Here is a 54306-nt window from a genome sequence, read left to right as displayed (position 1 = left end):
GCCGGTGTCGCCGGTCAGCGGTGGCGAGCTGGTGTAGACGATCTGCGGGTTCGGCCGAGCGCTCATGGTCGGCATCAGCGCCGCCTGCTGCACGAACGTGTACGCGAACGTCTCGTCCACCAGGTTCACGTCGCCACTGAAGCCGCGACCGGATCCCTTCGACCGGGCCACGAACTTGATCCGCGCACCCGTGTCCAGCCGCTCGATGGACTCCTCGCCGTTGGTGTTGATGACCTTCAGCGGGATGCCGTCGACGTCGTACAGGTTGTCGTTGACCTTCGTGCCGAGCCGGCCCACCAGCCAGATCACCCGACGGAACGACTCCATGGCGGTCTTGTACTCGTGCGCCGACCACATGATCAGCCGCTCGCCGATCAGCAGCAGCCCCGTCAACGCCCGGGCCTCCAGCAGGCAGCCCTTGCCGTTCTGCCGGGAAACCCACTCGCAGTACTCGAAGCACGCCCACCGGCCGTCGTCCTTCACGGCCAGCATCGCCGCGATGGAGTCTTCCTGCCAGGCGTCCATCGGCATGCCGGCCCGGCGCATCAGCTCGATGGCCTCCGGGCCGTGCGAGTCGGCCGATTCCGGCTGGGTGTCAACCCGCGGGCTGCGTCCGCCGAGCAATCCGAGCGGTGAGGTCCGTGATTCCACCGCCACCGACACCGCCGACCTCCTTCGGTGCCCGCCCGCCGCCCGGCGCCTTCGACGCGCCGCGCATCGCCCGCAGCTCCGCCAGGAGCGCCTTGAACGTCGTCTGCTGCTGCCGCGCCTCGGTCAGCACCTTGTCGACGACGACGGTCATCTCCGTGCCGTCGTCCGGCGCCTCCAGCGTCAGCCACGCCCGATCGCGGCCGTTCACGATGGCGTCCAGCCGGTCGAGCCGGTCAGCCAGCCGGCAAATCTCCTCCGCCAGCACCACGACCTCGATCGGGTCCGCGTCGGTGACGAGCTGATCCCACATCCGCTTGCCGCGGACCCTCAGGCCGTACGGCCGAGACGGAACGCCCTCAGGTGTCGTGTCGGCGTCACGCGTGACGTGTGGTGTGCCGGACGCCGGTGGCGTGACGCTCGTGCACTCCGGGCGATCCGGCGCGCAGTGTCGGTGATCGCCGCGCTTGTGCGCCCGATAGCGGCGAGACCGTTCCGCGCCCGTCGTGTTGATCATGCCATCCTCCTGCCCAGCTCGCGGGGGGAGAGAAGCCTGACCGAAGGCGTTGGGTCAGGCGGCGTCACTTTGCGTGTCGGGGGTGCCCCCCTGCCGTGGCCCTACGTCACCACCTGCGTGAGTTGATCGTTGATGGCTTGCGCTTCGCTCGTCGTGTGCGCATGCGCTGCTGCGCTACTGCCTGACCAGCACTGCGGTTGCATCCTCGGTGGGCCAGGCCGCGGTAGGTGGTGCGGTCGTCGTGGTGGTCTAGGTCGAGCAGCTTGGCTTCGGCTCGGAGCATGGGTTTGCCGCAGCGTGTGCAGGGCTGGCCGTCGTGCATGCGTTCGATGGCTCGTGTGCGGGCTTGCTGGTGTGCCCACCCGTAGCCCCGTTGGGTGGTGGTGGCGATGATGCCCACCCCCCTTTGATTGAGGCCCCCCGATTTGCTGGCCCCCTTGGGCGCTGGCCCCAGGCATGGCAACGGCCCGGGACCTGAGTGGTCAACCGGGCCGTTGGTCAGCTTCTGGGCAGGGTTCGTCTGCCCATCTGAGTGGCGACAGTACACGCTGTTGGTCATCCGGCCAAGTCGAGTGGGGTGCGGGCGAGTCGGTCGGTGACGTCGCCGAGCCGGTAGGTGGCTGCTCCGTCGAGCATGCCGCGGGGGGCGATGATGCCGCGTCTGGCCCAGGTGGTGACGAGTTTGCGTACCCGGTTGCGGTCGTGGCCGGCGCGGGCGGCGACGGTGGCGATCTGGGCTGCGGTGAGCAGCTTGTCGTCCATGGCGGCGCGGAGGGTGTCGCGGCTGCGTTCGACGTCCCATTGTCGGCCGCAGTCGGTGGTGTTGCAGCGGGCGATGGGGCGGCCGGCGCGGGCGTAGAGCCAGGAGCCGCATTCGCAGACGCCGACGAGGACGTCGGCGGGTGGCCGGTCGGCGATGCGGGTGATGGTGCGGGCGGCTTGCTGTAGCGCGTCGTAGGCCTCGGCGGCTTCGGGGCGGTGGCGGAGCCAGCCGAGTTGGGTGGCGATCCATCGGGCGGCGACGGCGGCGTGGTGGTCGGTGGGGCGGTAGCGGATGGCGTGGCAGGACCGGTGGGTGCATGAGCCGGTGGGGCATCCGGGGCCGTGGGCGGGTCGGCGGTCGGGTGTGGGCACGGTTTGGCCGCGGGCTTCGGCGATGTGTCTGGCCCAGGTGGTGACGTCGTTGACGGCGTGGCGGAGTGCGTCTGCGGCGGTAAGGTTGATGGGGGCGCGGTCGTCTCCGCCGCTACGGCGCCCGGGTGCGCTGTAGCGGGCGAGGCCGCCGGCGGCGTCTTGGGCGTCGGCGGCGAGGCTGGCGATGTCGCCGAGCCACCGGTAGGCCCGGTCGGTGCACAGGCCACAGCAATACGCTTGATCAGCTACGGGGCGCTGGCAGATTACGCAGGTTGGGCCGGTCACGCCGCCTCCCTCGGCTTGTGGTCGCGGCGCAGCCGTCCGGCTTCGGCGAGCAGGGTCTGCGCGTGGCGTTCGCGGGCGGCGGGATCTTCCCACCACGCCCCGGCCGGTGGGGCCTTGCTGGCGCACCACTCGGGGACGGGCCCCATGCTCGCGTCGTAGTCGGGGTTGGGTTCGGCGCCGGCCTGGCGCTGGTGGTGCCGGTGCTCGCGTTCCCACGCGACGGTGCGTGGCATCAGCGCCTCGCGGTCACCTTCGGGGAGCCCGGTCCGGACCTTGCCGACGAACTCCTGGATCTCGGCGGAGCGGTCGGTGAGTGGGCCGGCGGTGGCCGCGTACGCCTCGATGGCCTTCCGGCGTTCCTGCTCGGCTTCCAGCTCGCGGCGTTGGCGGCGCAGCTCGGTGGCGATGCGGCGCACGTGGACGGGCATCAGGTATTCGGTGGATTCGCGGAAGTGTCTGGAGACGGCGTTGCGGGCGTCGTCGAAGTCGAGATCCCCGATGTCTTCGTGCCAGGCGCGTACGTCGACTTCTCCGACGGTGCGCCGGTCGCGGGCTGCGGCGAGGGCGAGAATGGCGGCTACCTGCGGCGGGGTCATGATGCCTCCTCTTGGGCGAGTCTCGCGGCGAGCGCCATTGCGTCACTGAATCGCTGGTCGGCGGTGGATAGTTTCTGTGCGGGTGGGTGGGTGCCGGAATTCATTACCTCGTTGACGACGGAGGGCAGCGTCGACGGGTGGAGTCCTTTTCTGGCCCATTCGGCGAATCCGCGTCTGATGTCGGCGGGGTCGGTGCCTTCGGCGAGCATCGTCTTGATGTGTTTGGAGACTTGGCCGATGACGTTTCCAGGTGGCCGCTTGCGGCAGTGGTCGATCCACTCGGCGACGAGCGCCTGCGTGGTGGCGGGTGGATCGGCGGGCGGCTCCACGAGAGCGAGGGTGGGCGGCGCGGCGAGCGCGAGCGAGCGCCCCGCCGTAGGCGGAGTTCCCTTCCCTTCCCTGTTCCCTTCCTTTCCTTTCCTTTCCTTTCCTTTCCTTTCCTGCGGTGAGTCCTCAGTGAGTGGTTGGTGAGTCGTCACTGAACTGTCGCCTCGGCCGGGCGCACTGGCAGCTTCCGCAGGTCGGCTCTCCTCTGACCTGGGCTTTCTTCCCGGCGGTCGGGGTGCCGGTGGGGCGGAAGGTGGCTCCGGGAGCTTGCTCTTCGTGGGTCGGTTGATCCGCTGGTGCTCATCCCACGTCCGCACGGCCAGATACCCCCGCCCACCCACCTCGTAGCGCACAATCAGGGACGCCTCACTGAGTTCGCGTAGGTCGCGCTCGACGTCGGCGCTCACCCTGTCGTCCAGCGGCCAGACGGCAGCCTTGATCAGCCGGGCGTCGTCAACGCACCGTCCGGAGTCGTCGACGTGGGTCCACAGGCCGATGAAGGTCAGTCGGGCGTGCAGCGACAGATCGGCGATGGTGAGGGAGGTGAAGAAGTCGGGCTTGATGGTGCGGATGCGGGCCATTACCACGCACCTCCGTTGCCGTCACGGTGCGGTGCGTCACGGTGCGCGGAATTGCCGTCCCATGGCATCATGCGGCCAGGGCTCCTTCCGGTCGGTACTGCGATCGGGTGGTGCCTTAGGGCGGTTCGGGTGTTACCAGCACCCGTTCCGTCCGCATTGATCATACCGTTTTCCGACCGCTTGCCGATCACCGGTGACTCCTGTTCGATCACGTATCTTGTGGTGCGGAATTGGTTGCGCCGGGCTACTTTCTTGGCAGTTCCGTTAGGTAGTCGCGCGGGTCGGCGTAGGTGCTGCGTCGCCCGCAGTCCCGCCGGTGGCGGCGCTCGACGGCGACGAGCTGCTCGGCCTCGAACCGGGCCACGGTGGTAGGCCCGGTCGGACAGGCGCAGACGGTCGGTTCGGTGAGCATCGACCGACCGCAGCCGGCTCCAAGGCGAGCACCTTGGGGTGGGAGTGGAACGAGTCGTCGACCTTGAACCACGTCATCGGGTGGGGCCTTTCGGGGTTGTGCGGGTGGGGCTGTGGGCGCGGCGCCCGGGCCGAAGAGGGGTCCGGCCCGGGCGGTCCGCCGCTACTTCGGGATCGGGAAGCTCTCCGTCGAGCTGAAGCGGATCAGGCCACGCTCCTTCCCGACCCTGCTGTCGTTCCACGACTTGAAGACCATCGCCACCAGCCCCCGCTCCGGGGTGCGCGACGACGACAGCAGCTCCTCCTTGAGTCGCTCCCGCAGCACCAGGACCGGGTTCCGTCGACCGAGGTCGGCACCGGTGGCCAGCCCGTGGAAGAACACGTCCGCGTGGTCGACGGAGATCCCGCACAGCGCCCAATGGCAGAACCCGAGCGGCGCGGCAGCAAGACTGATGGTCTTGCGGTACTGGTCGGCGAACTCCGCCGACGCCCGCATGTCCGGGTACCGCTCGATGGTGGTGATCAGTTCGGCGTTGGTGGCGATGGAGCCCTGCGTCGCGTAGTCCTTGCGGTCGTAGCGGTCCCACATGGTCACCCGCCGGGCGACGCTGGCGAGCGTCTTGGCGTGGTTCTCGCCGAGCAGGGCCAGGGCGTCGCCGGAGGTCCGCTTCGCGCCGGTGTCCATCGTCGTCTGCGTCTCGCGCGGCAGGCCGCGGATCACGAGGGCCGGGACGGTGGACGCGGCCTTGACGATGGCGTGGAGCCGGTGCTGCCCGTCAAGGAGAGTGCCGTCAACGGCGAACTTGATCGCTTCGCCGTTCAGCTCCCACGCCCCGGCCGCCATGTCTCGGGCGTACAGCTCGACGACGCGGGGGCGGACGTTGCGGTTGTGGAGGTTCTTGCCGAGCCACTGCTCGGCCATCGCCGGAGTGATGGCGATGATTTCCACGGTCGGGTTCACTTGCTACCTTCTTCCTGGCTGGTCATGCGGTTGATGGCGCTGGCGAGTTGCTCGGATGCGCGGATCAGGTCGTTGCGGACCAATGCGCTGACCTGTTCCGCGTTCCGGGTGTATCGGTCGTCATCGAGCAGTCGCTCGATGCGGTCGACGGTCTTGGTGAGGTCGTGGGCGGCAACGCGGAATGCGTCGGGGAGCGGCTTGCGGTTGCCGGCCCGTTTCCTCGGCTTCTCGGCCGGGGTGGGCTCGGAGGGTGCCGGGGTGGTTGGTGGCGCGGTGGTGTCGCGGACCTTGCGGACCACGTTGGCGCGGGACAGGTTTCCCTCCGCTTTCGCCTCCGTGAGGGCGGCCTCGAACTGCTCGTCGGGCACGCCGTCGGTCATGAGGTACGCCTCGTGAAGCTCTTGGCCGTTCGTGACGAGACTCTTCGGGGATATCAAGTTCGCGTCGCGAACTTGATCCGACCGCTGATCGCCCTTCTTGTTGATTCGGCCTTCGGCCTGCCCCTTGCGGATCGCCAGCCCGATGCCGCGCTCTGCCCGCCGCACGATCTCCGTTGCGGACAGTCGGGCGTCCTCGCCGAGCTGCTTCGACATCGCGTAGATGCGGATCGCCTCCGCCTGCGACTTCAGCTCGACGATCTGCTCGATGTCGCCGTGCTCCAACGCCTCAGCGAGCCACGTCTTGGCCCGCTCGCACGCCTGCACGACGAACTGGCCCGGGTCGGACGCGGCTTCCAGGGCGGACTGGTCGGAGACGATCAACGCAAGGTCGGTGGTCGTCATGCTGCTCGTTTCTCCTTCTTCTCGCGGGCCTTGCGTTCGTTGGCGCGGCGGAACTGCTCCGGCTGCGGTCGTCGGTGGGTGGTGTCGCTGCGGAGCCGGTCGCCACGCGAGGTGCCACCCCACACGCCGTACAGCTGGGTGGGCGGCTGCTGCTGCGCCCATTCCCGGCACTGCTTCAGCAGTGGGCATCGGCCGCAGATGGCCTTCGCTGCGGTGATGCGGGCGTGGAGCCGGGGCGTGCCCTGTTCGGGGAAGAACAGGTGGTCGCTGGCGCCTCGGCAGGCGGGTGTGATGCCGCGGGTTTCGGCTTGGTGGAGCCAGGTGGCCGGGTTGCCCCAGATGGCGGGTGCGTGGGCGCTCATCGGTCAGCCCTCCGCGTCGTCCAGGTAGCAGGCGCAGTTGTCGCACGTGTAGTGCTGGCCGTCGCTGCCATACGCGGGGGCGAGCATCTGCGGGTACGGCGACAGTTCCTGACCGCAGCCGACGCACCGGGTTCCGGAAGGCGGCTTTACCCAGCCGTTATGGTCGGGCTGGCCGTGCTCCGGCTTCCACAGTGAGGCGGCGAGCCAGAGGCCAGCGGCGCAGTCGGGGGCGGGGCGGCCTTCCTCGGCCTCGTCCCATCCGACGCGTGGGTCCCAGTCGGGCAGTCCGTCGTTCATCGGTCTCGCTTTCCTGGTGCTGCTGTTTCGTGGCCGCAGGTGCCGCACGTGGTGGGGTACATCGGCCGGTTGCCGTAGGGTTCGCCGGGCTGGAGGTAGCCGCCGCACTGTGGGCGGGCGGGTGGTCCGGCGCGGCAGGTGCCGACGGGTGCACCGCGCGCTCGGGCGTCTTCCCACGCGGTGTGGTCGACGTGGCCACCCGAGCGGAAGCGGCGCCAGATGTTCGGGGCGTGCTGGGTCACGGGGTCACCGCCGTCGGTCGGACCGCGCCGAGCAGCTGCTCGCCGATGTGCTGGGTGTAGGCGGGCGGGATGGCCTGCGACAGCTCTCGCACCGACATCCAGTCGATGTCCATGGCCGCTTTCCACTCGGCGAAGGTCGGCAGCACGCCGTCCCTCGTCGACCGGCCGCCGGGCATGCCGTGCACACTGACGACGCGGCGGTCGTGCCGGCAGCGAGGCAGCAGTGAGAAGAGCGAGGGGTTCGTCTCGAACCACCGGTGACGGCGGACCCCGAGGCCGAACATCTCCCCGCACAGCACCAGGTCGGGTCGCATGGGCGAACCCGGAACGTTCTCGATCACCCACGGAAGGCCGCTCCGGAGCAGACGCTCCCGGGTCGGGGTCAGCAGGTCGGGGTGCCGGTGGTCGTGCATGGCCGAGAGGCGGGTGAACTTCTTGCAGGGTGGTGAGGCGTGGATGGCGTCGAAGCCGTCGAGTGGGTACGTCATGGCGTCGGCCTGGTGGAACTCGAACGGATATCGGGGCTGCGGCCTGCTGTCGACGCCGACCACGTCGAAGCCGGCGCGGTGGTAGCCCATGGCGGCTCCACCGGCGCCGCAGAACAGGTCGAGCAGTCGGGGCCGGCTCATCGGCTGATCCCGTCCAGCTCGACCGTCTCCACAGGCCGCTCGTCGTCGGCCGGATCCCATTCGTCGCTGACGTGCTGGTGCGTGCAGATGCCCTGGCAGTCGTGGCAGCGGCCGGCGTGGCAGGGATCGCAGGTGAGTTCGTCGCCCACGTCAGCCCTCCGCCTGGTCCGGCGCGTGGGCGAACGTGACGTGTTCGTCGAACCGCTGGGCGAGCCGCCTGAGGCGCTTCTCCAGGGCGGCGAGCTGGTGGGCGAGCACGTCGGGCGAGATGGTTCGGGGTTCGATGGGGGCGGCCTGCCAGTCCAACTCGGCGTAGGGGACATCGCCGAGGTGCTCGCAGCTCTCCAGCTCGGTGACGCGGGACCGCGCTTCGGCCGCGTAGACCAGGGCGACCAGCTGGTGGGCGATGCCCTCATGTCCGTCGGGTCGGCGCGCGTACCAGCCTTCGAGGAGGATGCGGATCGCTGCGGCGCGCTCGGTGGAGCTGGTGGCGGCGGTGAACGCCTTCGTGGCGTCATCGAGGAAGTCGCGAAGTTCCTCGGGCTGATCGGTTTCGGTCATCGTCAGCTCCATGGTCAGCGGCGGGTGATGCGGTAGCGGCCTCGGCGACGTCGCGCCCGGGCCAGAATGAGGAGGCGGCGGACGCGGTCGGGTGCGGCGCGGAGGCGGGCGAGCACCTCGGCCCGCGTCTGCGGGATCACCGAGGCTCCCGGCGCGGCCACGTGTCGACGGTCAGTTCGTCGATGACCGCACGGTGGTCACCGTCGTGCCCGGAGGGCTCGGAGCAGCGGTAGGGCCGCAGCTCTGGCGGCGCGTCATGCTGGACGGCCCCGCACGCCCACTCGGCGGTCGCTTCGGCGCCGACGTGGCCGATCAGCCGGGCCACGTGCCGTTCTAGCTCTGCGACGCGGGCCCGTGTCTCGCGGTGGGCGGCACGCTCCCGGCCCAGCTCCCGCAGCGCCCCGGTCAGCTCGGCGCGGACCTTGCCCAGCACCGTGGCGGTCAGTTCGTGCCCGGCGATCTCCTCGGCGAGCTGCGCGTCGATCTCGGCCACCTGCCGCAGCGACTCGGCCTGCGCGACCGGGTCCGGTGTGACGGCCAGGCCGTCCGGCTCGCGTCGCCGCCGCCGCACCGTGTCGAGCGTCTCCACCGGATCGGCCAGGCGGCGATGCCGGTCCGGTGCGACGTCGGCGGCAGCCGCGACAGCCCGGTTGCTGTGCCGCGAGCACCCGGACTGAACCGCCCGCACCGGGCCGTACGCCGACGGGATCAGGGTGCAGCGACCGCAGTCGTCTAGGGGCTCCGGATCAGGTTCGGCGGGCACCGGTTCCGGCTCTGGCGTGACCTCCGGCTCTCCTGGGTCGAACTCGCTGCACGGGCACTGACCCTCGTCACGCGTGACACGGCAGCGACCCCGGCCGCGTTCGTGCCGCCACCGGCCGTGCGCGCAGTAGCCGCAGACGTCACGCACCGCACACCCCACACTCCTGGCCGTGGGCCAGGTGTCGGCGGCGGGCGCTGTCGGTGCCGCACGGCAGCACGCTGTTGGGGCCGGCCGCCCGCAGGTGACGACGGCGGCGAGGCTTCGGCCACGGCGGCAGCGCGGCGGACATCAGGCTTCACCGCCCGGCAGACCGGACGTCCACACCCGGATCACCGCACCCGGCACGGTCAGGGCGTCCGGATCCTCACTGGCCCACACCTTCGCCGCCCGCACGTACTCGACGACCCGGGCGTCATCCCGCCACACGCCCGCCGAGGTGATCGCGTCCTCCGTGGACCGGATCAACTTCGACAGGTCCGGCAGGGTGGCGGGCCGCTCCGGCGCCCCATCGCGCAGCAGGTGCGCGTTCCGGCCGCTGCGGTAGTGACCCTTCGGGCGGACGAACGTGAACACCATGGAGGCGATCAGCGGGCCGTCGAGCGGGTAGCCGGCGGCGCACGCCTCGCACTGGATGTGCGTGCACGAGCAGGCGATAGCGTCGAGGGCGGCGTTTCGCACGTCGTCGCGCCACGGCTTGACCTTCTTGGATGACTCGATCATGACCCCACGGCCGACGTGGCGTTTGGAGCCTTGCGGGGCGGGGTGGCCGTAGACGACGATGCGCAGCTCGGTCACGACGACCCGCCCGCCTCAGCCAGCCGACGCAACGCCAACGCCGCCACCCCGGCCAGGATCGACTCGTAATGCTCAGTCCCGTCCCGCTCGTCGATGACCGCGAGGATCGTCACCTGAATGTCGGCCAGCCACTGCTTCACGTCCCCGGCGTCGGCGGGGTGCTCGGCCATGACCTTGATGAGCAGGTCGGCCAGGTTGCGGCACTGCGTGTGCGCCCGGTCGGTGAGGTGCGTCGGGACGGCGTCCGGGTCGAAGAGCACGCTCACCGGGTCGCCCCCGATCCGGGCTGCGCCGTCTCCACGTCGTCCCACTCGACGGCACCCGGCGACGGCTCCGGCTCAACCGGAGCGGCGGCAGGCGCGGGCACCGGCGCCGCAGCGGCCTGCGCGGCGATCTCCGCCGCCGTCACCACATCCGGGAACTCGTCATCCGCCCGGGACTCACCCCGGCTGATCGACCCGTACACCACCGCCAGCTCCGCCAGATCAGCCGCCGTCCACTGGCCGCGCTTGCGGCCGACCCGCGTCTCGATCCGGCCGACCGAGATACCGAACTCGTCCTTGAACCTGCTGATCATGTTGGCGATCCGCTCCGGCAGCGGCTTCCCGCCACCCTTGCGGATCGTCGCCCGGCACGCGTCCTGCGCCGTCGCCACGAAGTCGGCGGGCAGCACCGTGAAGATGGCCTCACGGACCGCCCTGGCGCCGATGTTCTGGTTGTTCAGATACACGTCAGAGAGGTCCGTCAGCGGCTTACGCTGCCCGTTGGCCATCCGGGCGTGCGGCACCTGGAAGGTGCGGGAGCTGCGGACGTTGGTCTGCTGGTCCCACGCGTACGCGCGGATCTCCGAGTAGCCGCGCTCGTCGTCGCGGTGTAGCTCGTGGACGCCGTAGTCGACGTTTCCCCAGATCCGGGCCAGCTCGCGGGCCAGGTGCACGGACGCGCCGTTGCCGCGGTTGGGCACCGAGTAGAAGGCGCGTTCGGCGAGCCCGGACCGGGCGCACGCGGCCTGCATTTCGGCCCACGCCCGGTTCATGTCACGCGGGCACTGCTGGGCGACCTGGACGGCGGCGGCCACCTCCGCGACAGCGCGGGCCTGCTCGACGGCGGTCGTCTGGGTGGCCGCCGCGGGGATGGCTGCGGCGGGGGTGATGCGCTCGACTGCGCGTTGCTGGCTCACATCAACTCCTGTGCGTATCGGTTCTCCACCCATCCGGGCAGCGAGATCAGGGCAACGTCATCCGTGTAGGACGGCCACCGGCCCGAGGTAACGCACTCCCGGTAGCGGTGCCGGGCCTCCCGGTTCAGGTGCGCACCGACCTTCAGCGCGAACGGGTCCGGCTGCGCCACCGTCACCAGGAACGGTGGCTCCTTCTCCTGGCAGATGAAGACGACCGTCGGGTTGCCGTGCACGCCCAGAGCCCGGATGCCGGTCTCAATCCAGTCGGCCTGCTGGTGATAGCCGTACGACCAGATCGACCGCTGAAGGTCGTCCAGGGCGGCGGACACGGTGGTTTTGTAGTCGGCAACTATGAGCCGGTCCGTGTTGGCCGCCGAGTCGGGCAGCCAGTCGACGCGAGTCCGGCACCACACCCGCGTTTCCGGGTCGATCCAGAACATGGAGGCTTCCGGATGGCCGCTGCCGGGCTGGAGCAGCTTCGCCGCGAACGGATGCGCCAGCAGGGCAGCGGCCATGGCGTCGACCTTGTCCATGTCGGCCTGCTTCAGCGGCACGCCACCGGCGGCCCGGACTTCGGCGACCGCCTCCTTGGCGGCCTTGGTGTCCCACCGCTCGCCGGGGACCACGACCAGGTCAGGGCCGGTGCCGAGGACCTTGTGGTGCGCGGCGTGCCCGAAGTCGAAGGCCCGCTTGGGTGGGGTGGGGTTGTCGCGGCGGTGCCGGAACAGGGCCGGGCAGGAGGGTGGCAGCATCGCCCGGGCGCCGGTGCTGGAGAGGCTGCCACCGGGCACCGGATCGGCGTGGTACGCGTTGTCGGGTACGCCGAGGTAGATGCCGGGCTGCTCGACGACGAACGGCTGGGTCATGGCCGTGCCGCCTTGCCCGGCGGTCACTGGTCACCTCCGGCCAGCATCACGGTCAGCACCGCGGCGAGCACCAGCAGGAAACACAGCACGTCGCTCACACCGTCACCGCCGTCCGCTCGCCGGCCGCGATGTCCCGCAGCCACCGACGGGCGATGTCCTCCGGACTGTCGCCATACCGGCGCAGCACCTTCGCCAACTCCAGCTCCGCGTACGGAGGCCGCCACGGCACCGTGGACGGATCGAACGGCGCGGCGGCCACCAGGGCGGCCACGACCGCCGCGCGATCCGGCTCCGGACCGGGCTCCGGCTCAGGCTCGGGCTCGGCGGCCGGCCCCGGGTCCGGGGTGGTCGGCTCGTGGTAGATCGCCACGTCGTGACGGCCAGCAGCAGACGGGGTGCGGGTGGCGAGGGCCACGAGGAGCAGGCCACCGGCGATCGGGACCGCCAGCAGCACGCCGTCGAGCAGGTCACGGATGAGGCTCACCGGGCCACCCCCGCCGACTCGATCCGGCGGCCGAACGAGTCCACCTCGTGCAGCACCCGGCAGGACGGGGCCTTCGCCTTCGGCGCACCGCCGTCGTTGATCGGCCGCAGCGTTGTCACGTCCACCTCCACCGCGAGCCAGCGGGTGGCGGCGGAGCAGTAGTAGGTGGCCTGGTGCGGGGTGGGCGAGAGGTGGAGGCCGCCGCCGCACTCGTCGGTGTCGAGCCAGTCGTCGCAGGTGACCGTCTCGCCGACCACCCAGACGATGGGCGGGCCGTAGCGCTGGCCGGAGGCCAGGTCGTCGCCGAGGGCCTTGTAGAGGACGGCCTTGCCGTCGGTGACGGTGACGCCGTGGTGGTCGCACCAGGTGGTGGCGGCGGTGAGATCGAGATCGGTGACGTCGATGACGATGCCGCCGGTGACGGTGGCCTGGGCGGAGTGGAGGTGCACGGCGGCGTGGCTGCTGGCGGTGACGGTGCTACTTCCGTAGGCGTGTGCGCTGCTGGTGCCGAACAGCTCGGCGGTCGCGTTGCCGAACAGCCGGGCGGTCGCGTTGCCGAACAGCTCGGCGGTCGCGTTGCCGGACAGCTCGGCGGTCGCGTTGCCGAACAGCCGGGCGGTCGCGTTGCCGAACAGCTCGGCGGTCGCGTTGCCGGATAGCTCGGCGGTCGCGTTGCCGGACAGCTCGGCGGTCGCGTTGCCGGACAGCCGGGCGGTCGCGTTGCCGGACAGCTCGGCGGTCGCGTTGTCGAACAGCCGGGCGGTCGCGTTGCCGGACAGCCGGGCGGTCGCGTTGCCGAACAGCTCGGCGGTCGCGTTGCCGGACAGCTCGGCGGTCGCGTTGCCGGACAGCTCGGCGGTCGCGTTGCCGAACAGCTCGGCGGTCGCGTTGTCGAACAGCCGGGCGGTCGCGTTGCCGAACAGCTCGGCGGTCGCGTTGCCGGATAGCTCGGCGGTCGCGTTGCCGGACAGCTCGGCGGTCGCGTTGCCGGACAGCCGGGCGGTCGCGTTGCCGAACAGCTCGGCGGTCGCGTTGCCGAACAGCTCGGCGGTCGCGTTGCCGGACAGCTCGGCGGTCGCGTTGCCGAACAGCTCGGCGGTCGCGTTGTCGAACAGCCGGGCGGTCGCGTTGCCGAACAGCTCGGCGGTCGCGTTGCCGGACAGCTCGGCGGTCGCGTTGCCGGACAGCCGGGCGGTCGCGTTGCCGGACAGCTCGACAGCTTTCCCGTGCTGGCCGGTGAGCCGCAGCCACACTCCCCGCTCGGACTTGATGTGGACGCAGGTCACGTCGTCGTCCGCCAGGGCGGCGTCAAGCTGCTGCTGGTCGGTGATGTCGATGCAGGTCATGGGTCAGGACTCCAGGTCAGCGGTGGAGAGACGATCAAGGTCGGTGAGGTGCGCGGCCCGTTCGGCGGCGTGTGGCTGGAGGCCGATCACGAGGGCCACGGCCATCTGCGCGGGGGTCAGGTCCGCGAGCAGCTGGGTGTGCAGTTGCTCGCGGAGCAGCTCGCACGTCTGCGGGTCCAAGCCGAGGCGGAGCGCGGTCAGGTAGGACGCGAAGTTGTCGATGGTGGCGGCGATGGCGGCGTTGATGACCGTCACGTCGTCGTCGGGCAGCGCCGGGTCGTCGGGTGCGAGCACGGCCAGCGCGGTGCTCGCGTGCGCGTCGAAGTCCGGCGCCGGATCCGGGGCGGTCGGCTCGGCCACGCGCGGAGCGGTGATCAGGGCGTGGCCGAAGATCGCGGCGCTGACGAGGAAACCCGCGCCGAGGATGGCCATCCAGGCGCTCACGCCAGCCACCCCCAGACCAGGGCGAAGACGAGCATGACCACCACGGCGGCGATCCACCGAGCTGCGAGTTCGACCCGGCGGTCCCGCTGCGCCCACCGCTCGTCGCGCCAGGCGAAGTAGGCGTTGACCTGCTCCATGTCCACTCCGGGGCAGGACAGCTCGTGGTGCGTGCCGAACGTCGCCCAGCAGTGCGGGCACGGCGAGGTGTCGATGTGGATCGGCAGCGGGTTCGGGGTCACCGGGTCACCTGCTTGCGGTGCTTGCGCACCTTGCCGCGCGGCGCCGGCCGGTCCGGCTCGACCAGGCCGAGCATCTCGGCGACGTCGGCGTGCCCGTTGCGCAGCAGCCAGCGCAGGGCGTCCGCTTCCTGCTGTTCGCGGTGGGCGCGGTCGGCTTCGGCGGCGGAGACGCGGGCGGTGGAGAGTCCGCCATCGAGGCCGTCGACGTGGCTGCTCATGCCGCCTCACCGCCCTGAGGGTGCGGCAGGAACGCCCCCGAACCTGCCGCACCCCGCGTGGCCCCCCGCCCGGGCGGAACGGATGATGTTGCCCACGGTGGGCTGCCCGGACGGGGAGTCATCGCTGCCCCGACCGGTGCGCCAACACCGGTCGGGGCTTCGCGCACCGCCGGCGCAATGGCGGTGCGCGAGCCGGGCGTCGGCCTCACCCGCGCGGGCGGGCGGTCTTCGGGGCCCCGCAGGGCCGGGTCGGTCAGCGCACCAGGCGGCGTCAACGGCCGGGCAAGCCGGATCAACAGCTCGTCGGTGCACGGGTCGCACGCACACCACAGCGGATGCTTGTCGACGGGTGCCGCATCCACCGGTGCGGCGGCGGGGAAGATCGGCGGCTCGGTGCTGCGCGGGTGCCACGGCCCCTGCGGGGTGCCGGGCGGCATCGTCGGCTGAGTCACCGTGCCACCCCCGCCGTCACGTCCAGCACGTTCAGCACCAGCTCGTCGTCCTGCGCGTTCGGCCACGGGTCCACCGGCGGCGCCAGCACCAGCCACTCGCCGGCACGCTGCCGGCGGGCCTGCACCCGACGCTCCTGGGCCCGGCGCGCCTGCCGCACATCCTGCCGGCGGCCGATGACTGCGGCGACCGCGACCAGCAGCACGGTGATAGCGAGGCCACCGACCTCGGGCGCCGACTCGGCGAGCGCCTGCGTGATCACGTCCAGCACGGCGATCACTCCCCGGCCGGAGCGGTGTGCTTGCAGCCGCAGCGACCCGAGCCCAGGCCGGACTTTCCGATGGGCCGGGCGATGCAGCCGGCGTCGATCAGGTGCTCGGACTCGTGCGTGCAGGCCGGGCAGCGCCACGGGCTGGCGGTGGGCTGAGGCATCAGCCGGGCCAACTGCTCGGCGGACGACTCGACCGGGGCGGTGGGGGTTACCCCGGCGGCGCCCGGAGCCTCGCGCTCGACAGGCGCCGCCAGGGCTGGAGCAGCATGGTCGCCGGGGCCACCGGCAACGCCGGGTCGCGATGCCTCGTCGACGTCCGCTCCATCCGCCAGCGGAATGACAACGCTGGCGGCCGTCTCGTTGTCCTGCGCGGCGGCGGGCATCAACTCCTGCGACTGGACATGCACCGTCAGCACGTCACCCGGCCGCTCCCGATCAACCACCGGGATGTTCTTCTCCGTGCCGCCGCCCCTGACCGCGACACCGAGGTACGTCGCCCACACCTCCACCTCGGCGTACGTCCAGACCGCCGCGCTCACGTTGAACCCGTAACGCGGCACCGGCAGCTGCTTGTCCTCGATGTCGTCGGCCAGCTCCCGCAGCGCCGCGACCGCAGCCGCGCGACGCCCGGCCTGCTCGATCTCCGCCAGGGTCTCGGCCGTCACCAGGTCCACCCGCTGCGACGGGGCCAGGAGTAGCGTCCGCGCCGGCCCGACGTGGACCGGGATCAGCACCAGCAGCACCTGCCCCGTCTCGACCTGGTAGGTGTGGTCGATGCGGTACGGCACGGTGTGGGGCGGCACGGTGATGTGCTGGCCGACGGTCAGCTCACCGGCGGCGGTGAATCGTGGGGTAGTCTCCGAGGTCATCGACCTGTCCTTTCGAGGTGATCGGGTCGGTACTCGCGGGTCGCCTCTCACCAGGCGGCCCGCGTCTTGCGTCAGCGGTCGGCCCGGCGGGCCTCGTCGATCGCCAGCTCCAGCTGGTCGAGCTGCCACTGCCGGATCTCCGCCTCCGTGGCCGGACGCACCACCGTCGGCTCAGGCGAGCCGGTCGGGGCCGGGTTCGCCGCGCCGGCCAGGTAGACCAGCACCAGCACGGACAGGAACGACGCCTGGACGATGCAGCCGAGCAGCTGGTCGACGGTCATCGAGCGCAGAGGCAGCTCGCGCCACGGCCGGGTCAGGCCGTAGGCGAAGTCGGCAAGGAACTCGCGCATCACGGCCGAGCCACCTTCAGCGCAGACCACACCGCGTCGAACAGCGGCCGATCCGCCTCCGTGTAGCCAGCGACCCGACGCAACGCCCCGTCGACGAACCGCTCGACGGACGGCGGCTCCGTACCGTGCTCGGCGACGTACAGGCCCTTCAGCCGCTTACCGAACTGGCTGGACAGGGACCGCAGCGTCGACCCGGCCACGCCCCGGTCGGACAGGTACTCGCCGACCGTCAGCGGCCGGTCGGCCGGGTTGACCTCCGGCTCTTCGCCGAGGGCGCGGGCCGCGACGTGCCGGGCCCTCGCCTCCAGCCAGTGGGGGTCGACCAGGCCGTCGAGAGTGCGGAGCACGCGGGCCTGCGCCTCGGCGCGGCCGATGATCGTGGCGAGTTGGTCTTCGGTGGCGCGGGGGTTGATCGCGCCACCCTGCGTCCAGTACCGCTCGATGACGTCGGCGATCTCTTGCTGGTAGGCGATCAGTAGGGGACGGGCGTCTTCGGCGACGCGCTTCTCGTCGATGGTGGCGAGCAGCATCAGGAAGGTGCGGACGTCGACGGTGACCATCTGCTGGATGCCGCCGGGAGTAGGTATGGGCGTAACGCCCATGCCCGCCCACGACCTGCGGCGGAGCCGCTGAAGCTGGCCGGAGTAGTCGACGCCGATCGATTCCAGGGCGGGCTTCAGCACGATGTGCGGCCGGCCGGCCTGGTCGACGGCCAGCAGTTCGGTGCCGCGAAACGGGATGCGCACCAGCTCGGTCACTCGGGGCACCTCCTTCGTGGGTTGGGCGGGTTCGCGGGGCGGGGGTTGCTGGGGTGTGTCGGCCGTGGTCCGGAGGGCTTCGGGCCGGTGGGACCAGGGGTCACGCGGCGGCGGCCGTCGCGGGCGAGGGAAGGAAGGTGGAGGCGGGCACGCCGAGCGCGGCGGCGACCTTCTCCAGGTCGGCCAGCGTCAGCGAGACCTTTCCGGTGAGTCGGCGCGACAGGTAGATGTGCGAGACGCCCATGGCCTCGGCGACCGCTCGGCCGCTCTTCTGCTGCCGACCCATCTCGGCTCGAATCTCGGCGGCGACCGCCTGCGAGAGCGTTACGTCGTGGGTCATGGAGGTAGCATCTAACGCTCAGCGTTAGGTGTCAAGCCCACGGGCTAACGGTGGCCGTTAGTATGAGGTGCGCTCGGTGATGGGCCGTTCACCCAACCCTTGCCATTGGAACGCTCAGCGTTAGATACTGACGCTCATGGAGAACTCAGGTCGCAAGCCGCTGCGCTACCACGTAGCCGGAGAGATCCGCGCCCACCTCGGCAGACAGCAGATCAGCGGCGCGAAGCTGGCCCAGGCCATCGACCGGTCAGAGATGTACGTCAGCCGACGCCTGAACGGCCGAACCTCATTCGACCTTGACGATCTGGAGAAGATCGCCGACGTGCTCGGCGTCACCGTCGCCGACCTGATGCCGGTAACTGCGGCTACCCAACGGTAGCCGTAGTTATCCGCGCCAAGCCGGGCGACACCGACCGGGCACGCCGCCGACCGGGCACGCCGCCGGCCGCTTGCCGGGGTCAGCCCTGGGAGAGCCCGCTCGGGTCCTCGTCGTCGTCGATATCGTCGTCGCCCCAGTTGCGCCGGGTGAACGGCAGGACCATCCAGAAGGTCAGGAACCACAGGCCGGTCAGGGCACTGAGCAGGAAGGCGATCGGCCGGGCGAGCACGAAGTCGGTGATCAGCAGTACCGAACTCACCATCGCGACCAGCATGAAGGCGAGGCCGGCACTGGCCATCCGGTGGGCGAAACGCACCAGTTCCGGCTTGCGCCCCTGCCGGAACAGCGCCCGGTGGAAGGCCACCGGAGAAATGATCATCGCGGTGGCGCCCGCCGCCGCGAGCAGCGCGACGATGTAGACGTCCCGCTGGAACGGCGTGGTACGCGTGAACCCGTTGCTGAACGGCAGGGTGAGCAGGAAGGCGAAGAGGATCTGCACACCGGTCTGCGCGACCCGCAACTCCTGCAGCAGGTCGGCGAAGTTGCGCTGCCACCGCTGTTTCTCGGTCTCCTTCGACACCGCGGACCTCCGGGGGGAATCTGCGCCGGCTGCTCCCCGCCGGCGGCAACGCTTCTGCCCCACGGCCGGTGACGCGAAACCCGCTCAGGAGTCCCGGCGTACCCGGGCCAGGATCGCCTCGGCCAGCGGCGCCGGCGCCTCGTCCGGGATCCAGTGGGTGACCCCGGCCAGTTCGACGAAGCGGTAGTCCCCGGTCACCTGGGCGGCGCACGCCTCGGCGGCGACGCGCCCGATGGCCACGTCACGGTCGCTCCAGACGAAGGTGGTCGGCACCCCGACCGGGCCGGTCGCCGCCAGGTCCGTCCGGGACATCGCCCGGTACCAGTTGAGCGTCGCGGTCAGCGCGCCCGGCTCGCGCATCGGATCGGCGTACGCGGCCACCCGCGCGGCGTCCCCGACCCCCTGCAGCAGCCGGCGCAGGCCGGCACCGCCGAGCGCCAGCAGCGTCCGCTCGGCCACCACGGGCCGCCGGAACAGCAGCATGTACGCCGAGCGCGCCTTCTGCTGTGGATCGTTGGTCAGCGCGTGGGCCATGGCGGCCGGATGCGGCACGGAGACCGCGGTCAGCGTACGCACTCGGCCGGGGTGGGCGGCGGCGAGCGCCCAGCCGACGACGGCGCCCCAGTCGTGCCCGACCACGTGTGCGGCGGTCACGCCGAGGGCGTCCAGCACGGCCGTCGCGTCGGCGACCAGCTCACCCAGCCGGTACGCCTCGACCTGCGTGGGCCGGGCCTGCGGCGAGTAGCCCCGCTGGTCCAGCGCGTAGGTGCGCAGACCCGCGGCGTGCAGGGCGGGCAGCACACCCGCCCACTCGCCCGAGTGCTGCGGAAATCCGTGCAGCAGCAGCACCGGTTCGCCCTGCTCCGGGCCGCCGGCGGTGACGTCGAAACGCAGACCTCGGGCATCGATGCGCATGCCTGGCAGCCTACCGATGGCCGCCACGCTCCCGACGGGCCGGTGAGCCTTGCGGTGCGTGGGCACCGTCCGGCCTCGCGCTCCGTCCAACGGCAGGAACTCAGTCGTACGGGCGCTTGGGGACGGGCACCTGCCGCCAGGACTCGACCTCAAGGTAGGGGATCTCGGCGTCGTTGACCGGATCCCGGCCGAGCCGGTCGGTGTAGCGGCCGGTCACCTCCACCCAGCTGTCGTCGGGCAGCCCGGCCGGTACGTCGCCGGTGAGCCCCAGCTTGATCGGCCGACCGTCGGCGGCGCAGCAGGACAGCACCATCCGGGCCAGGATCGGCTGGCCGTCCGCGCCGGTGGTGATGAAGCCGGTGAGCTGCACCCGCCGGTCGCCGATCGAGGCGCCCCGGTCGAACAGCGCCCGCGAGGCGTAGTCGAGGACGCTGACCTGCACCGGGTCGCCCTCGGGCAGCGGCGGGTAGTCCGACTGCTGCTGGGAGCCGAGCGCGGTGCCGGCCTGACCCGCCGCGTACGACCCGAGGGCCGGCGGGGCGACCAGCAGCAGACCGAGCACGGGCAGGATGAGCAGCCAGCCGACCCGCGGCTCGTGATGGGCGTGCCCATGCCCGTCGTGCCCGTCGTGATCCGGGCCGGAGCCGGCCGCCGGGTCACCGGCGCCGGCCGGGGCGAGCGCGCGGGGGGCGGCCGGGCGCAGCTCGTACCAGAGCGTCATGATCGCGGCGGCGATCAGCAGCACGCCGGCGGCGATCAGGAACGGGCGCAGCCCTTCCTTGACGTACCGCAGGTAGAGGTCGGTGACGCTGGCCCGGATCACCGCGCCGCCGAGCAGCAGCAGGACCACCGCCTGCGCCTGCCGGTTCACAGCAGCACCGCCCCGGCTCCGGTGGCCACCAGCAGGGCCACCGCGAACGTGGTCGGCGCGAACCGGAAGGCGAACCGGCGGCCGAAGACGCCGGCCTGCATCGAGACGAGCTTGAGATCGACCATCGGCCCCACCACCAGGAAGACCAGTCGGGACGTGAGGGAGAACTGCGACAGCGAGGCCGCGACGAAGGCGTCCGCCTCCGAGCAGAGCGAGAGCAGCACGGCGAGCAGCGCCAGCGCGAGGATCGACAACCAGGCGTTGTCGGCGAGGGTCTGCAACCACCGCTCCGGTACCAGCACGTTGATGCTGGCGGCGGCCATCGCGCCGAGCACCAGGAAGCCACCGGCGTGGGTCACGTCGTGGCGGACCGCGGCCCAGAAGGCCCGGCCCCGGGAGGCGTCGTCCAGCTCCGGCCGGCGCGGCATCCTGATCCACTCGGTGCGCCCGAGCCGCAGCCAGAGCCAGCCCATGACCATCGCCACGACGAGACTGGCGACGCCGCGGGCGAGGACCATCTCGGGGTTGTTCGGAAAGGCGACCGCGGTGGCGGTGAGCACGATCGGATTGACCGCCGGGGCGGCGAGCAGGAAGGCCAGCGCGGCGGCCGGCGTGACGCCCCGCCGAATCAGCGAACCGGCGATCGGCACCGACCCGCACTCGCAGCCCGGCAGCACCACCCCGGCCGCGCTGGCCGCCGGCACCGCCAGGGCCGGATGCCGGGGCAGCGCCCGCGCCCAGAACGACCGGGGTACGAAGACCGCGATCACGGCGGAGAGCAGCACCCCGAAGACCAGGAACGGCACCGCCTGCACCATGATCGAGACGAAGACGGTGGTCCAGGTCTGCAGGCGTGAATCGTCCAGTGCCCCGGCCAGCGGATCACGGAAGATGATCAGCAGGACCAGCAGCGCCGCCAGGATCTCGACCGAGCCGATCCGGTCGCCGAGCCACCGCCGGGGCGGCTCGTCGGCGGCGGGCTCCGGTGCGCGTACCTCCGGGGGGTTTACCTCGGTGGCGATGCCCCCGGGGCGACCCTCCGGTTCGCCGGCCGACGCGGCCCGGTCAGTGTCTGTGGTCACCCGTCGCCCCTCGGCCCGTGCGGATCGGCGGCCTGAGATTACCGCCCGCTGCCGGCACCGTCGATGAATGTCACAGAATCGCCCCCACCGAACTTCCCCGCCGCCGTTGTGGCTCCGGACGCGAGCATCCGTCGTGACCTGCGAAGATCACATTGTCTGTCGATCTTCAATGGTGTTAGCGTCGGCGGGACAGACAACACCTCCGACAGGGGAGCGCACAGCGCTGAGAGTGCGGGTCCGCCCGCAGACCCTCGAACCTGATCTGGGTAATGCCAGCGCAGGGAGTTCGGTCCACCTCCAGCCCGCCATTGTCCGGCACCGCCGGGCGGGGCGTGCGTCTTGCCTGGTTCGACCATGAACTGGGAGCAACCATCGTGAAGACCACCGACAGCAACCGCTGGCGCACCATCGACATCGTCGTGGCCTCGGTCATCGCCGTCGCCTTCGGCGTCATCTTCTGGGCCTGGGGCCTGGTCTGGAGTGCCACCGACGCCGCCTTCAGCTTCTTCCCGCCGGCGCAGACGCTCATCTACGGCGTCTGGCTGGTACCAGCCGTCCTCGGCGGCCTGATCATCCGCAAGCCCGGTGCCGCGCTGTACTGCGAACTGCTGGCGGCGATCGTCTCGGCACTGCTGGGCAGCCAGTGGGGCGGCATCGTGCTGTTGCAGGGCCTGATGCAGGGCGTCGGTGCCGAGTTGGCGTTCGCCGCCTTCCGGTACCGCTCGTACCGACTGCCGATCGCCGTGCTGGCCGGTGCGCTGACCGGTCTCAGCGCGGCGATCTTCGACTTCGTCTACTGGAACGCCGGACGCGACATCGCGACCTACCGCATCCCGTACGCGCTGCTCACCATCGTCAGCGCCACGGTGATCGCCGGCGCCGGCGCCCACGCCCTCACCAGGGCACTCGCCCGCACCGGCGCCCTCGACCGCTTCCCCGCCGCCCGCACCCGCACCCCCATCTAACCCACCCCTTTCGTGTTGATCATGAAGTTAGCGGGCGTTTCGATCTCCAAACCACCCGCCAACTTCATGATCAACCGGGTGGGGATGGGGGTGAGGGCGAGTGGAGGGGGTGGGTGGAATGGGTGGGTTGTGGGTGCGGGGGTTTGGGTGGCGGCATGCGGGGCGGCGGGCCTGGGCGGTACGCGGGGTGGATCTGCGTGTCGAACGGGGCGAGCGGGTGCTGCTGCTGGGGCCCTCGGGGGCGGGGAAGAGCACCCTGCTCGCGGCGCTGGCCGGGCTGCTGCCGGAGGACTCCGGCGAGCAGGAGGGCAGCGTCGAGATCGGCGGGCTCGACCCGCGACAGGCCCGCGACCGGGTCGGCATCGTCTTCCAGGACCCGGAGACCCAGCTGGTGATGGCCCGGTGCGGCGACGACGTCGCGTTCGGCCTGGAGAACCGGGGCGTACCGGCCGGGGAGATCTGGCCGCGCGTCGACGAGGCGCTGCACCGGGTCGGCTTCCCGTACCACCGTGACCGGCCCACGGCGGCGCTCTCCGGCGGCGAACAGCAGCGGCTCGCGCTGGCCGGGGTGCTCGCCCTGCGCCCGGAACTACTGCTGCTCGACGAGCCGACCGCGAACCTCGACCCGGCCGGGGCGGCCCTGATCCGCGCCGCGCTCACCCGGGCGGTGGACGCCGACACCACGCTGATCCTGGTCGAGCACCGGGTCGCCGAGGCGCTGCCGCTGGTCGACCGGGTGATCGTGCTGGCCCCCGGTGGCGGCGTCCGCGCGGACGGCACCCCCGAGGCGGTCTTCGGCCGGCACGGCGACGCGCTCGCCGCCGAGGGGGTCTGGGTGCCCGGCCGGGAGATCCCCGCGCGCCGGGCCACCACGCCGACCGGCGAGGTGCTGCTCACCGCGGAACAGCTCGGCCACCCGCCCCGGCTCACCCCCACCGACCTGACCGTACGCGCCGGTGAGGCGCTCGCCGTCCTCGGCCCGAACGGCGCCGGCAAGTCCACCCTCGCGTTGCTGCTCGGCGGGCTGCTGCGACCGGACAGCGGACGACCGGGCAGCGGGCGACTGGTGGCCAGCGCCGAGCTGGCCGGGGCCGATGCCGGTAAACCCCCGCACCGCTGGCGGGCGCCCGCGCTGGCCCGCCGGATCGGCTCGGTGTTCCAGGACCCCGAGCACCAGTTCGTCACCGGCACGGTCTTCGACGAACTGGCGCTCGGTCCACGACGTACCGGAGCACCCGAGGCGGCGGTCCGGGAGCGGGTGGACGCGCTGCTGGACCGGCTGCGGCTGACCACGCTCGCCGCCGCCAACCCGTACACCCTCTCCGGTGGGGAGGCGCGGCGGCTTAGCGTGGCGACCGCCCTGGCCACCGCGCCCCGCCTGCTGATCTGTGACGAACCCACCTTCGGCCAGGACCGGCGGACCTGGCGGGAACTGGTGGACCTCTTCGCGGACCTCCGCGACGCCGGGCACGGCCTGGTCACGGTCACCCATGACGCCGAGTTCGTGGCCGCGCTGGCCGATCGCACGCTGACCCTCGACCGCACACCGGCACCGCCCCCGCCCCCCGGCACGGCAGCGCCCCCCGGCACGGCAGTGACCGCATCCGACGGCGACCGGCCGGAGCAGCGGTGATCAACCTGGAGCCGATCGCCCGGCCGGACGCGCCGCTGGCCCGGCGCAACCCGGTGGCCAAGCTGGCGGCGGCCCTGCTGTTCGCGTTCCCGCTGATGGCGACGCTGGATCCGGTCGCGCCGGCCCTCGCGATCGCCGTGGAACTCGCGGTACTGCCCCTGTTCGGCCTGCGCCCCGCCGTGCTGGCGCGCCGGGCCTGGCCGCTGCTGGCCGCCGCCGGCGGCGTCCTGGTCACCATGGTGCTCTTCGCCGCCGACCGGTCGGGGCGCGTCCTGCTCGACGCGGGACCGGTCGTGGTGACCTCGGGGGTGCTGATCACCGCGCTCGGCCTGGTGTTGCGGCTGTTCGCGGTCGCGCTGCCCGGGGTGATCGTCTTCGCCACCACCGACCCGACCGACCTGGCCGACGCCCTGGTGCAGAACGCCAGGGCACCGGCCCGGTTCGCGATCGGCGCGTTGGCGGCGTTCCGGTTGGTGCCGCTGCTCGGGCAGGAGTGGCAGACGATCGGGATGGCCCGCCGGGCGCGCGGCGTGGAGGCGGGCCGCAACCCGGTGGCGAAACTGCGGCTGTTCGTCTCGACCGCGTTCACGCTGCTGGTCGGGGCGATCCGGCGAGGAACCCGGCTCGCGGTGGCGATGGACGCCCGTGGCTTCGACTCCGGCCTGCCCCGCACGGTCGCCCGCCGGCAGTACTTCGGTCCGGCCGACTGGCTGCTCGTCGTCGGCGCGACCGCGCTGGCCGGTGCCGCGCTGGCGGTCAGCGTCGCGGTCGGCGCCTTCCGCCCGCTGCTCGGCTGACCGCGCACATATCGCCGGAGGCGCATGTCCGCATGTTCGCGTGTTCGCCGCGAAGGGGACACGCGACGTTCCCCCGGCCCGACCAGATTGACCTGCGACGTCTCCTCGATCGACTGGAGCAGCAGATGGGCCACGGCCACGAGCACCATCACGATCACGCCTCCGCCGCCGGTACCGACGTACCCCCGGCGCTCGACCTGTCCATCCCCGACGCGGAACTGCCGCCGGGCGACCTCAACCGGCGCGGCTTCCTGCGCAACGCCGGCCTGCTCGGTGCCGGCGCGGCCACCACCGTGCTGGCCTCCGGCACGCCCGCGCTGGCGGGCGGCCACGGCCACGGCGGCGACCACGGCCACGGGCCCGGCGGCGACCACGGCACGACCGGCGGGTTCCGCTGGCTCGCCGGCGACCACCACATCCACACGCAGTACAGCTCGGACGCCATGTACCGGGTGATCGACCAGGCCAAGCACGCCCGGGCGTACGGCCTGGACTGGATGGTGGTCACCGACCACGGCAGCGCGACCCACGCGAAGATCGGCGTGGAGAAGGTCAACCCGGACATCGTCGCCGCCCGCGCCCGGCTCAAGGACCTACTCATCTACCAGGGCCTGGAGTGGAACATCCCGGCGGCCGAGCACGCCACCGTCTTCGTCCACCCGGGACGCAACGAGGTCGCCGTGCTCAAGGAGTTCGAGAACTCCTTCGACGGCAGCGTGCGCAACGCCGGCGACAACACCCCGGCCAACGAGGCGCTCGCCGTCGCCGGCATCAAGTTCCTCGGCGAGGCGGTCCGCAAGCGCCGCGTGGAGGGCGCGCTCTTCCTGGCCAACCACCCGGCCCGCCGGGGCATCGACTCCCCGCACGAGATCCGGGCCTGGCGGGACGCCGACCCGAGCGTCGCCATCGGCATGGAGGGCGCTCCCGGCCACCAGGCCGCCGGCCTGCCCCGCGAGAGCGGCGGCCGGGCCCGTGGCTACTACGACAACAGCCCGTCGGCCAACTCGTTCCCCGGCTACCCGCTGGAGAGCTACCGCACCTGGGGCGGGTTCGACTGGATGACGTCGACCGTCGGCGGGCTCTGGGACAGCCTGCTCGCCGAGGGGCGCGCCTGGTGGATCAGCGCCAACTCCGACTCACACGTCAACTACCTGGACACCTCGCAGCGGGGGCCGGGCAGCGACTTCGACCTCAACGGCAGGTACAACGACCCGGTCTACGGGCCGCTGATCACCGATGCCGGCGACTACTGGCCGGGCCAGTACAGCCGCACCCACGTCGGGGCGAGCGGCTTCAGCTACCGGGCGGTGATGGACGGCCTGCGCGCCGGCCGCGTCTGGGTGGACCACGGTGGTCTGATCAAGGGCTTGGACGTCCGCGCCCGCATCGCCGGTGACCGGCGCGGCAACTCGGGTACGCCGCTCGGCGGCGTGCTGCGGGTCAAGCGCGGCACCTCCGTCGAGGTGACCATCGACGTCGACCTGGCCGACATCCCGAACTGGTCGCAGTTCCTGCCGGCGCTCGCCCGCGTCGACGTGATCGCCGGCCGGGTGACCGGTCCGGTCGCCGACCAGGACGCCTTCACCGCCCCGGACACCAGGGTGGTGAAGTCCTTCGAGGTGACCAGGAAGACCGGCCGGGTCTCGTTCAGCTACTCCTTCGGCCGGGTGGACCGGCCGTTCTACCTGCGGGTCCGCGGCACGGACGGCAAGCGCAGCCAGCCCGGCCTGATGGGCGCGGCGGTCGACCCCTTCGGCCCGGCGCTGGACGTCCCCGGGGCCGCCGACCCGTGGGAGGACCTCTGGTTCTACGCGAACCCGATCTGGGTCCTGCCGCAGTGATCCTCGGCCTCAGCCGGGGCCACCGCACCGTCCGGGAGGCCGAGCACTGGCTGGACGGGCAGGTACGGCAGCTCGGCGGGCCGGACCTGGTCGTCTGCACCCACCTGGTCGCCGTGCCGTACCCGCACGTGGCGCTCAGCGTGGCCGGTTCGACGGCGGACCGGCTCGCGGCGCTGCCCGACACCGGACCCGAACTGCGGGTCGCGGCGGCCCGGGCGGCGGACGAGCACACCGCCCGCCGCTCGGGCCGGGCGGTGCACTACCCGGGCGCGGACCGGATGGTCGGCACGCTCACCGTCGGCGACCTGATCGCGGTCAGCGCGATCGAGCGGGTCGTGGTGCTGGGCGGGACGTCGGCCGCGCCGGACACGCCGGTGCACACCCGGGACTTCGTCCGGCCGCAGTGGCAGGCCGGCGAACTGGTCCTGGTGACCGGTCCGCATCACGCGGGCGGCCTGGCGCCGTTCGAGGTGCCGGACCCGACGCCCTGCTGCGCCGAGCACTGACGGCGCCCTGCCGCGCCGACCAGCGGGTAGGCCCGGGTGCGGTCGCCGTACGGCGACCGCACCCGGGGAACTCCGTCAGCTGCGCCGGAAGGCGTAGCGGCGGACCTGGCCGGTCCGCTGGCCACGCCCCACGCCGGGCATGCCGGTCACCGGCGGGCCGGCCTTCGGCGCCACCGGCCGGACGGGCGGCAGGTCGGGCGCCGGGGCGACGACCACCTGGTCGAGGTTTGCCGGCGTGAGGTCGGCCGCCTCAGGCGTCGGGCGGGCGGGACGGGACTTACGGGAACTGCGCTTGGCGGGCATCCGTGCCTCCTTGCTCTGCGGCGACCGGCGGATGGCCGGTCGCGCCGCGGCGTCTCGTGACCGCCACTGGCGACGGTCGAACGGATGGGAGTGCTGCCCGGGACGGTCACCGAGGTCATCACCGGCCGCGACGGCGGGTGGATAAGACGCGGACGCCCGGGAGCACGCGGGCCGCGGCACGACGGCGGCGGACCGGCTCGGGAATGGGGCGTCAGTTGCGCATACCCGCACGCTACCGGCCGGGCGTCGCGGGCGCATCCCATTTACCGCCGTGCGCTGCGCGACCACCTGATGACCAGGGGTGGGGGGACGGCGCGGCCCGCCGCCATCGCGCGATACCGTCGCAGCACTACAGGTAGACGGCGGAAGGTGGCGACGAGGATGGCGGATCGGGCGACGGCGCAGATCGGTGTGACCGGGCTGGCGGTGATGGGCCGCAACCTGGCCCGCAACCTGGCCCGCAACGGCTTCACCGTGGCGGTGCACAACCGCTCGCCGGAGCGGACCCGGGCGCTGGTGGCGGAGCACGGTGACGAGGGCACCTTCGTCCCGGCGGAGTCCCTGGCGGACTTCGTCGCCGCGCTGGAACGCCCCCGCGCGGTGATCATCATGGTGAAGGCCGGCGGGCCCACCGACGCGGTGATCGACGAGCTGGTGCCGCTGCTGGAAGAGGGCGACATCATCATCGACTGCGGCAACGCGCACTTCGCCGATACCCGGCGCCGGGAGGAGGCGCTGCGCGCCCACGGGCTGCACTTCGTCGGCACCGGTGTCTCCGGTGGCGAGGAGGGCGCGCTGTGGGGGCCGAGCATCATGCCGGGCGGGTCGGTCGAGTCGTACCGCAAGCTCGGGCCGATCTTCGAGAAGATCGCGGCGCAGGTCGAGGGCGTGCCCTGCTGCCAGCACGTCGGGCCGGACGGCGCCGGGCACTTCGTCAAGATGGTCCACAACGGCATCGAGTACGCCGACATGCAGCTCATCGCCGAGGCGTACGACCTGCTGCGGGCCGGGCTGGGCGCGACCCCGTCGGAGATCGCGGAGATCTTCCGGGAGTGGAACTCCGGTGAGCTGGAGTCCTTCCTGATCGAGATCACCGCCGACGTGCTGGCGCACACCGACGCCGCCACCGGCGAGGCGTTCGTGGACGTGGTGCAGGACCGGGCCGAGCAGAAGGGCACCGGCCGGTGGACCGTCCAGATCGCCCTCGACCTGGGCATTCCGATCACCGGCATCGCCGAGGCGACCTTCGCCCGGTCGCTGTCCGGGCACGTCGGTCAGCGCGAGGCCGCGGCGCGGGCGTTCACCGACACCGGGGAGAAGTGGCAGGTCACCGACCGCGAGACCTTCATCGAGGACGTACGCCAGGCGCTGCTGGCCTCGAAGATCGTCGCGTACGCGCAGGGCTTCGACCAGATCCGGGCCGGCAGCACCGAGTACGACTGGGGCATCGACCTGGGCGCCACCGCGTCCATCTGGCGGGGCGGCTGCATCATCCGGGCCCGCTTCCTGGACCGCATCCGGCAGGCGTACGACGCGCAGCCGGAGCTGCCCACCCTGCTGGTGGCCCCGTGGTTCGCCGACACCGTGCGCGACGGCGTGCCGAGCTGGCGACGGGTGGTGGCCGAGGCGGCCCGGGCCGGGGTGCCGGCGCCCGCGTTCGCCTCGTCGTTGGCCTACTTCGACGCGCTCCGCGCGGAGCGGCTGCCGGCCGCCCTCATTCAGGGCCTGCGGGACAACTTCGGCGCGCACACCTACCGCCGTACCGACCGCGACGGCTCCTTCCACACCCTCTGGGCGACGCCCGACCGCGCCGAGGTCGAGGCCTGATCGCCACGCATGACGGCATGTCGCGGTCTCCGGTGTTCCGGATACCGCGACATGCCGTATCTCTCAGCTTGCTCAGAAGAAGCGGCGGCGCCGGGCCTTCTGGGGGCGGAGCAGGTCGGCTCCCCGGCTGAGCATCCGGCTGGCCCGCGACGAGCCGCGCCGGGACTCCAGCGTATGGCTGAGCCGGCGGGCACCGGCTGCCGCCAACGGAACCGCCACGGCCATCACCGCCCACTGGGCAACGCGCTTGCGGATCATGTGAGTTCACCTCCGTCAGTGGCTGCTGCCAGCGGTGATACCCACCTCGGCCGGATGCTATGCGTCAGGTGGTGGGCGCCACCGGGTTGGGCAGCGCGCCACCGAACCGGCGGTCCCGCTGGGCGTACAGCTCGCAGGCGTACCACAGGTGACGGCGGTCGAAGTCGGGCCAGAGCGTGTCCAGGAAGACCAGCTCGGCGTACGCGCTCTGCCAGAGCAGGAAGTTCGACGTCCGCTGCTCGCCGGAGGGGCGCAGGAACAGGTCGACCTCGGGCACCTCGGGGTGGTAGAGGTACCGCCCGATCGTCTTCTCGGTGATCTTCGCCGGATCGAGCCGACCGGCGGCCACCTCCCGGGCGATGGCGGCGGTGGCGTCCGCGATCTCCGCCTGGCCGCCGTAGTTGACGCAGAACTGGAGGGTCAGCGTCGAGTTGCCGCGCGACATCTCCTCGGCGGTCTGCAACTCGGAGATGACGCTCTTCCACAGCCGCCCGGCCCGGCCGGACCAGACCACCCGTACCCCGAGGTCGACCAGCTGATCCCGGCGACGGCGGATGACGTCCCGGTTGAAGCCCATCAGGAACCGGATCTCGTCCGGCGAGCGCCGCCAGTTCTCGGTGGAGAAGGCGTACGCCGACAGGTAGGGGATGCCCAGCTCGATGGCGCCCTCGACGGTGTCGAAGAGGGAGAACTCCCCCGCCTCGTGGCCCTTGGTGCGGGGCAGCCCGCGATCCTTGGCCCACCGGCCGTTGCCGTCCATCACCACGGCGACGTGCTGCGGCACCGCCGCCGGTGGCAGCGCCGGCGGCCGGGCGCCCGAGGGGTGCGGTGTCGGCGGCACCGGCTCGCGCCGGCCGGCCCTGGCGGTTCGGATCACGTGGTGCTCTCCCTGTTCACGTCGGATGCCGCCGGCGCGCCGCCCCGGTCGACCAGCGGCAGCGAGCGTAGCGCGCGCTCCAGGTGCCACTGCAGGTGCGCCGCGACCAACCCGCTGCACTCCCGGCGCGTCCCGTTCTCGGTGGCGTCGGCCACCCGCCAGTCGCCGATGGCCAGTGCCGACATCAGGTCGATGGTGGCCGGCGCCGGATGGGCGGCGCCCGGTGGGCGGCAGTCCGGGCAGACCGCACCGCCGGCCGGCACCGAGAAGGCCCGGTGCCGCCCGGGGGTGCCGCAGACCGCGCAGGCGGTCAACGCCGGCGCCCAGCCCGCCAGGGCCATGCCGCGCAGCAGGTACGCGTCGAGCACCAGCGTCGTGGCGTGACCGCCCTCGGCGAGGGCCCGCAGCGCGCCCAGGGTCAGCTGGAACAGCCGCAGCGACGGCTCCCGCTCGACCGGGGTGAGGCGTTCGGCGGTCTCGGCGATCGCGCTGGCGGCGGTGTAGCGGGGATAGTCGCCGAGGAACCGCTTGCCGTAGAGGTCGATCCCCTCGACCTGGCTGACCGTGTGCAGCGAGCTGCCCATCTCCCCCTTGGGGTCACCGGCGAGTTGCAGGTCGATGTGGCCGAACGGCTCCAGCCGGGCACCGAACTTCGAGGTGGTCCGGCGTACCCCCCGGGCGACCGCGCGCAGCCGGCCGTGCCGCCGGGTGAGCAGGGTGATGATCCGATCCGACTCGCCGAGTTTCTGCACGCGCAGCACCACCGCGTCGTCGCGGTAGAGCTGTCGGCGGTACCCGGCCATCGCGCCATTCTCCCCCCGGCCGGACGTCGGGCCCGACCCTGGGTCGGAATTCAGGGTCCGCTCGGGGTCGCTGTGCCGGCGAACCCGGATGCGCACCCGCCGACGCCGGTCGTAGCGTGCTCGGCATGGCTTCGTACCGGACCACCGTCACCCCTCGGGCCAACGCCACCGGCCGCCGGGCGGGCCTGGCGCTCGCCGCCACCACCGCCCTCATCGTCCTCGTCGGATGTGACAACGTCGCGTTCCGCCGGCTGGACTTCGACACCACCGAGGCCGCGCGGATCACCGCGATCCGGGTGCTGCCCGGCTCCGGCGACGTGGTGGTCCGGGCCGACGGCGGTGTCGACGGGGTACGCATCAAGCGGGTGGTGCGCTACCAGGGCGACGAGCCGGGCACGACGTACGAGATCAAGGACGCGGAACTGGTGCTGAGCACCTCCTGCGGACACCGGTGCAGCGTCTCCTACGAGGTGACCGCCGGCGAGGGGGTCAGCGTCCAGGGCGAGACCCGCTCCGGGGACATCGACCTGAGCCGCGTCGGCCAGGTGGGACTCAAGCTCGCCTCCGGCAACATCCGGGTGGCCGGCGCCACCGGGCCGGTCCAGGTGGAGACCGCCTCGGGCAACATCTCGGTGTACGACGTGGCCTCGCCCATCACGCTACGGGCCGCCTCCGGGAACGTGACGGGAACCCGGCTCGGCGGCGAGGTGGACGCGGAGGCCAAGTCCGGCAACGTCACCCTCGAACTGGATCGGCCCGCCTCCGTACGGGCGCGGGCGGCGAGCGGCAACGTGAAGCTGACCGTGCCGGACGGCGCGTATCAGGTCCGGTCGGAGGTCGGCTCCGGTCGGACCCAGCTGGGTGTGGCGCACGACGCCTCCGCCGAGCTGCTGCTCGACCTGCGCACCGCCAGCGGCGACATCACCGTCACCGCGCAGTGATCCCGCCGCCCCGACCACGCTGACCGGGTAGCGCGTCCTCCCGTCGCTCCGCTGCCCGAGCTGTCGGCGGACCGGCGGACCGGCCGGCTCCGACCGAACGACGAGGACCCTCGTCGTCCGGCCCGATCGGGTGCCCCGGTGATCCGGCCGGGGCCGACCCACCGGTGCGGTCGTGGTCGTCGCCGGAACGGGACTCCGCGTGCCGGTGGGTGGACGACCGCGCCTCCCGACGGCGCCCGCCGGGAATGAGCTCGGGTGGCCGCTGCGCCGCCACGTCCTCGACCCAGCCCACCAGCGCGGTCACCAGGGCCAGCAGCAGGAAGACCAGGGCCACCCGGATCGCCAGGCCGAGCAGGTTCTGATGCGACCAGCCGACCACGTCCACCAGCGGGGTGAGCGCGACCACGAACGCCATGTGCCACAGGTAGACCGTCAGTGCCCGCCGGTTCAGCACGGTGACCGCCCGGCCGAACAGCTCGTTGCGGTCCACCCACGCCGCGGTCGACGGGGCCCGGCCGAGCGCCAGCAGGATGAACGCGGCCGACCAGAGGGCGTTGCCGATCGGGTTGTCGTTCAGGTCGTAGCCCCGTGGACCCGGGTTGGCCAGGATCCAGGCGCCGCCCACCGCGGCGAGGACGAGCACGGTCGGCACCAGGACCCGGTTGGCCAGCCGGCGCAGCATCCCGCTCTGGTGGGCGAAGCCCAGCAGCCAGGCGCCGAAGTAGAGGCCGAACTCGCGCAGCACGACCGGCGCGTTCGGGTAGATGCCCATCTCGATCGCCAGCAGCAGGCAGTACGGGGCGAGCAGGGTGGGCAGCGGGAAACGCCGGAACAGCCAGAGGGCTACCGGTGAGGCGAGGACGAACCAGAGGTAGTCACGCAGATACCAGATCGGGCTCAGCGCCAGCGCGCCCCAGTAGTTCGCCGGCGGGTCGGCCACCGGGAAGAGCCAGAGCAACACCTTCGGGGTCAGCGGCAGCCCGGTGAGCAGCATCGCCGGCACGAAGATCGCGGCCACCACCCAGAGCGACGGCAGCAGCCGCCGCAACCGCCGGCCGACCGCGGTCGGCCCCGACCGCAGCAGGGATGTCGCCATCAGCGAACCGGCGAGCGCGAACATCACCGACATCGCCGGGAACAGCAACGTCAGCGAGGCCCAGCCGGTGACGTGGTAGACGACGACCCGCACGATGGCCAAGAAGCGCAGCACGTCCAGGTATCTGTTTCGCATCAGCCTGCATCTATATCAGGGGGCAAGGAAATCTCTTCCCCTACCCTCCGGTGCGCGCCGCCGAAACAGCCAGGAACCCACCCCGATAGTGAAACTTCCCATATGCCTGACCGGTACCGATCAGTCGATCTCGCGGCGGTCGTCCGATTCGGCCACCCGCCGGACGGCTCAGAAACCGAGCTTGCGCAGCTGCTTCGGGTCGCGCTGCCAGTCCTTGGCCACCCGCACGTGCAGATCGAGGTAGACCTTCGTGCCCAACAGCTCCTCGATCTGCCGCCGGGCGGTAGTGCCGACCTCCTTGAGCCGGCTGCCCCGATGCCCGATGACGATCGCCTTCTGGCTGGGCCGCTCCACGTACACGTCGGCGTAGATCTTCGTGAGCCGACCCTCGGGGATCATCTCCTCGACCACCACGGCGATGGAGTGGGGCAACTCGTCCCGGACGCCCTCCAGCGCGGCCTCCCGGACCAGCTCCGCGACCAGCACCTGCTCCGGATCGTCGGTGAGCATGTCGTCCGGATACAGCTGAGGCGACTCGGGGAGATAGCGCGTCATCACCCCGACCAGGGTGTCCACCTGGTGCCCGGAGACCGCGCTGACCGGGACGACCTCCGCGAACTCCCCCAGCTCGCTGACGGCGAGCAGCTGCTCGGCCAGCCGCCTCCGGTCGACCAGGTCGGTCTTGGTGACCACCGCCAGCACGGTCGCCTTCAGCTCGGCCAGCTCCCCGGTGATGAACCGGTCACCGCGGCCGATCGGCTCGTCGGCCGGGATGCAGAGACCGATCACGTCGACCTCGCTCCAGGTCTGCCGGACCAGGTCGTTGAGCCGCTCGCCGAGCAGCGTACGGGGACGGTGCAGGCCCGGGGTGTCGACCAGCACGAGCTGCGACTCCGGCCGGTGCAACACCGCCCGGATGACGTGCCGGGTGGTCTGCGGCTTGCTCGACGTGATGGCGATCTTCTGCCCGACGATGGCGTTGGTCAGCGTGGACTTGCCGGCGTTGGGCCGCCCGACGAAACAGCCGAACCCCGCCCGGTAGGCACGCTCGCGTTGCTCGCTCATGACGGCTCTCCGCTTCGCTCCGTGCCGCCATGAGGCACCACCGCGCTGAGCCTGATGATTCGCTCGCGTTGCTCGCTCATTCGGTCACCGTGCCGAGCACCGTGCCGTCCGGGGCCGCCACGTGCACCGGGGCGTCGACGGCCAGGTCGCGTACGGCCGCGTAGCCGGCACCGTCCAGCGTGGACGCCTCGGTCACCACCGCGGCGGCCTCCAGCCGGGTGGCCCCCGCCGCGGCCGCCGAGGCGACCGCCAGCTGAAGCGCGGTGATCGTCAACGAGGGCAGCGACACGCTGGCCGCCGCGTAGGTACGGCCGTCCTGGTCCCGGACCGCGGCGCCCTCCACGGCACCCACCCGGCCCCGGGCACCCCGGGCGAGGATGACCAGCTTGCCGTCCTCCGCGCTCAGCTCGGAGCCGGTGGACCGGGCGGCCGGTACGGCGGGTGACTCAGGCATCGGCGGTCAGCCTCTCCTCGGATCGGTCGGTGTCGGAACGGGCGGCGGCCGGTGCACCATCCGGGTTGCCCTGCGTGTCGGCAGCCTCCGCCCGGCACACCAGCACGGTGTCGATCCGGTTGCGGCGGCCGGTGGTGCCCTCGGCGAGCAGCCGCAGCCCGGCCACCTCGACCTCTGCGCCCGGGATCGGCACCCGCCCCAGCGACTGGGCCAGCAGACCGCCCACGGTCTCCACCTCGTCGTGCGGCAGCTCGGTGTCGAACAGCTCGCCGAGATCCTCGACCGGCAGCCGGGCGGTGACCCGCACCGCACCGTCGGGCAGCTGCTCGACCGGTGGGCGCTCGACATCGTACTCGTCGGTGATCTCCCCGACGATCTCCTCCAGGATGTCCTCGATGGTGACCAGCCCGCCGGTGCCGCCGTACTCGTCCACCACGATGACCAGGTGGTTACGGGCGGCCTGCATCTCCGACAGCAGGTCGTCGACGGGCTTGGACTCCGGCACGAAGGTGGCCGGTCGCATCAGCTCGGCCACCGGGAGCTGGCGGTCCTCCGCGGCGCCGCCCTGGGTGTGCCGGACGAGGTCCTTGAGGTAGAGCACGCCGAGCACGTCGTCGACGCTCTCGCCGATCACCGGGATCCGGGAGAACCCGGAACGGAGGAACAGGGCCAGCGCCTGGGAGAGATTCTTGCCCGACTCGATCCACACCATCTCGGTACGCGGCACCATGACCTCGCGGGCGATGGTGTCGCCGAGGGCGAAGACCGAATGGATCATCTGTCGCTCGCCGTGCTCCACCACGCCCCGCTGCTCGGCGAGGTCGACCAGCTCGCGCAGCTCAACCTGGGTGGCGAACGGTCCCTCCCGGAAGCCGCGGCCGGGCGTGACCGCGTTACCGATCAGGATCAGCAGGGAGGCCAGCGGGTTGAGCACCCGGCCCAGCCAGCGCACCAGCGGCGCGGCGGACCGCCCCACCGCGTACGCGTGCTGCCGGCCGAGGGTACGCGGGCCGACGCCGACCACGACGAAGCTGACGACGGTCATCGCCCCGGCGGTGACCAGCGCTGCCCGCCAACCGGCACCGAAGGTGTCCACCGCGACCAGCGCCACCAGCGTGGTGGCGGTCAGCTCGGCCAGCAGCCGGAGCAGCAGCAGGAGGTTGAGGTGCCGGACCACGTCGCCGGCGACCGCCTGGAGGGTCGGTGCCCCCCGGGCGCCGTCGCGGGCCAGTTCGGCCGCCCGGGCCGGGGAGACCGCGGCCAGGGCGGCCTCGGTCATCGCGATCAGGCCGGCGAGCACCACCAACCCGGCGGCGACGACGAGTAGTTGCAGGTCGGGTAGGCCGGTGGCGGTCGCGGCCAGTGAAGTGTCCATCACCGGGATCGGGTCGACCGCCAGCTCGCCAGCAGCCGCGCCTGGAGCCCGAACATCTCCCGCTCCTCCTCCGGCTCCGCGTGGTCGTAGCCGAGCAGGTGCAGGACACCGTGCACGGTGAGCAGGTGCAGTTCGTCGGCGGTGCTGTGCCCCGCGGTCGCGGCCTGCTTCGCCGCCACCTCGGGGCAGAGCACGATGTCGCCGAGCAGCGCCGGCTCACCGCCGGTGGCGGCGTTCTCCCCCGGCCCGTGGTCGACGCTGCCCTCGTCCATGGGGAAGGCGAGCACGTCGGTCGGGCCGTCGCCGCCCATCCAGCGATGGTTCAGCTCGGTCATGTAGTCGATGTCGACCAGCAGGACGGAGAGCTCGGCGAGGGGGTTGACCCCCATCTCGTCGAGCGCGTGCCGGGCGACGGCGAGCACCGCGTCGGTGTCGACCTCGGCGCCGGACTCGTTGGCGATCTCGATGGACAACTGTCTTCCCCCGGTCTAGCGGCGCCGGCCGGCGCGGTTGCCCTGGGCGCTGCGCCCGGACACCGCGTGCACGCCCTGCGCCTGCTGGTTCTCCCGCTCGGCGTCCCACCGCGCGTACGCGTCGACGATCTCCCCGACCAGTCGGTGGCGGACCACGTCGGCGCTGGACAACTGCGCGAAGTGCACGTCCTCCACGCCCTCCAGGATCTCCCGGACGACGCGCAGGCCGCTGGTCGTCCCGCCGGGCAGGTCGACCTGGGTGACGTCGCCGGTAACCACGATCTTGGAGCCGAACCCGAGCCGGGTGAGGAACATCTTCATCTGCTCGGGCGTGGTGTTCTGCGCCTCGTCGAGAATGATGAACGCGTCATTCAACGTGCGGCCCCTCATGTACGCCAGGGGGGCGACCTCGATCGTGCCCGCCGCCATCAGCTTCGGGATCGTCTCCGGGTCGAGCATGTCGTGCAGCGCGTCGTAGAGCGGGCGCAGATAGGGGTCGATCTTCTCGTTGAGCGTGCCGGGCAGGAAACCCAGCCGCTCCCCCGCCTCGACCGCCGGCCGGGTCAGGATGATCCGGTTGATCTGCTTGGCCTGCAGCGCCTGGACCGCCTTGGCCATGGCCAGGTAGGTCTTGCCGGTGCCGGCCGGGCCGATGCCGAAGACGATGGTGTGCGCGTCGATCGCGTCGACGTAGCGCTTCTGCCCGAGCGTCTTGGGGCGGATGGTGCGCCCGCGCCGGGAGAGGATGTTGAGCGTCAGGACCTCGGCGGGCCGCTCCGTGCTGCCCTGCTCGAGCATGCCGACGGTACGCCGGACGGCGTCTGTGGTCAGGGTCTCGCCTTTCTCGATGAGTTCGAGCAGCTCACTGAAGAGTCGCTCGGCGAGGGCGTTGTCCGCGGGAGCGCCGGTGATGGTGATCTCGTTGCCCCGCACGTGCACGTCGCTGTTCACCGAGCGCTCGACCAGTCGCAGGATCTCGTCACCCGCGCCGAGCAGGTTGACCATGATCTTCGAGTCGGGGACCGTGATCCTGGTCTGCACCCGGGGCGGGCCGGGAGGTGGGGTGCCGGTCATAGGTCGGGCCCGAGGGCCCTGCGCCACCTGCTCTCGATCTCGTTGCCGGGCCTGGTGCCGCGGCGTGCGGACGTTACGCCCATCGTATCGGGTCAACGGCGCGGGCACGCTGCCCATTTCCGTCGGTACGGCGGCCGCGCACCACCGGACAAAACGGGTTATCCGCCCGGGTGGTTGCGGGTTCAGGCGCGGAAGTCATAGCGGTCGAAGGTCTCCTGGTGCCGGGTGAACCGGTACGTCGCCCAGTGCATCCGGACCACCGCACCGGCTGAGTCCCGGGTCAGCCGAAGCAGCTCACCGGCCTCCCGGCCGGAGACCGTACGGAACACGTCCGGCCGCTGCGGCACCGGCGCGAAGATCGACGGAGGCTTACCCGGCGGGTCACCGGCACCGCGGGCGCGCAGGGCCCCGTCGTGCCAGCAGAAGACGTACTCGAATCCCTCGCCCCACCAGCGGCCGAGCAGCCCGCGCACGGTCGGCGGCGCCGGCTCGCCGGGTCGCCACGGGTCGATGTCGGCCGGATCGTGCTCGACGGCGGCGGCGAGCAGCCGATGCGGCAGCTCCAGCAGCTGCGTCGCGGTCCCCGAGGAGCCCAGCACGGTAGCGCCGAACGCGGCCGGGGTGCCCTCGCCACCCCGCCGGCCGTACACCCCGGCGAGGAAGCCGGGCATCGCGCCGTCGTGCCCCACGTGCATGACCCGCTCCCCCTGCGGCACCAGGATCAGGCCCAGGCCGAACCCGCCGGCCCACGCCGTCTCGTCGGTGAGCGTCACGGGCCAGCGCATCTCCTCCAGGGTCGCCGGGGAGAGCACCCGGCCCGCCGCGTCCAGCGCCGACGGGTCGGCCAGGAAGGCGGCCCACCGGGCCATGTCGGCCGCCGTGCTCCACAGCTGCGCGGCGGGGCCGACCGCGCCGAAGTCGGTGGGCGGCTCCGGATGCGCCTCGTCGGAGTACGCGTCGACGAGGAACCCGGTCGCCGCCCTCGGGCCCGGGGTGACCGTGGTGGCGGTCAGCCCGAGCGGGGTCAGCACCCGCTCGGCGAGCACCTCCGCCCAGGTTCCGCCGCGCACCTGCCCGACCAGCCGGCCGAGCAGCGCCATCCCGAGGTTGGAGTAGTGGTAGCGGCGGGCCGGCGGCAGCACCCGCTCGGCCCGGTCCAGCTCGGCGATCAGCTGGTCGGCGTCCGGTGCGCGCAGCGTGTCCCAGACGTCGCCGTGCGGCTCCCGTTGCAGGCCGGCCGTGTGCGACAGCAGCCGGCGTACGGTCAGCCCGCCGTGCGCCGGCAGGTCGAGATGCCGGTCCAGCGGGTCGTCGAGGTCGAGCAGGCCGTCGTCGCGGCACTGCAGGGTCAGCACGGCGGTGAAGGTCTTGGTCACCGACCCGATCCGGAACCGGGTCTGCTCGTCCAGCGCCGTGTCGTTGCCGGTGCCGCCGACTGTGCACGTCCACAGTGGCCGATCGGCCCGGTGCACCGCCGCCGAGACCGCCGGTACCCGGGCCTGCGCCTGCACCTGCCGCACCAGCCGCTCCAGGTGACCGGCGGCGCCGGTATGGCCGGCGGCTGTGCTCACGCGAGGCTCCGGGCCAGCATCGGGCCGAGCGGGGCACCCCCCAGCAGGTGGGCGTGCGCGTGGAAGACCTCCTGGCCGCCGTACGCCCCGGTGTTGAACATCAGCCGGAACCCGTCGCCGAGCAGGCCCTCGTCCTCGGCCACCGTGGCGGCCGTGGCCAGCACCTCGCCGGCCAGCACCGGATCTCCCTGGGCCAGCGTGGCCACGTCCGCGTAGTGCTCCTTGGGGATGACCAGCACGTGCACCGGCGCCTTCGGACCGATGTCACGGAAGGCGAGCGTGGTGGGGGTCTCGCGGACCACGGTGGCCGGAATCTCCCCGGCGACGATGCGGCAGAAGAGGCAGTCAGGAGTGCTCACCGTGGCAGTGTAAGGAAGGGCCCCGCCTCCCCGACGCTCACCAGCGCAGCAGGCGGGTGGCGAGGGCCGCCAGGGCGGCCACGCCGGCGGTGGAGGTACGCAGCACCGAGGGGCCGAGGCGGACCGGGCGGGCGCCGGCCTCCTGGAAGGCCGACAGCTCGGCCGGGGCGATGCCGCCCTCGGGGCCGACCACCAGCACGATCTCGCCCCGGTCGGGCAGCTCGACGGTGGTCAGCCGGTCGGTCGCCTCCTCGTGCAGGACGTACCCGGCGGCCGCCCCCGCGATCCGGCGGGCCACCGACGTGGTGGACTCGTCCGGGGCGCCCGCCACCACCGGTAGCCACGCCCGGCGGGCCTGCTTCGCTGCCTCGCGGGTGGTGGCCACCCACTTGCCCCGGGCCCGTACGCCCCGGTCACCGCGCCACTGCACCACCGAGCGACTCGCCGCCCAGGGGACGATCTCGTCCACCCCGACCTCGGTCATCGCCTGCACGGCCAGCTCGCCCCGGTCGCCCTTGGCGATGCCCTGGACCACCACCAGCCGGGGATTCGCCGCGTCGACGTACCCCCGCTCGGTGACGGCGAGGTCGAGGGTGCCGCGACCGACGGCGGTGACCACGGCGGTGGCGGTGCCGCCCCGACCATCGGCGAGCAGGAGTTCCTCGCCCACCCGCAGCCGCTGCACGGTGGCGGCGTGGTGGCCCTCGGGGCCGTCGAGCACCATCGAGTCGGCGGTGGGCAACGACTCGACCAGGAACAGCGGAGCGGACACGATCGACAGGCTAACGGCCCGGGCCGGGGCCGTTGGCCGGTACGCCCGCTCAGGCGTGGCCGTTGAAGGCGTCGCGCATCCGGGAGAAGAAGCCGCCCTGCTTGCTGAGCTCGGCGACCTCCTCGCCACGGGTCTTGGCGAACTCGCGCAGCATCCGCTCCTGCTCGGCGTCGAGCTTGGTCGGGGTCCGCACGTCCAGGTGGACGTAGAGATCGCCCCGGCCGGTGCCGCGCAGGTGCGGTACGCCACGGGCGCGCAGCCGCAGGGTGCTGCCCGGCTGGGTGCCCGGCTTGACGTCGACCGGCTCCTCGCTGTCCAGTGCCTTGATGGTCAGCCGGGTGCCGAGCGCGGCGGCGGTCATCGGCACGGTGACCCGGCAGTGCAGGTCGTCACCCTTGCGGGAGAAGACGTCGTGCGGCCGTTCGTGGATCTCCACATAGAGGTCCCCGGCGGTGCCACCACCCGGCCCGACCTCACCCTGCTGGGCGAGGCGGATGCGCATGCCGTCCTCCACCCCGGCGGGGATCTTGACGGTCAGCGAGCGGCGGGTGCGCACCCGGCCGTCGCCGGCGCAGGTCGGGCAGGGGTGCGGAATCGTGGTGCCGTAGCCCTGGCAGACCGTGCACGGCCGGGCGGAGACCACCTGGCCGAGGAAGGTGCGCTGCACCGACTGCACCTCGCCCCGGCCACCGCACGCCTCGCAGGTGGCCAGGTGGGTGCCGGCGGCGGTGCCGGCGCCCGAGCAGGTGGTGCAGAGCACGGCCGTGTCGACCGTGATCGGCGCCTCGACGCCGAAGGCGGTCTCGTGCAGGTCCAGTTCCAGTCGCAGGATCGCGTCGGCGCCGGGCCGGGTACGCGGTCGCGGGCCCCGACCGGCACCGGTGGCGCCGCCGAAGAACGCGTCCATGATGTCCTGGAAGCCGACGAACGGGCCGGACCCGCCCGGGCCACCCGGACCGCCCGGCCCACCGCCGCCGGGCGCCAGCGGGTCACCGCCCAGGTCGACGATCTGCCGTTTCCGATCGTCCGAGAGGACCTCGTACGCGGCGTTGATGTCCTTGAACTTCTCCTGTGCCTCCGGATCCGGATTCACATCCGGATGGAACTGGCGCGCCAGCTTGCGGTAGGCGCGCTTGATCTCATCATCGGAGGCGCCCCGGTTCACACCGAGAATGCCGTAGTAGTCCCTGGCCACTGCGTTCCGTGTCCTCGTGTTCGTCTCGCGTTACGCCGTCGGGCGGCGGCAGCCTGCCCCTCGGCCCTGACCGATCAGTTCTGGGCCAGCAGCTCGCCCACGTAGCGTGCCACGGCCCTCACCGTGGCGATGGTTCCGGGGTAGTCCATCCGGGTCGGCCCCAGCACGCCCATCCCCCCGACGATGGTCGCGCCCGGGCCGTATCCGGTGCTGACCACGGAGGCCGCCCGCAGATTGTCGATCTCGTTCTCGTCGCCGATGCGCACCCGCAGCGTGCTCGCCTCCACCTCGCCGATGAGCTTGAGCAGGACGACCTCCTCCTCGAGCGCTTCGAGGACGGGGCGCAACGAACCCTGGAAGTCGAGCAGCCCGCCCCGGGTGAGGTTGGCGGTGCCGGCCAGCGCGAGCCGCTCCTCGTGCCGCTCGACCAGCGTCTCCAGCAGCACGGTGGACAGGGTCGTCATGGCCGGGCGCAGGTGCGGCACCGACTCCTCGATGAGGACCTGCACCAGCGGTGGGGTGTCCGACAGGCGGACACCGACCAGCTTCTCGTTGACCAGCCGGCGCAGGTCGTTGACGTCGTCGGCCGGGATCGGCGCGGGCAGCTCGACCAGCCGCTGCTCGACCCGGCCGGTGTCGGCGATCATCACGAGCATCAACCGGGTGGTGGAGATCGGCACCAGCTCCAGGTGACGCACCCGGGAACGGGCCAGGCTCGGATACTGCACCACGGCGACCTGCCGGGTCAGCTGCGCCAGCAGCCGCACGGTGCGATGCACCACATCGTCGAGATCGACGGCGCCGGCCAGGAAGCGCTCGATCGCCCGGCGCTCGGCCGGACTGAGCGGCTTGACCCGGCTCAGCCGGTCGACGAAGAGCCGATAGCCACGGTCGGTGGGCACCCGCCCGGCGCTGGTGTGCGGCTGCCGGAGATAGCCCTCCTCCTCCAGCACCGCCATGTCGTTACGGACGGTGGCCGGCGAGACACCGAGCTGGTGCCGCTCGACCAGCGCCTTGCTGCCGACCGGCTCCTGAGTGGCGACGTAGTCCTCGACGATCGCCCGGAGCACGGCGAGCTTGCGGTCGTCCAGACCCATCCTCTCCACCTCCTGTCGCAGGTCAGCACTCAGCGTCGCGGCCACCAGAGAGACACTCTGGCACTCGACTGTAGCGAGTGCCAGTCTACGTCGGTGCCCCCGCCAACGCGATGATCAAGACACCTCACCGTCGGCAAGCCGATCGGCGGTGGACACTCGCCGGTGTCGCTCTGGTGCGCCGTTGCCGGTGGCACCTACCGTGATCTCCATGACTGAACCACCTCGCCCCCCAGAATCCGGCGACGACCCCACAAACCCACTGTCCGGGTCGTCCGGCCAGGCCGGCTATCCCCCGCCCGGTGGCTATCCGCCGCCCGGCGGCGGCTACGGCCCGCCCGGCGGCGGCTACGGTCCGCCCGCCGGCTACGCCAGCAACGAGGACAAGACCTGGGCGCTGATCGCCCACTTCGGCGGTGGGCTCGGCGCGCTGCTCAGCTTCGGTCCGCTGGGCTTCGTCGCGCCGCTGATCGCCTACCTGGTGCGCGGCCAGCAGTCCCCCGCCGTACGCGCGCACGCCCTCGCCGCGCTGAACTTCCAGCTTCTCTGGTCGGTCATCGCCTTCGTGTTGCTCTTCATCAGCTGGTGCCTGTTCTTCATCCCGAGCATCGCGGTCGTGGTGCTCCAGATCGTGTTCGCGCTCATCGCCGGCCTGAAGGCCAACGAGGGCGGGTTCTACCGCTACCCGTTGTCCACGACCTTCGTGAAGTGAGTCGCGCCGACCTGCTGCCCGTTCAGGGCAGCAGGTCGCGGACGACCGCGTCGGCCAGCAGCCGGCCGCGCAGGGTGAGCACCGCCCGGCCGCCCGCGTAGGGGTCGGGAGCCAGCAGCCCGCCGGCCAGGGCCCGCTCCGCGCCGGCCCGACCGGCCGCGTCCAGCACCGCCAGCGGCAGCCCGGCGTCGAGCCGCAGCCGGAGCATCACGTCCTCCATGTACGTCTCGTCGTCGCCGAGCACCTCCCGGGCCAGCCCGGGTGACTCGCCGGCGGCGAGGCGTTGCGCGTACGTCGTGGGGTGTTTGACGTTCCACCAGCGCACCCCGCCGACGTGACTGTGCGCCCCCGGGCCGAGGCCCCACCAGTCCCCGCCGGTCCAGTAGAGCAGGTTGTGCCGGCACCGGGCAGCCGGCGTGCGGGCCCAGTTGGACACCTCGTACCAGGAGAAACCGGCGGCGTCGAGGGCGGCCTCGGCGGCCAGGTAGCGGTCCGCGGCCACGTCCTCGTCGGGATACGGCAGCTCGCCACGGCGCATCCGGGCGGCCAGCCGGGTGCCGTCCTCGACGATCAGGGCGTACGCGCTGACGTGGTCCACGCCCGCGGCCACGACCTGATCGAGCGAGGCGGCGAAGTCCTCGGCCCGCTCCCCCGGCGTACCGTAGATCAGGTCGAGGTTGACGTGGTCGAACCCGGCGTCCCGGGCCTCCCGCGCGGCGGCCGGGGCACGGCCGGCGCGGTGCCGGCGGTCCAGGACGGCGAGCACCCCGGGCGCGGCCGACTGCATGCCCAGCGAGATCCGGGTGTACCCGGCCGCGCGCAACTCCTTCAACGAGGTGGGGGTCACCGACTCCGGGTTGGCCTCGGTGGTCACCTCCGCGTCGGCGGCCAGCCCCCAGGTCCGGTCGACGGCGTCGAGGATCCGGGCCAGGTCGTCGGCGGGCAGCAGGGTGGGGGTGCCACCGCCGACGAAGACCGTGTCCACCCGGTGCGGCGGGGCCTCGCCCAGCACCCGGGCGGCGAGCGCCAGCTCGGCCAGCACCGCGTCGGCGTAGCCGTCCCGGCCCGCGCCGCCGCCCAGCTCGTCCGCGGTGTACGTGTTGAAGTCGCAGTAGCCGCAGCGGCTGGCGCAGAAGGGGACGTGCACGTACACCCCGAAGCCACGGGCGCCGACGGACGCGCGGGCGGTCGCGGGCAGCGACCCGTCGGCGGGGACGGGTTCGCCTGCTGGAAGGACGCCGGGCATGGCCACTAGTGTGCCCTCACATGACCTCTCCCGACGCGCTCGTGCGGGTCGCCACGGCCCCCGGGGTGACCACGCTCACCCTGGACAGCCCGCACAACCGCAACGCGCTCTCCACGCCGCTGATGACGGAACTGCTCGCCGGGCTGGCCGCCGCGGTCGCCGACGACACGGTCCGGGTGATCGTGCTCGACCACACCGGCCCGGTCTTCTGCTCCGGCGCCGATCTGAAGGAGACGGCCGCGGCGTACGCCAGTGGGACGGTGCCCGCCGGAATGCTGGGTGACGTGCTCGCGGCGGTCTGGGAGTGCCCGAAGCCGGTGCTCGCGAGGGTCGCCGGCCCGGCCCGGGCCGGCGGGCTGGGCCTGATCGCGGCGGCCGACCTGGCGGTCTGTGCGGCCGAGGCCACGTTCGCCTTCACCGAGGTACGGATCGGGGTGATCCCGGCGGTGATCTCCGCGACGGTGCTGCCCCGGCTGCATCCCCGGGCGGCGGCCGAGCTGTACCTGACCGGCGACACCTTCGACGGCCGGCGGGCGGCCGAGATCGGCCTGGTCACCGCCGCGGTGCCGGCCGACGATCTGGACGCGGCGGTGCGGCGCTACCGCGATTCGCTGGTGCGCGGCGCCCCGGCGGCGCTGGCCGGCGCGAAACAGCTGCTGCGCCGCACGGACCCTGGGGACCTGCGCGCCGACCTGGCGGACCTGGCGGCCGTCTCCACCGGCTACTTCCTGTCCGCCGACGGGATCGAGGGAGTCACCGCGTTCCGCGAGAAGCGCCCGCCGCGCTGGGTGGCCGACCTCGACAGGTGAGTGCCGGCCGGTACGGGGAACCTCCTCCCCGGCGCGGTCGTCGCGCGGCGGATGGAACCGGTCAGACGACCCGTACTCCCCCGATGGGGGACGTACGCTTGGGGACCTTGATTGCGGGAGGTGTGGTGCGGGCTCGGGCAGTGGTGGCCGGTTTCGTGGTTCTCGTGCTGATCGCCGTGGTCGGGATCGTCCTCGGACTGCGGCAGGTCGGCGAGCGGCTCCGGCTGCCGTTGGCCAGCCGCAGCTGCACGGTGCAGGCCGACGGCAGGGTCACCCTCGATTCGCACCAGATGGCCAACGCGGCGACGATCGCGGCCATCGGCATCCAGCACGACCTGCCCGACCGGGCCGTGGTGGTGGCGCTGGCCACCGCGTACCAGGAGTCCGGGCTGCGCAACCTGGCCGGCGGCGACCGCGACTCGGTGGGGCTGTTCCAGCAGCGGCCGAGCCAGGGCTGGGGCACCCCGACCGAGATCCGCGATCCCCGGTACGCGGCCGACAGGTTCTACGCCGCGCTGAAGAAGGTGCGCGGCTGGGAGGACATGCGGGTCACCGACGCCGCGCAGAAGGTGCAGCGCTCGGCCTTCCCGGAGGCGTACGAGAAGTGGGCCGACGAGTCGGAGGTGCTCACCCGCGCCCTGCTGGGTCACGCCACCGGCGCGGTGGTCTGCACCTTCGGCGGGGATCCGGCGATGCGCGGCCAGGCCGCCGCCACGGCGCTGACCCAGGGGCTCAACCTCGACTGGGGGCTGACCCCGGCGGCCACCACGGCGAGCCTGACCGGCCTCACGGTGGCGGCCGCCGATCAGCGCGCCGGCTGGCGGTACGCGCACTGGCTGGTCTCGCACGCCAACGATCACGGGGTCAAGCGGGTGCGCTTCGGCGACCTCGAGTGGACCAACCGGGGTGGCTCGTGGAGCCGGGTCGGCGACGGGGCGGCGAAGCCCGTCGAGGTCGTCGCCGAGGTCTTCGCGGATGCATAACGGCCCCGATCTCCTTACCCGCAGTGACCGCAAGATCGGACTATCCGCCCAATAAGCCCCGACGGCTCACGCTGCGTGGCTTGCAGTAGTCGCGCCGCCGCCCTCAGTCGCCGTGCCCGTCCGGGACCGCTATGGGGCGCCCCCCAGGCCGAGCATGCCCGCGTTACGCTCGGCGGTCTGTGCCAAAAATGGTTTCACCTCTTGGGGAGGGGTACGACGTGCCATTCGACTACGGCGACCGGACCGGTTACGAACCGATCAGCGACGTCGATCGCAAGGAGTTCCATGAGCAGGGCTTTCTCCTGCTGCGCAACGTCCTGACGGAGGATCACCGGGCCGCGCTCGAGGCCGCGGTCGACCGGGTGTACGACGAGGAGAAGGCCAAGGGCAACACCACCAAGGACGGCACCCTGCACCTGCTGGGCTTCCTCGAGCGCGACGAGCTCTTCGGCGAGCTGCTCACCCACCCGATCGCGTTCCCCTACATGTGGGGCCTCGCCGGGTGGAACATCTACACCCACCACAACCACCTCGACGTCACTCCGCCCGCACTGGAGCCGGAGAAGCCGTACTGGGGCTGGCACCAGGACGGGTACCGACAGAACTCCGACCCGGAGACGATGGACCCGAACCTGCCCCGGCCGATGTTCTCGCTGAAGGTCGCCTACGTGCTCTCCGACCTGTCGGAGACCGGTCGCGGCGCGACCAAGGTGATCCCGGGCAGCCACCTGCGCAACTCGCTGCCCCGGCCGACGGATCTGAGCGTGCACAACCCGGACCCGGAGGGCACCGTCGAGATCACCGCCAACCCGGGCGACGCCTTTATCTTCGACCGCCGCCAGTGGCACTCCCGGTCGACCAACCTGTCGACCATCACCCGCAAGATGCTCTTCGTCGGCTACACCTACCGGTGGATCCGGCCGCTGGACGAGTTGCACCCCGACAAGGACGGCGAGTGGTACGCCAACCGCACGCCGGTGCAGCGCCAGCTTCTCGGTGAGGGCACCCACACCGCGAACTACTGGGGCATCAACTGGGACGGCTACATCGACGACGAGATCCCGCTGCGCAAGGAACTCAAGCAGCGCGGCCTGCTCGACCGCAGCATCCCCTGGCTCCGCTGACCCGGCGCTAAGAAGAAGCAGTAAAGGAAGGGGCCCCCGGTTAACGCCTCGCGTTGTGCCGGGGGCCCTTCTTAACACTCGCCGGCATCCGCGCCGGGCGACGGCGGCGCGTCAGCCGGTCGGGGTGACGGCGGCGCGTCAGCCGGTCGGGGTGACGGCGGTCGGGTCAGCCGGTCACGGTGGCGAGCCGGCGGCGCGCCTTGTCCCGGATCCACCCGGGCAGGTCCTCGGCATCGAGCAGCCGGGGCAGCAGCTGCGGCTTCAGGTTCAGCGCCTGGAACACCTCGCCGAGGGTCACCCCGTGCGCGGGCCGGTGCGCGATCTCGATCGGGTCACCGGCGCCCACCGCGCCCTCGCGCAGCACCCGCAGGTACGCCCCGGGTGTCGCCCGCACGGTGAACCTCTTGATCAGGTCAGGTACGCCCCAGAAGCCGGCGAACGTGGTACACGGCGTACGCGGCATGGTCACCTGGAGCACGGCCTGGCCGACGGCCCACTGCTCGCCGATCACCGCGCCGGTCACGTCCACCGCGTACGTGGTGAGATTCTCGCCGAAGCCGCCGGGGCGGATGGTGCGCCCGAGTTCGGCCTCCCACCAGGCCGCGTCCTCCTGGGCGTACGCGTAGACCGCCTTGTCGGGGCCGCCGTGGTGGGCGCGCTCGCCGATGAAGTCTCCGGCCACCCCGTCGGTGCGCACCAGCACCGGACCGTCGGCCGGTCGCTTGTCTATCCCGCTGCGCCCGCTCGCGTCGCCGGCCCACTCGGCCTCGGTCACGATGCCGACGTTCACCGAGGCCACCCTGCCTGTCATGATCTCATCCTAGTTCCGCGGCCCGGCCCAGCCCCGAACGGCGCCGGCTCAGCCCTTGACGGCGCCGGCGACCAGGCCGGAGACCATCCGCCGCTGCACCAGCAGGAAGAAGACGATGACCGGCAGGGTGAACAGCGTGGAGGCGGCCATCACCGGGCCCCAGGCGGTGTCGTCGCGCCCGAAGAAGAAGGTCATCGCCACCGGCAGCGTGTAGCGGTCCTGGCGGTTGATGAAGGTCAGCGCGAAGATCAGCTCGTTCCAGGCGGTGATGAAGGAGAAGATGCTCGTCGCGACCAGACCCGGAGCCACCAGCGGGAACAGGATCCGGCGGAAGATCTGCGCCCGGCTGGCCCCGTCGATGGCGGCGGCCTCCTCCAACTCCTTGGGCACCGCCGCGACGAAGCCGCGCAGCATCCAGATCGCGAACGGCAACGAGAAGCCGAGATAGGTCAGGATCAGGCTCGGCAGGGTGTTGTACAGGCCGATCCGCTGGATCATCAGGAACAGCGGGATGACCAGCGCCTCCAGCGGGATCATCTGCACCACCAGCAGCATGATCAGGAAGCTGGTCCGCAGCGTGAACCGGAACCGGGCCACGGCGGTGGCGGCCAGCAGGGCGACCAGCCCGCTCAGCAGCACCGTGGCCAGCGCCACCAGCGCGCTGTTGAGGAAGAAGTCGGTGAACGTGACCCCCGGGATCAGGTTCCCGGTGAGGATCTGCCGGTAGTGCGCGAGCGTCGGCTCGGCCGGCAGCGGTCGCGGAGTGCTGGCGAAGATCTCCCCGCTCGGCTTCAGCGAGGTGGTGATCATCCAGTAGACCGGGAAGGCGGCGAAGAGCGCCACCAGCAGGCCGGCGCCGTTGAGCGCGAGGCGCCGGACGGTACGGCCGCGCCGCCCGCCCCGCGCCGGGCCGACCGTCACGCGCCCTCCTGCCGCCGGGCCAGCCGTCACGCGTCCTCCTGCCGTCACGCGTCCTCCTCCTGCCGGAGCACCATGCGCACGTACACCCCAGTGACGATCAGCAGGATCACGGTGAGGATCACCGCGATCGCGGAGCCGAGACCGTACTTGGGCGGCGGCGAGAACGCCTCGGCGTACGAGTAGACGGAGAGCATGAACGTCGGCCGGTCGTGAGTGCCGCCGGCGAGCACGTAGTACTGGGTGAAGACCTTGAAGTCCCAGATGGTGGAGAGCACCACCAGGATGCCGAAGACCGGCCGCAGCAGCGGGACGGTGACCCGCCAGAACACCCGCCACGGCCCGGCACCGTCGACCCGGGCCGCCTCGTGCAGCTCGCTCGGCACGCTCTTGAGGCCGGCCAGCACGCTCACCGCCACGAACGGGAACGAGTGCCAGACCACCACCAGGGTGAGGATCGCGAAGAACAACAGCGGCGAGTTGAACCAGCCGTAGCCGGTCCAGTCGGTGCGGCCGAAGAGCGCCTGGGAGAGCCCGTCCGGCAGGGCGTTGAACGCCCAGGTGACCAGTCCGCTGGTGTCGTCGAAGATCCACCGCCAGACGATGGTGCCGGTCAGCGCGGGGGTGGCCCAGGCGAGCATCACACAGCTGGCCACGAACGCCGCCATCTTCCGGCCGAGCCGGTGCAGCAGCAGCCCGACCAGGGTGCCGAGGACCATCGTCAGCGCCACGTTCGCCGCGGCGAACACCACCGTGTTGCGCAGCACCCGCCAGAAGAAGGGGTCGCCGAGGATCTGGGCGTAGTTGCCCAGCCCGACCCACGGCCATTCCCGGTCACCGCGCAGCTGGCGTACGTTGTCCAGCCGGTGGAAGGACATCACCACCACCTGGCCCAGCGGCCAGAGCAGCAGCACCCCGATGACCACCAGACAGGGCAGCAGCAGGAGGTACGGCAGCCGGTCGACCCGGCGACGCCGCCGCGCGGGGGTCTCCCGCGCGGCGGCCGCCTCCGGCACCTCGGTCAGCGTGGTCACTTGGCGTTGAGGATGCTTTCCATCTCCGCGGCCGCGTCGGCGGTGGCCTGTTCGACCGTCTTCTGCCCCTTCATGACCGAGCTGTTCATCGCCTGGGTCACCGTCTTGGTCCGGCTGACCTCCACCCACTTCGGGGTGAGCGGCGTGAGTTTGGTGTTCTGCATGGTGGTCGCGAACGCCGCCATGATCTTGTCATCCGCGTACGTGCTGCCGCCGACCAGGTCGGAGTAGACCGGGAAGAAGCCGAGGCTGTCGGCGAACTCCTGCGCGTTCTTCTTGTTCAGCAGCACGGTGAGGTAGTCCCAGGCAAGGTCCTGGCGCTGGCTGTCCTGCCAGATCGCGACGTCCGAGCCGCCGGCGAAGGCGGGCGCGGGCTGACCGTCGGGCCCGGGGATGGGGAAGGTGCCCCACGCCTTCTCGATCTCCGGGTTGTCCTTGGCGATGGCGCCCTGCTGCCAGCTGCCGGCGAAGGCCATCGCCGCCTTGCCGGTGGCGAACTGGGTACGCGCGTCGATCTCGTTCCAGCCGGCGGCGGCGGGTGGGGCCACCTTGTGGACGGTCACCAGGTCGGTCCAGAACCTGACCGCCTGTTGCGCCTGCGGGGAGGTCAGGCCGGACTTCCAGGCGTCACCCTCCTGGGTGGCGATCTCGCCTCCGGCACCCCAGAGGAAGGAGTAGAACGGCAGCTCGGAGTTGCCCGGTACCGCGATGCCGTACGTCCCGGGCTTGCTGGCCTGCACCGCCTTGGCCGCCGCGACCAGGTCGTCCCAGGTCTTCGGCGGCTGCACGCCCGCCTCGGCGAACCAGTCGGTGCGGTAGTAGATCCCCCGGACGCCGGCGTACCACGGCACGCCGTACTGCCGGCCGTCGAGCTGGGCGTTGCGCACCAGGTCGGGCAGGATGTCCTTGCCGTCGGCCCAGTCGCCCATCCGGTCGGTGATGTCGGCGAGTGCCTCCTGCGCGGCCCAGCCCTGGGTCTCGGTGTTGCCCAGCTCGGTGATGTCCGGGCCCTCACCGCCGGCGAGCGCGGCCTGGAACTTCGTCGGCGCGTCGAGCCACGGAATGTACTGCACGACCACGTCGGTGTCGGGGTGCTTGACCCGGAACTCGGTCTCCACGGCGTCGAGGAACGCGGTCTGCGCGTCGCTGCCCTCGCCCATCATCCAGACCGTCAGCTTGCTGGTGTCGGCCGCGCCGTCGTCGGAGCCACCACAACCGGCCAGCACCATCGCGGTCGCAGCCACGACGGTGGTGACCGGGGCCAGCCGTTTCCACCTGTTCACGCCACTTCTCCCTCCCACCGCCTGGCATTAACCTTCTGCACCGCACCCTAATACGAAGAATTCCTTTACAACAGTGGGCGGCGACCGAACGTACCGCGACGCCGACCGCCGCGGGCCGCGACACCGACCGCAAACCCGGGCGTACGCGCACGAAAGGCGCCCGACCTCGCCGGTCGGGCGCCTTTCGAGACTCAGCTGTTACCGGTGCGTGACGCCTCGGCGGCGGCCCCCGACACCCGCGACCAGCGCGACCGCGATGGCGGCCAGCAGCACCTGGAGCATCAGTTCACGCCAGTCGATACCGGCGGTCTCGGCGAAGCCGGACGCGCGGGCGATCACCGTGCCGAGCAGCGCGGCGCCGACACCGATGATCATGTGCAACCAGATCGGCATGGGCTGACGCCCCGGCACCACCAACCGGCCCAGCGCACCGATGATCAGACCGACGATCAGCGCGGTGATGATGCCCCAGACGGTGAGCTCCATGGTCGCTCTCCTTTACAAAAAGACGTTCCACGTTTTGTGGCGTTCCTGTCGTGACCGCCTAATGCCCGACCCGTGAAGATCCCAAACCGGCCATTCCGGCCGGCCGGTCGCGCCGGATCCGAAAGCCCCCCGGACCCGCCGAACGGGCCACCAGACGGTGACGGGCGCCCGGCCGAGTGGCCGGGCGCCCGTCGGGGCAGGTGCGGTTACCGATGGGTGACGCCGCGTCGGCGACTCCCGACGCCGGCGACCAGCGCGACCGCGATCGCGGCCAGCGCCACCTGGACGGCCAGTTCCGCCCAGTCGATACCGGCGGTCACCGTGGCGATGCCCATCGCGCGGGCGAGCACGGTGCCGAGCAGCGCCGCGCCGACACCAATGATCATGTGCAGCCAGATCGGCATGTCCTGCCGACCCGGGACCACGAGGCGGCCCAGCGCACCGATGATCAGACCGACGAACAGCGCGGTGATGATGCCCCAGACAGTGAGCTCCATGGCGGCTCTCCTTAACCAGAAGATGTCATTCGGCGGGGGTTTCTGTCGTGCCGATCAGATTCCCTCGGCGCCGAATCCCCAAACCGACCGGAGCATCGCCGATCATGTCGTCCGTCGATGACACACCGGTTTCCGCACGTCGCCGCGCGGCACCCGATGGCAGGGCTACTTCTTTCCGGCCGGCTTCCCGTCGCCGGAGTCGGAGGAGAGTGCGGCGATGAAGGCCTCCTGTGGCACCTCCACCCGACCCACCATCTTCATCCGCTTCTTGCCCTCCTTCTGCTTCTCCAGCAGCTTGCGCTTGCGGCTGATGTCACCGCCGTAGCACTTGGCGAGCACGTCCTTACGGATCGCGCGGATCGTCTCCCGGGCGATGACCCGGCTGCCGATGGCGGCCTGGATCGGCACCTCGAACTGCTGGCGCGGGATCAGGTTGCGCAGCTTCGCGGCGATCGTGGTGCCGTAGCCGTACGCCTTGTCCTTGTGCACGATCGCGCTGAACGCGTCCACCGGCTCGCCGTGCAGCAGGATGTCGACCTTCACCAGCTCGGACGCCTGCTCGCCGGAGGGCTCGTAGTCCAGCGAGGCGTAGCCCTTGGTCCGGCTCTTCAGCTGGTCGAAGAAGTCGAAGATGATCTCGGCGAGGGGCAGCGTGTAGCGCAGCTCCACCCGGTCGGCGGAGAGGTAGTCCATGCCGAGCAGGCTGCCCCGGCGGCCCTGGCACAGCTCCATCACCGCACCGACGTAGTCGTTCGGGGTGAGCACGGTGGCCCGCACCACCGGCTCGTACACCTCGGCGATCTTGCCGGTCGGGTACTCGCTCGGGTTGGTGACCACGACCTCCTCGCCGTCCTCCTGGATCGCCCGGTACACCACGTTGGGCGCGGTCGAGATGAGGTCCAGGTTGAACTCCCGCTCCAGCCGCTCCCGGATGATCTCCAGGTGGAGCAGGCCGAGGAAGCCGCAGCGGAACCCGAAGCCGAGCGCGCCGGAGGTCTCCGGCTCGTAGGTCAGCGCGGCGTCGTTGAGCTTGAGCTTGTCCAGCGCGTCCCGCAGGGCCGGGTAGTCCGACCCGTCGATCGGGTACAGGCCGGAGTAGACCATCGGCTTCGGGTCCTTGTAGCCGCCGAGCGGCTCGGCCGCTGGCCGCCCGTTGATGGTGATCGTGTCACCCACCCGGGACTGGCGCACGTCCTTCACGCCGGTGATCAGGTAACCGACCTCGCCGACGCCGAGCGCGTCGGCCTTCACCATCTCCGGCGAGATGACCCCGATCTCCAGCAGCTCGTGCACCGCAGCGGTGGACATCATCTTGATCCGGTCCCGGGCACCGATCCGCCCGTCGATCACCCGGACGTAGGTGACCACGCCCCGGTAGACGTCGTAGACCGAGTCGAAGATCATCGCGCGGGCCGGGGCCTCGGCGTCGCCGACCGGCGGGGTGAACTGCCGGACG

The 54306-nt window shown here is 71.8% G+C and carries 69 protein-coding genes and 1 riboswitch (2 of these 70 cut by a window edge); of the genes, 12 read left to right on the top strand and 57 right to left on the bottom strand.

The genetic code is table 11. The features are described from left to right. From O7615_RS20275 to O7615_RS20130, 30 genes are all read right to left on the bottom strand, one after another. Nucleotides 1-663 carry the start of a hypothetical protein gene (locus O7615_RS20275; protein ID WP_278179316.1) on the bottom strand. The gene continues 891 nt to the left of window position 1, outside the view, so only the first 663 of its 1554 coding nucleotides appear in the window; its start codon is at nucleotides 661-663; its stop codon lies beyond the left edge, outside the window. Beyond that, complete coding sequence (locus tag O7615_RS20270) at nucleotides 596-961, bottom strand: hypothetical protein (RefSeq protein WP_278179315.1); 366 nt, start codon at nucleotides 959-961, stop codon at nucleotides 596-598. Before O7615_RS20270 ends, O7615_RS20275 begins: the two co-directional genes overlap by 68 nt. Nucleotides 962-1720: 759 nt before the next feature. Continuing rightward, a complete protein-coding gene (locus tag O7615_RS20265) occupies nucleotides 1721-2584 on the bottom strand; it encodes a hypothetical protein (protein WP_278179314.1) in 864 nt (287 codons plus the stop codon). Next, nucleotides 2581-3180 (bottom strand): hypothetical protein, encoded by a 600-nt coding sequence (locus tag O7615_RS20260; RefSeq protein ID WP_278179313.1) that lies wholly within the window; start codon nucleotides 3178-3180, stop codon nucleotides 2581-2583. Before O7615_RS20260 ends, O7615_RS20265 begins: the two co-directional genes overlap by 4 nt. After that, nucleotides 3177-4088, bottom strand: a complete 912-nt coding sequence (locus tag O7615_RS20255) for a hypothetical protein (protein WP_278179312.1) — start codon at nucleotides 4086-4088, stop codon at nucleotides 3177-3179. Before O7615_RS20255 ends, O7615_RS20260 begins: the two co-directional genes overlap by 4 nt. Before the next feature lie 244 nt (nucleotides 4089-4332). Next, nucleotides 4333-4500: a hypothetical protein gene (locus O7615_RS20250; protein ID WP_278179311.1), complete on the bottom strand. Its 168-nt coding sequence runs from the start codon at nucleotides 4498-4500 to the stop codon at nucleotides 4333-4335. 162 nt (nucleotides 4501-4662) lie between these two features. Further along, complete coding sequence (locus tag O7615_RS20245; RefSeq protein ID WP_278179310.1) at nucleotides 4663-5460, bottom strand: hypothetical protein; 798 nt, start codon at nucleotides 5458-5460, stop codon at nucleotides 4663-4665. Further along, complete coding sequence (locus O7615_RS20240) at nucleotides 5457-6242, bottom strand: hypothetical protein (RefSeq protein ID WP_278179309.1); 786 nt, start codon at nucleotides 6240-6242, stop codon at nucleotides 5457-5459. Before O7615_RS20240 ends, O7615_RS20245 begins: the two co-directional genes overlap by 4 nt. Continuing rightward, complete coding sequence (locus tag O7615_RS20235) at nucleotides 6239-6604, bottom strand: WhiB family transcriptional regulator (protein ID WP_278179308.1); 366 nt, start codon at nucleotides 6602-6604, stop codon at nucleotides 6239-6241. The genes O7615_RS20240 and O7615_RS20235 overlap by 4 nt, the downstream gene beginning before the upstream one ends. 3 nt (nucleotides 6605-6607) lie before the next feature. Beyond that, the gene (locus O7615_RS20230) at nucleotides 6608-6901 is read right to left on the bottom strand and encodes a hypothetical protein (RefSeq protein ID WP_278179307.1); all 294 of its coding nucleotides are present in this window, start codon (nucleotides 6899-6901) and stop codon (nucleotides 6608-6610) included. A 238-nt stretch (nucleotides 6902-7139) separates the two neighbouring features. Then, nucleotides 7140-7772 (bottom strand): DNA cytosine methyltransferase, encoded by a 633-nt coding sequence (locus O7615_RS20225; protein ID WP_278179306.1) that lies wholly within the window; start codon nucleotides 7770-7772, stop codon nucleotides 7140-7142. After that, entirely contained in the window at nucleotides 7769-7921 is a 153-nt protein-coding gene (locus O7615_RS20220) for a hypothetical protein (RefSeq protein ID WP_278179305.1), read from the bottom strand. Before O7615_RS20220 ends, O7615_RS20225 begins: the two co-directional genes overlap by 4 nt. Nucleotide 7922: 1 nt before the next feature. Next, nucleotides 7923-8333: a hypothetical protein gene (locus O7615_RS20215; protein ID WP_278179303.1), complete on the bottom strand. Its 411-nt coding sequence runs from the start codon at nucleotides 8331-8333 to the stop codon at nucleotides 7923-7925. Between the two features lie 14 nt (nucleotides 8334-8347). Beyond that, entirely contained in the window at nucleotides 8348-8473 is a 126-nt protein-coding gene (locus O7615_RS20210) for a hypothetical protein (RefSeq protein WP_278179302.1), read from the bottom strand. Then, entirely contained in the window at nucleotides 8470-9096 is a 627-nt protein-coding gene (locus tag O7615_RS20205; protein ID WP_278179301.1) for a hypothetical protein, read from the bottom strand. Before O7615_RS20205 ends, O7615_RS20210 begins: the two co-directional genes overlap by 4 nt. A gap of 139 nt (nucleotides 9097-9235) precedes the next feature. Further along, nucleotides 9236-9385, bottom strand: coding sequence for a hypothetical protein (locus O7615_RS20200; protein WP_278179300.1), 150 nt, complete (start codon nucleotides 9383-9385; stop codon nucleotides 9236-9238). Beyond that, entirely contained in the window at nucleotides 9385-9891 is a 507-nt protein-coding gene (locus tag O7615_RS20195) for a RusA family crossover junction endodeoxyribonuclease (protein WP_278179298.1), read from the bottom strand. Before O7615_RS20195 ends, O7615_RS20200 begins: the two co-directional genes overlap by 1 nt. Then, nucleotides 9888-10157: a hypothetical protein gene (locus O7615_RS20190; protein WP_278179296.1), complete on the bottom strand. Its 270-nt coding sequence runs from the start codon at nucleotides 10155-10157 to the stop codon at nucleotides 9888-9890. The genes O7615_RS20195 and O7615_RS20190 overlap by 4 nt, the downstream gene beginning before the upstream one ends. Further along, nucleotides 10154-11071, bottom strand: coding sequence for a hypothetical protein (locus O7615_RS20185; protein ID WP_278179295.1), 918 nt, complete (start codon nucleotides 11069-11071; stop codon nucleotides 10154-10156). Before O7615_RS20185 ends, O7615_RS20190 begins: the two co-directional genes overlap by 4 nt. Continuing rightward, on the bottom strand, nucleotides 11068-11937 hold the full coding sequence (locus O7615_RS20180; RefSeq protein ID WP_278179293.1) for a PD-(D/E)XK nuclease-like domain-containing protein: 870 nt from the start codon (nucleotides 11935-11937) through the stop codon (nucleotides 11068-11070). The genes O7615_RS20185 and O7615_RS20180 overlap by 4 nt, the downstream gene beginning before the upstream one ends. A gap of 94 nt (nucleotides 11938-12031) precedes the next feature. Continuing rightward, a complete protein-coding gene (locus O7615_RS20175) occupies nucleotides 12032-12421 on the bottom strand; it encodes a hypothetical protein (protein ID WP_278179291.1) in 390 nt (129 codons plus the stop codon). Further along, nucleotides 12418-13767, bottom strand: a complete 1350-nt coding sequence (locus tag O7615_RS20170; protein WP_278179290.1) for a nucleoporin — start codon at nucleotides 13765-13767, stop codon at nucleotides 12418-12420. Before O7615_RS20170 ends, O7615_RS20175 begins: the two co-directional genes overlap by 4 nt. 3 nt (nucleotides 13768-13770) lie before the next feature. Continuing rightward, nucleotides 13771-14211, bottom strand: a complete 441-nt coding sequence (locus O7615_RS20165) for a hypothetical protein (protein ID WP_278179288.1) — start codon at nucleotides 14209-14211, stop codon at nucleotides 13771-13773. Next, nucleotides 14208-14450, bottom strand: coding sequence for a hypothetical protein (locus tag O7615_RS20160; protein WP_278179287.1), 243 nt, complete (start codon nucleotides 14448-14450; stop codon nucleotides 14208-14210). The genes O7615_RS20165 and O7615_RS20160 overlap by 4 nt, the downstream gene beginning before the upstream one ends. Continuing rightward, on the bottom strand, nucleotides 14447-14668 hold the full coding sequence (locus O7615_RS20155; RefSeq protein WP_278179286.1) for a hypothetical protein: 222 nt from the start codon (nucleotides 14666-14668) through the stop codon (nucleotides 14447-14449). Before O7615_RS20155 ends, O7615_RS20160 begins: the two co-directional genes overlap by 4 nt. 448 nt (nucleotides 14669-15116) lie before the next feature. Further along, nucleotides 15117-15389: a hypothetical protein gene (locus tag O7615_RS20150; RefSeq protein WP_278179285.1), complete on the bottom strand. Its 273-nt coding sequence runs from the start codon at nucleotides 15387-15389 to the stop codon at nucleotides 15117-15119. Between the two features lie 5 nt (nucleotides 15390-15394). Next, nucleotides 15395-16258: a hypothetical protein gene (locus O7615_RS20145; RefSeq protein WP_278179284.1), complete on the bottom strand. Its 864-nt coding sequence runs from the start codon at nucleotides 16256-16258 to the stop codon at nucleotides 15395-15397. A gap of 71 nt (nucleotides 16259-16329) precedes the next feature. Then, a complete protein-coding gene (locus tag O7615_RS20140; protein ID WP_278179282.1) occupies nucleotides 16330-16608 on the bottom strand; it encodes a hypothetical protein in 279 nt (92 codons plus the stop codon). Then, nucleotides 16608-17366 (bottom strand): phage antirepressor N-terminal domain-containing protein, encoded by a 759-nt coding sequence (locus O7615_RS20135; protein ID WP_278179281.1) that lies wholly within the window; start codon nucleotides 17364-17366, stop codon nucleotides 16608-16610. Before O7615_RS20135 ends, O7615_RS20140 begins: the two co-directional genes overlap by 1 nt. Nucleotides 17367-17466: 100 nt before the next feature. After that, nucleotides 17467-17706, bottom strand: coding sequence for a helix-turn-helix transcriptional regulator (locus tag O7615_RS20130; RefSeq protein ID WP_278179280.1), 240 nt, complete (start codon nucleotides 17704-17706; stop codon nucleotides 17467-17469). 136 nt (nucleotides 17707-17842) lie between these two features. On the opposite strand from O7615_RS20130, the gene O7615_RS20125 reads away from it, so the two are divergent. Beyond that, on the top strand, nucleotides 17843-18085 hold the full coding sequence (locus O7615_RS20125; RefSeq protein WP_278179279.1) for a helix-turn-helix transcriptional regulator: 243 nt from the start codon (nucleotides 17843-17845) through the stop codon (nucleotides 18083-18085). 79 nt (nucleotides 18086-18164) lie between these two features. Here the strand turns inward: O7615_RS20125 and O7615_RS20120 are convergent, their stop codons facing one another. The 4 genes from O7615_RS20120 to O7615_RS20105 form a co-directional block, all read right to left on the bottom strand. Further along, nucleotides 18165-18665 (bottom strand): DUF6328 family protein, encoded by a 501-nt coding sequence (locus tag O7615_RS20120; protein ID WP_278179278.1) that lies wholly within the window; start codon nucleotides 18663-18665, stop codon nucleotides 18165-18167. An 84-nt stretch (nucleotides 18666-18749) separates the two neighbouring features. After that, nucleotides 18750-19580 (bottom strand): alpha/beta fold hydrolase, encoded by an 831-nt coding sequence (locus tag O7615_RS20115; protein ID WP_278179277.1) that lies wholly within the window; start codon nucleotides 19578-19580, stop codon nucleotides 18750-18752. 100 nt (nucleotides 19581-19680) lie between these two features. Continuing rightward, on the bottom strand, nucleotides 19681-20451 hold the full coding sequence (locus O7615_RS20110) for a TIGR03943 family protein (protein WP_278179276.1): 771 nt from the start codon (nucleotides 20449-20451) through the stop codon (nucleotides 19681-19683). Then, entirely contained in the window at nucleotides 20448-21389 is a 942-nt protein-coding gene (locus O7615_RS20105) for a permease (protein WP_278182160.1), read from the bottom strand. Before O7615_RS20105 ends, O7615_RS20110 begins: the two co-directional genes overlap by 4 nt. Before the next feature lie 341 nt (nucleotides 21390-21730). Next, nucleotides 21731-21835: riboswitch (TPP riboswitch) on the top strand. A gap of 72 nt (nucleotides 21836-21907) precedes the next feature. Here O7615_RS20105 and O7615_RS20100 point away from each other — a divergent pair. The 5 genes from O7615_RS20100 (at nucleotide 21908) to O7615_RS20080 (ending at nucleotide 27275) form a co-directional block, all read left to right on the top strand. After that, nucleotides 21908-22498: an ECF transporter S component gene (locus O7615_RS20100; protein WP_278179275.1), complete on the top strand. Its 591-nt coding sequence runs from the start codon at nucleotides 21908-21910 to the stop codon at nucleotides 22496-22498. A gap of 118 nt (nucleotides 22499-22616) precedes the next feature. Continuing rightward, nucleotides 22617-24131: an ABC transporter ATP-binding protein gene (locus O7615_RS20095; protein ID WP_278179274.1), complete on the top strand. Its 1515-nt coding sequence runs from the start codon at nucleotides 22617-22619 to the stop codon at nucleotides 24129-24131. Then, complete coding sequence (locus O7615_RS20090; RefSeq protein ID WP_278179271.1) at nucleotides 24128-24928, top strand: energy-coupling factor transporter transmembrane component T; 801 nt, start codon at nucleotides 24128-24130, stop codon at nucleotides 24926-24928. The genes O7615_RS20095 and O7615_RS20090 overlap by 4 nt, the downstream gene beginning before the upstream one ends. 125 nt (nucleotides 24929-25053) lie before the next feature. Beyond that, nucleotides 25054-26769, top strand: a complete 1716-nt coding sequence (locus O7615_RS20085) for a PHP domain-containing protein (RefSeq protein WP_278179270.1) — start codon at nucleotides 25054-25056, stop codon at nucleotides 26767-26769. Next, a complete protein-coding gene (locus O7615_RS20080; RefSeq protein ID WP_278179268.1) occupies nucleotides 26766-27275 on the top strand; it encodes a hypothetical protein in 510 nt (169 codons plus the stop codon). Before O7615_RS20085 ends, O7615_RS20080 begins: the two co-directional genes overlap by 4 nt. Before the next feature lie 75 nt (nucleotides 27276-27350). On the opposite strand, the gene O7615_RS20075 is transcribed toward O7615_RS20080, so the two are convergent. Further along, nucleotides 27351-27578 carry a hypothetical protein gene (locus O7615_RS20075; RefSeq protein WP_278179267.1) on the bottom strand — a complete coding sequence of 76 codons (228 nt, stop codon included), beginning with the start codon at nucleotides 27576-27578 and terminating at the stop codon, nucleotides 27351-27353. 381 nt (nucleotides 27579-27959) lie between these two features. Between O7615_RS20075 and gndA the strand changes: the two genes are divergently transcribed. Then, nucleotides 27960-29405 (top strand): NADP-dependent phosphogluconate dehydrogenase, encoded by a 1446-nt coding sequence (gene gndA, locus O7615_RS20070; RefSeq protein WP_278179266.1) that lies wholly within the window; start codon nucleotides 27960-27962, stop codon nucleotides 29403-29405. 72 nt (nucleotides 29406-29477) lie between these two features. On the opposite strand, the gene O7615_RS20065 is transcribed toward gndA, so the two are convergent. From O7615_RS20065 to recO, 3 genes are all read right to left on the bottom strand, one after another. Then, on the bottom strand, nucleotides 29478-29663 hold the full coding sequence (locus O7615_RS20065) for a hypothetical protein (protein WP_278179264.1): 186 nt from the start codon (nucleotides 29661-29663) through the stop codon (nucleotides 29478-29480). A 64-nt stretch (nucleotides 29664-29727) separates the two neighbouring features. Continuing rightward, nucleotides 29728-30504, bottom strand: a complete 777-nt coding sequence (locus O7615_RS20060; protein ID WP_278182159.1) for an isoprenyl transferase — start codon at nucleotides 30502-30504, stop codon at nucleotides 29728-29730. A gap of 32 nt (nucleotides 30505-30536) precedes the next feature. Next, the gene (gene recO, locus O7615_RS20055) at nucleotides 30537-31343 is read right to left on the bottom strand and encodes a DNA repair protein RecO (protein ID WP_278179263.1); all 807 of its coding nucleotides are present in this window, start codon (nucleotides 31341-31343) and stop codon (nucleotides 30537-30539) included. Nucleotides 31344-31468: 125 nt separating this feature from the next. On the opposite strand from recO, the gene O7615_RS20050 reads away from it, so the two are divergent. Then, entirely contained in the window at nucleotides 31469-32284 is an 816-nt protein-coding gene (locus O7615_RS20050; protein ID WP_278179262.1) for a DUF4097 family beta strand repeat-containing protein, read from the top strand. Here O7615_RS20050 and O7615_RS20045 read toward each other — a convergent pair. The 11 genes from O7615_RS20045 to hrcA all read right to left on the bottom strand — a co-directional run bounded on the left by O7615_RS20045 (nucleotide 32271) and on the right by hrcA (nucleotide 42950). Then, a complete protein-coding gene (locus O7615_RS20045) occupies nucleotides 32271-33515 on the bottom strand; it encodes an acyltransferase (RefSeq protein ID WP_278179261.1) in 1245 nt (414 codons plus the stop codon). The two genes, O7615_RS20050 and O7615_RS20045, sit on opposite strands and share 14 nt — an antisense overlap. A 168-nt stretch (nucleotides 33516-33683) precedes the next feature. Further along, a complete protein-coding gene (gene era / locus O7615_RS20040) occupies nucleotides 33684-34580 on the bottom strand; it encodes a GTPase Era (RefSeq protein ID WP_278179260.1) in 897 nt (298 codons plus the stop codon). A gap of 76 nt (nucleotides 34581-34656) precedes the next feature. Next, the gene (locus O7615_RS20035; protein WP_278179259.1) at nucleotides 34657-35034 is read right to left on the bottom strand and encodes a cytidine deaminase; all 378 of its coding nucleotides are present in this window, start codon (nucleotides 35032-35034) and stop codon (nucleotides 34657-34659) included. Then, on the bottom strand, nucleotides 35027-36433 hold the full coding sequence (locus O7615_RS20030; RefSeq protein WP_278182158.1) for a hemolysin family protein: 1407 nt from the start codon (nucleotides 36431-36433) through the stop codon (nucleotides 35027-35029). Before O7615_RS20030 ends, O7615_RS20035 begins: the two co-directional genes overlap by 8 nt. Further along, nucleotides 36409-36882, bottom strand: coding sequence for an rRNA maturation RNase YbeY (gene ybeY / locus O7615_RS20025; protein WP_278179258.1), 474 nt, complete (start codon nucleotides 36880-36882; stop codon nucleotides 36409-36411). The genes O7615_RS20030 and ybeY overlap by 25 nt, the downstream gene beginning before the upstream one ends. Nucleotides 36883-36897: 15 nt before the next feature. Continuing rightward, a complete protein-coding gene (locus tag O7615_RS20020) occupies nucleotides 36898-37956 on the bottom strand; it encodes a PhoH family protein (protein ID WP_278182157.1) in 1059 nt (352 codons plus the stop codon). Nucleotides 37957-38138: 182 nt separating this feature from the next. Next, a complete protein-coding gene (locus O7615_RS20015; RefSeq protein WP_278179257.1) occupies nucleotides 38139-39527 on the bottom strand; it encodes a serine hydrolase domain-containing protein in 1389 nt (462 codons plus the stop codon). After that, a complete protein-coding gene (locus O7615_RS20010) occupies nucleotides 39524-39886 on the bottom strand; it encodes a histidine triad nucleotide-binding protein (protein WP_278179256.1) in 363 nt (120 codons plus the stop codon). Before O7615_RS20010 ends, O7615_RS20015 begins: the two co-directional genes overlap by 4 nt. Before the next feature lie 37 nt (nucleotides 39887-39923). After that, on the bottom strand, nucleotides 39924-40658 hold the full coding sequence (locus O7615_RS20005) for a 16S rRNA (uracil(1498)-N(3))-methyltransferase (protein WP_278179255.1): 735 nt from the start codon (nucleotides 40656-40658) through the stop codon (nucleotides 39924-39926). 49 nt (nucleotides 40659-40707) lie between these two features. After that, a complete protein-coding gene (gene dnaJ / locus O7615_RS20000; RefSeq protein WP_278179254.1) occupies nucleotides 40708-41853 on the bottom strand; it encodes a molecular chaperone DnaJ in 1146 nt (381 codons plus the stop codon). Nucleotides 41854-41927: 74 nt separating this feature from the next. Beyond that, nucleotides 41928-42950 carry a heat-inducible transcriptional repressor HrcA gene (gene hrcA, locus O7615_RS19995; protein WP_278179252.1) on the bottom strand — a complete coding sequence of 341 codons (1023 nt, stop codon included), beginning with the start codon at nucleotides 42948-42950 and terminating at the stop codon, nucleotides 41928-41930. 208 nt (nucleotides 42951-43158) lie between these two features. Between hrcA and O7615_RS19990 the strand changes: the two genes are divergently transcribed. After that, the gene (locus O7615_RS19990) at nucleotides 43159-43659 is read left to right on the top strand and encodes a DUF4870 domain-containing protein (protein WP_278179251.1); all 501 of its coding nucleotides are present in this window, start codon (nucleotides 43159-43161) and stop codon (nucleotides 43657-43659) included. A gap of 22 nt (nucleotides 43660-43681) precedes the next feature. Here the strand turns inward: O7615_RS19990 and hemW are convergent, their stop codons facing one another. Next, nucleotides 43682-44905 carry a radical SAM family heme chaperone HemW gene (gene hemW, locus O7615_RS19985; protein ID WP_278179250.1) on the bottom strand — a complete coding sequence of 408 codons (1224 nt, stop codon included), beginning with the start codon at nucleotides 44903-44905 and terminating at the stop codon, nucleotides 43682-43684. Nucleotides 44906-44925: 20 nt separating this feature from the next. On the opposite strand from hemW, the gene O7615_RS19980 reads away from it, so the two are divergent. The 3 genes from O7615_RS19980 (at nucleotide 44926) to O7615_RS19970 (ending at nucleotide 47821) form a co-directional block, all read left to right on the top strand. Beyond that, nucleotides 44926-45714: an enoyl-CoA hydratase-related protein gene (locus O7615_RS19980; protein WP_278179249.1), complete on the top strand. Its 789-nt coding sequence runs from the start codon at nucleotides 44926-44928 to the stop codon at nucleotides 45712-45714. Between the two features lie 125 nt (nucleotides 45715-45839). After that, a complete protein-coding gene (locus O7615_RS19975; RefSeq protein WP_278179248.1) occupies nucleotides 45840-46697 on the top strand; it encodes a hypothetical protein in 858 nt (285 codons plus the stop codon). Between the two features lie 218 nt (nucleotides 46698-46915). Next, nucleotides 46916-47821, top strand: a complete 906-nt coding sequence (locus O7615_RS19970; protein ID WP_278179247.1) for a phytanoyl-CoA dioxygenase family protein — start codon at nucleotides 46916-46918, stop codon at nucleotides 47819-47821. A 166-nt stretch (nucleotides 47822-47987) separates the two neighbouring features. Here O7615_RS19970 and O7615_RS19965 read toward each other — a convergent pair whose 3' ends face one another. The 7 genes from O7615_RS19965 to lepA form a co-directional block, all read right to left on the bottom strand. Continuing rightward, the gene (locus O7615_RS19965; RefSeq protein WP_278179246.1) at nucleotides 47988-48632 is read right to left on the bottom strand and encodes an MOSC domain-containing protein; all 645 of its coding nucleotides are present in this window, start codon (nucleotides 48630-48632) and stop codon (nucleotides 47988-47990) included. A gap of 48 nt (nucleotides 48633-48680) precedes the next feature. Further along, entirely contained in the window at nucleotides 48681-49553 is an 873-nt protein-coding gene (locus tag O7615_RS19960; RefSeq protein ID WP_278179245.1) for a carbohydrate ABC transporter permease, read from the bottom strand. Between the two features lie 44 nt (nucleotides 49554-49597). Beyond that, on the bottom strand, nucleotides 49598-50584 hold the full coding sequence (locus O7615_RS19955; protein WP_278179244.1) for a sugar ABC transporter permease: 987 nt from the start codon (nucleotides 50582-50584) through the stop codon (nucleotides 49598-49600). After that, the gene (locus tag O7615_RS19950; protein ID WP_278179243.1) at nucleotides 50581-51867 is read right to left on the bottom strand and encodes a sugar ABC transporter substrate-binding protein; all 1287 of its coding nucleotides are present in this window, start codon (nucleotides 51865-51867) and stop codon (nucleotides 50581-50583) included. The genes O7615_RS19955 and O7615_RS19950 overlap by 4 nt, the downstream gene beginning before the upstream one ends. Nucleotides 51868-52065: 198 nt before the next feature. Then, entirely contained in the window at nucleotides 52066-52353 is a 288-nt protein-coding gene (locus O7615_RS19945) for a GlsB/YeaQ/YmgE family stress response membrane protein (protein WP_278179242.1), read from the bottom strand. A gap of 206 nt (nucleotides 52354-52559) precedes the next feature. After that, a complete protein-coding gene (locus O7615_RS19940; RefSeq protein WP_278179240.1) occupies nucleotides 52560-52850 on the bottom strand; it encodes a GlsB/YeaQ/YmgE family stress response membrane protein in 291 nt (96 codons plus the stop codon). A 165-nt stretch (nucleotides 52851-53015) separates the two neighbouring features. After that, nucleotides 53016-54306, bottom strand: partial view of a translation elongation factor 4 gene (gene lepA / locus O7615_RS19935; protein WP_278179239.1) — the 3' portion only. The gene runs 587 nt beyond the window's last position; only the last 1291 of its 1878 coding nucleotides appear in the window; the start codon falls outside the window, past its right edge; its stop codon occupies nucleotides 53016-53018.

It is taken from the genome of Micromonospora sp. WMMD1082 (genome assembly GCF_029626175.1).
Classification (GTDB): Bacteria; Actinomycetota; Actinomycetes; order Mycobacteriales; family Micromonosporaceae; genus Micromonospora.
This window is presented reverse-complemented; position numbering and strand designations above follow the sequence as displayed.

Excerpts from the sequence above, each read along its gene's own strand:
- O7615_RS20270 (WP_278179315.1), bottom strand. The coding sequence starts at position 961 with ATGTGGGATCAGCTCGTCACCGACGCGGACCCGATCGAGGTCGTGGTG.
- O7615_RS20260 (WP_278179313.1), bottom strand. The coding sequence starts at position 3,180 with ATGACCCCGCCGCAGGTAGCCGCCATTCTCGCCCTCGCCGCAGCCCGC.
- O7615_RS20255 (WP_278179312.1), bottom strand. The coding sequence starts at position 4,088 with ATGGCCCGCATCCGCACCATCAAGCCCGACTTCTTCACCTCCCTCACC.
- O7615_RS20250 (WP_278179311.1), bottom strand. The coding sequence starts at position 4,500 with ATGCTCACCGAACCGACCGTCTGCGCCTGTCCGACCGGGCCTACCACC.
- O7615_RS20240 (WP_278179309.1), bottom strand. The coding sequence starts at position 6,242 with ATGACGACCACCGACCTTGCGTTGATCGTCTCCGACCAGTCCGCCCTG.
- O7615_RS20235 (WP_278179308.1), bottom strand. The coding sequence starts at position 6,604 with ATGAGCGCCCACGCACCCGCCATCTGGGGCAACCCGGCCACCTGGCTC.
- O7615_RS20230 (WP_278179307.1), bottom strand. The coding sequence starts at position 6,901 with ATGAACGACGGACTGCCCGACTGGGACCCACGCGTCGGATGGGACGAG.
- O7615_RS20225 (WP_278179306.1), bottom strand. The coding sequence starts at position 7,772 with ATGAGCCGGCCCCGACTGCTCGACCTGTTCTGCGGCGCCGGTGGAGCC.
- O7615_RS20215 (WP_278179303.1), bottom strand. The coding sequence starts at position 8,333 with ATGACCGAAACCGATCAGCCCGAGGAACTTCGCGACTTCCTCGATGAC.
- O7615_RS20200 (WP_278179300.1), bottom strand. The coding sequence starts at position 9,385 with ATGTCCGCCGCGCTGCCGCCGTGGCCGAAGCCTCGCCGCCGTCGTCAC.
- O7615_RS20180 (WP_278179293.1), bottom strand. The coding sequence starts at position 11,937 with ATGACCCAGCCGTTCGTCGTCGAGCAGCCCGGCATCTACCTCGGCGTA.
- O7615_RS20170 (WP_278179290.1), bottom strand. The coding sequence starts at position 13,767 with ATGACCTGCATCGACATCACCGACCAGCAGCAGCTTGACGCCGCCCTG.
- O7615_RS20155 (WP_278179286.1), bottom strand. The coding sequence starts at position 14,668 with ATGAGCAGCCACGTCGACGGCCTCGATGGCGGACTCTCCACCGCCCGC.
- O7615_RS20145 (WP_278179284.1), bottom strand. The coding sequence starts at position 16,258 with ATGACCTCGGAGACTACCCCACGATTCACCGCCGCCGGTGAGCTGACC.
- O7615_RS20140 (WP_278179282.1), bottom strand. The coding sequence starts at position 16,608 with ATGCGCGAGTTCCTTGCCGACTTCGCCTACGGCCTGACCCGGCCGTGG.
- O7615_RS20130 (WP_278179280.1), bottom strand. The coding sequence starts at position 17,706 with ATGACCCACGACGTAACGCTCTCGCAGGCGGTCGCCGCCGAGATTCGA.
- O7615_RS20125 (WP_278179279.1), top strand. The coding sequence starts at position 17,843 with ATGGAGAACTCAGGTCGCAAGCCGCTGCGCTACCACGTAGCCGGAGAG.
- O7615_RS20115 (WP_278179277.1), bottom strand. The coding sequence starts at position 19,580 with ATGCGCATCGATGCCCGAGGTCTGCGTTTCGACGTCACCGCCGGCGGC.
- O7615_RS20095 (WP_278179274.1), top strand. The coding sequence starts at position 22,617 with ATGGGTGGGTTGTGGGTGCGGGGGTTTGGGTGGCGGCATGCGGGGCGG.
- O7615_RS20085 (WP_278179270.1), top strand. The coding sequence starts at position 25,054 with ATGGGCCACGGCCACGAGCACCATCACGATCACGCCTCCGCCGCCGGT.
- O7615_RS20075 (WP_278179267.1), bottom strand. The coding sequence starts at position 27,578 with ATGCCCGCCAAGCGCAGTTCCCGTAAGTCCCGTCCCGCCCGCCCGACG.
- gndA (WP_278179266.1), top strand. The coding sequence starts at position 27,960 with ATGGCGGATCGGGCGACGGCGCAGATCGGTGTGACCGGGCTGGCGGTG.
- O7615_RS20065 (WP_278179264.1), bottom strand. The coding sequence starts at position 29,663 with ATGATCCGCAAGCGCGTTGCCCAGTGGGCGGTGATGGCCGTGGCGGTT.
- recO (WP_278179263.1), bottom strand. The coding sequence starts at position 31,343 with ATGGCCGGGTACCGCCGACAGCTCTACCGCGACGACGCGGTGGTGCTG.
- O7615_RS20050 (WP_278179262.1), top strand. The coding sequence starts at position 31,469 with ATGGCTTCGTACCGGACCACCGTCACCCCTCGGGCCAACGCCACCGGC.
- O7615_RS20045 (WP_278179261.1), bottom strand. The coding sequence starts at position 33,515 with ATGCGAAACAGATACCTGGACGTGCTGCGCTTCTTGGCCATCGTGCGG.
- era (WP_278179260.1), bottom strand. The coding sequence starts at position 34,580 with ATGAGCGAGCAACGCGAGCGTGCCTACCGGGCGGGGTTCGGCTGTTTC.
- O7615_RS20035 (WP_278179259.1), bottom strand. The coding sequence starts at position 35,034 with ATGCCTGAGTCACCCGCCGTACCGGCCGCCCGGTCCACCGGCTCCGAG.
- O7615_RS20020 (WP_278182157.1), bottom strand. The coding sequence starts at position 37,956 with ATGACCGGCACCCCACCTCCCGGCCCGCCCCGGGTGCAGACCAGGATC.
- hrcA (WP_278179252.1), bottom strand. The coding sequence starts at position 42,950 with ATGGGTCTGGACGACCGCAAGCTCGCCGTGCTCCGGGCGATCGTCGAG.
- O7615_RS19990 (WP_278179251.1), top strand. The coding sequence starts at position 43,159 with ATGACTGAACCACCTCGCCCCCCAGAATCCGGCGACGACCCCACAAAC.
- hemW (WP_278179250.1), bottom strand. The coding sequence starts at position 44,905 with ATGCCCGGCGTCCTTCCAGCAGGCGAACCCGTCCCCGCCGACGGGTCG.
- O7615_RS19980 (WP_278179249.1), top strand. The coding sequence starts at position 44,926 with ATGACCTCTCCCGACGCGCTCGTGCGGGTCGCCACGGCCCCCGGGGTG.
- O7615_RS19965 (WP_278179246.1), bottom strand. The coding sequence starts at position 48,632 with ATGACAGGCAGGGTGGCCTCGGTGAACGTCGGCATCGTGACCGAGGCC.
- O7615_RS19945 (WP_278179242.1), bottom strand. The coding sequence starts at position 52,353 with ATGGAGCTCACCGTCTGGGGCATCATCACCGCGCTGATCGTCGGTCTG.
- O7615_RS19940 (WP_278179240.1), bottom strand. The coding sequence starts at position 52,850 with ATGGAGCTCACTGTCTGGGGCATCATCACCGCGCTGTTCGTCGGTCTG.